Source organism: Pseudomonas veronii (genome assembly GCF_002028325.1).
Lineage (GTDB): Bacteria > Pseudomonadota > Gammaproteobacteria > Pseudomonadales > Pseudomonadaceae > Aquipseudomonas > Aquipseudomonas veronii.
Window position 1 is genome coordinate 6,794,236 of sequence record NZ_CP018420.1, and the last position, 57,671, is coordinate 6,851,906.

Genomic DNA, 57,671 nt, shown 5'->3' on the forward strand with positions numbered 1-57,671 from the left:
GACACATCGGCGATAAACCCTTCGTAACCCTCAAGATCGCGGCAGCAGGCGGCTAATCCCTGCACGTTCGGCACCGCGTCATCGCTGGCCAACTCGATGACCAGCGACTCGGCCAACGGCTCGTCGAGCGCCACCAGCAAGGCGCCGAACTCGGCGATGTGCAACGGCAATTGGCGCTGCCACAGCGCCAGGTTGACGCCGTCTTCGAGAATCTCGGACAGCGCCAGCGGGGTGTCGCCGCAGGTCTGGCGGATCACCGGGCGCAGGGGGATGAGCGGTGCCAGCATCAGGCGGCCGCCTCTTCATACCAAGGGCCAAAAGGATCGGCCAGCAAGCGCCATGCGTCGACGCCCAGGGCCATTTCTTCATCGGTCAGCAGGCAGGCGTCCAGTTCGGCACGCATCTGCGCGAAGTCGATGTTCTGCCCGATGAACACCAGTTCCTGACGGCAATCGCCGGTGCTTGCTTGCCAGTGGCCCATGATCGCGGCGACGCTTTCTTCGTCCTGCGGCCACTGGCTTTTCGGCACAAAACGCCACCAACGTCCGGCAAAGCCATGGCGCATCAGGCCGCCGGCCTGGGACCAACTGCCGGCGTCCTGCGGCTTGCTGGCCAGCCAGAAAAAGCCCTTGGAGCGCAGGAGTTTGCCGTTCACCCAAGGGCGGTCGATAAACTCGAAAAAGCGCTGCGGATGGAACGGACGGCGCGCGCGGTAAGCCGTGGAGGCGATGCCGTACTCTTCGGTTTCCGGCACATGCTCGCCGCGCAGTTCCTGCAGCCAGCCGGGGGCCTGGGCGGCGCGTTCGAAGTCGAAGCGGCCGGTGTTGAGGATTTTGTTCAGCGGCACTTCGCCCATGACCATCGGAATGATCTCGGCCTGGGCATTCAGGCGTTCGAGGATGGCCATCAGTTCCTCACGCTCGTGGCGGCCGATCAGGTCGATTTTGCTGATCAGGATGACGTCGGCAAATTCGATCTGCTCGATCAACAGGTCGGTGATCGAGCGTTCGTCTTCTTCGCCAAGGGTTTCGCCCCGCGATGCGAGGCTTTCGGCGGCCTGGTAGTCGAGCAGGAAGTTCATGCCGTCGACCACAGTGACCATGGTGTCCAGGCGCGCAATATCGGCCAGGCTCTGCTCGTTTTCATCGCGAAAGGTGAAGGTTTCGGCCACGGGCAACGGCTCGGAGATGCCGGTGGATTCGATCAACAGGTAATCGAAGCGACCGTCCCTGGCGAGTTTTCCGACCTCTTCGAGCAGGTCTTCACGCAAGGTGCAGCAGATGCAGCCGTTGCTCATCTCTACCAGTTTTTCTTCGGCGCGGTTGAGGGTGACGTCGCGCTGCACCTCACCGCCGTCGATGTTGATTTCGCTCATGTCGTTGACGATCACCGCCACCCGCAGGTTGTCGCGGTTGCGCAGGACATAGTTGAGCAGCGTACTTTTACCGGCGCCGAGAAAGCCGGACAACACGGTAACGGGGAGACGATTGGGCATCAGGTCATTCTCATCAGGCCGCCCGTTCAAGCCGGGCTGTACTTAATGTTATATTATAACAACACAAATAAGCCAATCCCCCGCTTGCTCATCATGACCAACGGAGCAATGCTGGCGCCTGTCTACGTCGAGAAAGCCTATGAAATATCTACTCTGTAGCCTGCTGTTGCTCATCACGACCCAGGCCTGCGCCCAAGTGCCGCGCCTGTCGGCCAATTGCACGCGCAGCGCCAACCTGCTGGCCTGCGTCGATCCGCTGGGCAATGCCTACAGCGTGGCGACGGTTGGCAGCACCACGTATCTGCGCGGTTTCGAGGCGATCGGCAGGCGCTATTGGGCGCAAACCAACAGCCGCTACGGGCAACTGACGTTCTTCACCGGCTTGGCCTCGGACGGTGAAGCGTGGGTCGGCTACACGCGGCGTGTGGGCTGGACCACAATCAACCGGTTTTCCAGCTCCGGTGGCGCCAGCGCCACGTTCACCTGCAGCCGTGTGACCGGCTGTTAGGCCTGGTTGTGTTTCTGTTCCTGGACCCAAGCCATGTAGCTGTTCACCGGCGGGTTCTTCTGGAAATAGCGCTGCAGGCCGAGGAACAAACCCTCCGCCACCGCCTGTTGATGCCGCGCCGTGACCAGCCGCGCACTGTCCCGCGCATTGGAAATAAACCCGGTTTCCACCAGGATCGACGGTACATCCGGTGACTTGAGCACCGCGAACCCGGCCTGTTCCACACGCTTTTGATGCAACGAGGTGATGCCTTCCAGGCTGCCCAGGATCGAGCTGCCCAGTTGCAGGCTGGAGGCGATGGTGGCGTTCATCGACATGTCGAGGATCACCCCGGCCAGCATCGGGTCCTTGTCCTTGAGGTTCAGCAGACTGGTGGCGCCCAAGAGGTCGGCGCCGTTTTCCCGTTGCGCCATGAACCGCGCCGTGGCCGAGGTGGCACCGCCTTCGGACAAGGCATACACCGAAGCCCCCGACGCGGTGATCCGTGGTGCCGCATCCGCATGCACCGAGATAAACATGTCGGCGTTGTGTTTGTGGGCGATCTCCACGCGCTTGCGCAGCGGCACGAAGAAGTCATCGTTGCGCACCAGCTTCACATCGAACCCTTTCTCGCGCTTCAAGCGTTTGGCCAGCAATTGGGCAATGGACAGCACCACGTCTTTTTCGCGCTGGCCCTTGGAACCAATAGCGCCGGGGTCCTTGCCGCCGTGGCCGGGGTCGACCACCACGATGATGTCGCGCTTGGGGTGCGCTCTGTCGACCAGCGGCCGGGGTGCGGCCGCTATCGGGTGAGGCACCTGGGTGGCGCTGGTGAGATCAAGCACCAGGCGGTGCCCTTGCCCATCCTGGGGCGGCAACAAAAAGCTGGTGAGCTGCATCGGCGTGGCGAGGTCCAGCACGATGCGCGTATCCGCCTTGCCGAAGTGCCCGGAGCGAATCGAGGTGATCCCGCTGTTCTTCAAGACCAACTGAGAGAAGTCGCCACTGAGCCCGGCGCCGCTCAGGTCGATGATCAGGCGTTCCGGCGCGGTCAGGGAAAAAGTCTTGTAGTTCACCGGGCCACTGAGGTCGAACACCAGGCGCAGCTTGTCGTCCGAGCGCCACAGGCGGGCGTTGCGAATCTGCGTGGCCGACGCGGTGAAGGGCAAGGTGAACAGCGGGCTGACCAGGAGCAGGTTGAGGAGCTGACGTCTGTGCATGACAAATACCGCAAATAAAGGAGCGTCCTTACTCGACATGACTGAAAAAAGGCCGGAGCAGAAAATTCATCGTCGACTCAATAGTTATAATATAACATGTCTTTTTTATCGCCAACGATGGACCTGCTCATGAATGCGCTGACTCTGCCGGATATCGCCGCGCAGGCTTCACGCCAAGCCTTGCCGCTCGACTGGGTGGGCATGTGCGGCATCGCCTTGCCTATTTTGATCGACGACCAACGCCTCGCCGCCACGGCCGATGCCGGCGTCAGCCTGGACGACGGTGCCGCCCGTGGCATTCATATGTCGCGCCTGTACCTGGCGCTGGAGATGCTCGACCAGCAGCCACTGACTCCGGCACTTCTGCGTAAGGTACTGCAGCGTTTTCTCGACAGTCATGAAGGTTTATCTAATAACGCCTACCTGCGTATCCACACCGATCTGCTGCTCAAGCGCCCGGCATTGGTCAGCCCACTGGCTGGCTGGAAGGGCTACCCGGTGAGTATCGAAGCGCGCGTGGAAAACCAGATGTTCCACGTGGAACTAAACATCGAGGTGACTTATTCCTCAACCTGCCCGTGCTCGGCGGCCCTCGCCAGGCAGTTGATTCAGCAGCAATTTCTCGAAGATTTCGGCAACACGCCGTTGCAGCATGCCGATGTGCTGACCTGGCTCGGCAGCGCCAACGGCATCGTCGCCACGCCCCACAGCCAGCGCAGCAGCGCGCAACTGCGTGTCCAGTTGCGCGGCGAGCAGCTGGCGTTGACCGAGTTGATCAATACCGCCGAAGCCGCCCTCGGCACCGCCGTGCAAACCGCGGTGAAACGTGCGGACGAACAAGCCTTCGCCCTGGCCAACGGGCAGAACCTGATGTTCTGCGAAGACGCCGCCCGCCGCCTGAACCTCGCCTTGAAACGCTCGGATGCCGTCCAAGCCTTCCACCTCAAAGTGATCCACGCCGAAAGCCTGCACGCGCACGATGCCGTGGCTGAAAGCCGTTGGACGAGACACTCAGCATGATCACCTGCACCGCTTTGCGCTGGGGTGCCCCCGGCCAACCCCTGACACCCGCCGTGGACTTCACCCTGGAAACCGGCAGCCTTACCGGCGTGATCGGCCCCAACGGCTGCGGTAAAAGCAGCCTGCTCAAAGTCATCGCCGGCCTGCAAAAGCCACTGGCGGGCAAAATCCGCGTGGATGTGCCGCGTCGCGGCGGCGTGTCCTTCCTGCCCCAGCAACAACACCTCGATCGGCAGTTCCCCATCAGCTTGCAAGAGCTGGTCGCCGCCGGTTTCTGGGGCACCCGACTCACCCCGCAACAACGCAGCGAACGCCTGCACGCCGTGTTGGAAGACTGGTGCCTCAGCGGCCTGGAACAGCGCCCGTTGATGGCCTTGTCCGGCGGCGAACTGCAACGCGCCCTGCTCGCCCGCATGAGCTTGGCCGAAGCGCCGGTGTTGCTGCTCGACGAACCCCACGCCGCCCTCGACGAAGACGGCCAGGCCCTGTGCTGGAAACATATCCACGCCTGGCATGACGAAGGCCGCACGGTGGTCGTGGTCTGTCATGACTTGGCCTCCGTGCGTCAACACACCCAGCAAGTGGTGCAGATCAAAAGCACGGGCTGCCGGTTCGGGCCGAGCAAAGAACTGATCCGCCCGCAACCGCACATGCAGGTGGCCTGATGCACTTCACCGCCCACCTGTGGATGCCGTTTCTCGACTTCGTGTTCATGCGCCGCGCCTTGATCGGCGGCCTGGTACTCGCTTGCAGCACCGCGCCGCTGGGGGTGTTCCTGATCCTGCGGCGCATGAGCCTGATCGGTGACGCCGTCGCCCACGGCATCCTGCCCGGTGCCGCCCTGGGTTTCTGGTTCGCCGGCCTGAGCCTGCCCGCGCTGACCATCGGCGGCCTCGGCGCCGGCCTGAGCATGGCGGGGTTGGCCGCGTGGATCACCCGTCGCACCGGCCTGCGCGAAGACGCCAGCCTGGCCGCCATCTACCCCATCTCCCTCGCCGCCGGTGTGCTGATCCTCGGCCTTGCCGGCAAGCGCCTGGACCTGCTGCACCTGCTGTTCGGCTCGGCCCTGGCCGTCGACGAAACCACCTTGACCGGCATGCTCTGGGTCTCCGGTTTCAGCCTGGTCGCCATGGTGCTGATCTACAAACCGCTGCTGCTGGACACCCTCGACCCGCTGTTCCTGCAAACCGTCAGCCGCCTCGGCCCATTGGCCCACGGGCTGTTTTTGACCCTGGTGGTGCTGAACCTGGTGATCGGTTTCCAGGCCATCGGCGCGCTGATGGTGGTGGGTTTGATGATGTTGCCGGCCATCGCGTCCCGCTTCTGGAGCCGGCGCTTGCCGGTGCTGATCGCGGTATCGGCAGTGCTGGGATGCCTGTCGGTGTGGCTTGGCTTGTTGCTGTCGTTCTACTACTCACTGCCCAGCGGCCCCGCGATTGTGCTGGTGGCTGGCGGTGGGTACCTGCTGTCCGTGATCTTCGGTCCGGTGCATGGCTTGCTGCGCCGCCCGCCCTTGCTGTCATCCCAATGAGGTGTCTCCCGATGCGCGCTCTACTCGTGTTGTTCAGTCTGCTACTGCCGTTGTCCATGGCCCAGGCCGCCGACAAACTCCAGGTGGTGACCAGCTTCAGTATTCTCGATGACATTACCCACCAGATCGGTGGCGAACACATCCAGATCAGCAACATGGTCGGCCCCGACGCCGACGCTCATACCTACGAGCCGACCCCGGACGACGCCAAGGCGCTGCTCAAGGCCAAGCTGATCATCAAAAATGGCCTTGGCTTCGAGCCGTGGCTGGACCGCCTGGTGACCAGCACCGAAACCCACGCCACCGTGGTTACCGCCAGTAAAGGCGTGATTTCCCACACCATGGAAGAAGACGGCGAAACCATCCCGGACCCGCACGCCTGGCATAACCTGGCCAACGCCGAAATCTATGTGAACAACATCACCAAGGCGCTGGTGGCCGCCGACCCGGCCAACCAGGCCGACTACCTGCGCAACAGCCAGGCGTACCTGAAAGACATCTACCGTTTGCTCGCCGAGGCCAAGGCCAAGTTCGGCGCGCTGCCAGCAGGCAACCGCCGCATCGTCACCTCCCATGACGCGTTCGGCTACCTGGGCCAGGCCTATGGCATCCAGTTCCTCGCGCCTCAGGGTTTGTCCACCGAGCGTGAGCCTTCCGCCGCCGAAGTCGCCGCGCTGATCACTCAGATCCGCAAGGACAAGGTCAAAGCCGTGTTCATTGAAAACATCAAGGACTCGCGCCTGCTCAAACAGATCGCCAGCGAAAGCGGCGCGCAGATCGGCGGCACGCTGTATTCCGACGCCCTCGCCGCAGAAGGCCCGGCCAGTACCTTTATCGGGCTGTTCGAATACAACCTCAACACCCTGTGCGCCGCGTTGGGCAAACCATGATCCGCAAGAACCCATCCGGTGATCTGCCGGTGATTGCCGAATCGGCCTACGTCGATAAAACCGCGATCATCTGCGGCAAGGTCATCATCGGTGATGAACGTATTCGTCGGCCCCTACGCCGTGATCCGCGCGGACGAAGTCGACGCCAGCGGCGACATGGACCCGATCACCATCGGCGCCAACTCCAATATCCAGGACGGCGTGGTGATCCACTCCAAATCCGGCGCGGCGGTGACCATCGGCGAGTTCACCTCCATCGCCCACCGCTCCATCGTCCACGGCCCCTGCAGCGTCGGCGACCGCGTGTTCATCGGCTTCAACAGCGTGTTGTTCAACTGCGCCGTCGGCGACGGCTGCGTGGTACGCCACAACTCGGTGGTCGACGGCCGCGACTTGCCCGCCGCGTTCTACGTGCCTTCGACCACCCGCATCGGGCCCAACACCGACCTGTCGCAATTCCCGCCGGTGAGCGTCAGCGCGTCGGAGTTTTCCGAGGACGTAGCGCGTACCAACGTCGATCTGGTGCAGGGTTACAAAGCCCTGCAAAACGAGTTCTGAACCATGAGCCGCCTGTTGATCCGCAACGCCCGACTGGTGAATGAAGGCCAGGTATTCGACGCCGACATGCTGGTCGCCCACGGCCGTATCGAGAAGATCGCCAGCAGCATCACGGGGCACACGGCGCCTGTGGAAATCGACGCCCACGGTCAATGGCTGCTGCCGGGGATGATCGATGACCAGGTTCACTTTCGCGAACCCGGCGCGCCGGACAAAGGCGGTTTCTACAGCGAATCCCGCGCAGCGGTGGCCGGCGGCATCACCAGTTTCATGGATATGCCCAACACCCGGCCGGCCACCCTCACCCTGGAAGCGCTGGCCGACAAAAAACGCCGCGCCGTCCAGCACTCGGTGGCCAACTACGGTTTTCACTTCGGCGTCAGCAATGACAACCTCGACACCGTCGCCGCGCTCGACCCGCGGCAAGTGGCCGGGGTCAAAGTGTTCATGGGCGCGTCCACCGGCAACATGCTGGTGGACGATCCACGGATTCTGGAGCGCCTGTTCGCCGATGTGCCGACGATCCTGCTGGCCCACTGCGAACACACGCCGAGTATCCAGGCCAACGAACAGCGCTTGCGCGAGCGTTTCGGCGACAACCTCCCTGCCGCCGCCCACCCGCTGATCCGCGATGCCGAAGCCTGTTATCGCTCGTCTTCACTGGCGGTGGAACTGGCCAAGCGCCACGGCACGCGCCTGCATGTGTTGCACCTGAGCAGCGCCCGCGAGTTGGCGTTGTTCGAAGACCAGCCGCTGGCGCAGAAACGCATCACCGCCGAGGTCTGCGTCCATCACCTGTTGTTCGACGACCGCGACTATCACCGCCTGGGCCACCAGATCAAATGCAACCCGGCGATCAAAACCCGCGCCGACCGCGACGCCTTGCGCCTGGCCCTGCTCGGCGAGCGGCTGGATGTGATCGGCACCGACCATGCACCGCATACCTGGGCGCAAAAGCAGTTGGCGTATGGTGAGGCGCCGTCGGGTTTGCCCCTGGTGCAACATGCGTTGCCGGCGTTACTGGAGTTGGTGGCCGATGGGCTGCTGCCGCTGACCACCCTGGTGGCGAAAACCAGTCATCGCGTCGCCGACCTGTTCGCGATCCCGGACCGTGGCTACCTGCGTGAAGGCTATTGGGCCGATCTGGTGCTGATCAAACCCGAACCCGAAGGCAAGCCGGTCCGCAGCCAGCCGATCCTGGCGCGCTGCGGATGGACACCGTTCGCCGAGCGCCGCTTTCGCCACAGCGTCAGCACCACTCTGGTGTCGGGCCAGTTGGCCTGGCACACCGGCCAGGTGGTCGACAGCTGCCAGGGCCTGCCCCTGCACTTTCAGCGTTAAGCGCGCGGTTTGACGCTGCCGCAGTTTTCCCCCAGCCACTGGGCGTGACTGTCCAGGCTGCCCTTCTGCTGAATGCCGGTGGCATTGAAGGTGCCGTTGACCGTGGTGGTGAATTCCTTCTGGCTCTGGAAGGTGGCAACGCCGGTGCCCTGGGCTTTCGGGCAGCTGAAACGGAATTTCCACTGGTTGCCGCTCTTGTCGGTCACTTGCTGTTTGCAGCCCGACTGCGGATCGGTCAGCGGGATCGCGTCGGAGGCGACCTGGGCGGGGGTGAGGCACACCTGCACGCCTTTACCGGCCATGGTGATGCCTTGTTTTTCCAACATGGCGCGCTGTTCGGGGGTCATTTGTTGCTTGAGCTGACCGAGGATCAATGACAAATCCGGCAGGTCCTGGTTATCCACTTTCATGTTGCTCGTGGTCAATTCCCACAAACCAGGCGCCAGCATCTGCGCCTGGGCCGCCACGGGCAGCGACAAACCAATAACCATGGCCAAACCTAGCAGACGAGCATTCATCGGGTAACTCCTGGATAATTGTGGGCATTAGACGCCACAAAAGCGCCAGTGTTGCACGGCAAATAAAATAGCGACATTCCTGACCGAACATGGTCTGTTAGGCACTGGATTGCCTGGAGTACCATCGTCCATGGATTTTTTTGGCCCGCACCTGCTCGCCTACTTCATCGCCACGCTGCATTTTCTCGGGACGCTCGCCGCGATCCATGCAGTGCTGACCGTCAGGACCGCCCAAGGCTCGATTGCCTGGGCGTTGTCGCTGATGTTCATACCCTACCTCACGCTGATCCCGTACCTGATCTTCGGCCGCAGCACCTTCGATGCGTACATCCAGGCGCGGCGCCAGGCCAACCAGGAAATGCACACTGCGATCAACGAGCTGAACTGGCGCCCGTGGGTCGAGGAAGCCCTGGCCGCCCGCAACTCCAGCGCCTACGCCTCCTTGCGGGCGATGCCGAAGCTGGGCCGCATGCCGTGCCTGGCGAATAATGAAGTGCGTTTGCTGATCAATGGTGACGCCACCTTCAGTGCGATCTTCGAGGCGATTCGCCGCGCCAAAACCGCCGTGCTGTTCCAGTTCTTCATCATTCATGACGACGAGCTCGGTCGGCAGTTGCATGCCTTGCTGAAGGAAAAAGCCGCCCAAGGCGTCGCCGTCTACGTGCTCTACGACCGTATCGGCAGCCACGCCCTGCCCTCTCACTATGCGCAAACGCTGCGCGACGCCGGGGTGCAGGTCAAGGCGTTCGCCACCCGCAGCGGCTGGCTCAATCGCTTCCAGGTCAACTTCCGCAACCACCGCAAGATCGTGGTGGTGGATGGCATCACCGGGTTTGTCGGCGGGCATAACGTCGGCGATGAGTATTTGGGCAAAAAACCGCCGCTGGCGCCGTGGCGCGATACCCATGTGCAGGTCACCGGCCCGGTGGTGGCGTGCCTGCAGGAATCGTTTGCCGAAGACTGGTTCTGGGCGGCGCGGGAACTGCCGCCGCTGATCCTGCCGGACACCTACCCCGAAAACGGCGTGCTCTGCCAATTGCTCGCCAGCGGCCCGGCCGACCCTTATGAAACCTGCTCGCTGTTTTTTGTCGAAGCGATCCACGCCGCGACCGAGCGGGTGTGGATCACCAGCCCGTATTTCATCCCGGATGAAGCGGTGTTTGCCGCCCTGCGCCTGGCGGTGCTGCGCGGGGTCGACGTGCGCCTGCTGCTGCCGTCGCGGCCCGACCACCGCATCGTGTATGCCGCCTCCAGCCTTTACGCGATCGAAGCGGTGCGCGCCGGGGTGCGGGTGTTCCGCTATACGCCGGGGTTTCTGCACCAGAAAGTGGTGTTGGTCGACAGCGAAATCAGCGCGATCGGCAGTGCGAACATGGACAACCGTTCGTTCCGCCTGAATTTCGAGGTGATGTTGCTGACCGTCGATGAAGCCTTCGCCCAGCAAGTGGAACACATGCTGCTCGATGACTTCGCCCTGGCCCATGAAGTCAGCCAGGAAGAAAGCCGCGAAACCCGCCGCCTGCAACAACTGGGCATGCGGGTCGCGCGGCTTATCTCACCGATTCTCTAACAGACACTGCTGTAAAAAGTGGGAGGGGGCTTGCCCCCTCCCACATTTGGATCTGCGGGGCTTCGGGAAAATGCTTCAGCGGTAGATATCTTCCCTTGTCCACGGCAGTTCATGGCTGCCATCGGCGAAGGGTTTTACCGCCAGTATGCGGATCGCACGGCGTGTTTCACCGCTGCACCAACAGACGCTGCGGTAAAAATGTGGGAGGGGGCTTGCCCCCGATAGCGGTGAATCAGTGCCCAATCCGCTAGCTGACACACCGCAATCGGGGGCAAGCCCCCTCCCACATTTGGATCTGCGGGGCTGTGGGGAAATGCTTCAGCGGTAGATATCTTCCCGCGTCCACGGCAGTTCATGGCTGCCATCGGCGTGGGGTTTTACCGCCAGGATCTGGTGCAGGTTGATCCAGCCCCGCGCAAACGCGTAGGCGCAACCGGCCAGGTACAACCGCCAGATGCGCAACGCCTGCGCCGGCACCATCTTCGCCGCCGCTTCCAGGTTGTCTTCCAGGCGTTCGCTCCAGTGGTCCAGGGTGCGTGCGTAGTGCAGGCGCAGGCTTTCCACGTCGACCACTTCGAGCCCGGCTTCGCTGAGTTCGGCGGTCATCATCGCCAGGTGCGGCAGTTCGCCGTTGGGGAAAACGTAGCGCTCGATGAAATCCCCGGCGCCGCGGCCCACGGGGCGTCCGTCGGTGTGCTTGGCGGTGATGCCATGGTTCATCACCAGTCCGCCTTCGCGCACCGCGCCAAACAGGGTTTTGCAGTATTGCGCCAGGTTGGCGTGGCCGACGTGTTCGAACATGCCCACGCTCACCACTTTGTCGAAACGACCGTCCTGGGGCAGATCACGGTAATCGAGCAGTTGCAGGTCCACCTGATCGTCCAGGCCCTCGGCTTTCACGCGTGCCTTGGCCAGGGCCAGTTGCTCCTTGCTCAGGGTGATGCCGAACACCTTTACCCCGAACTCCCGCGCCGCATACCGCGCCAGCCCGCCCCAACCACAGCCGACATCAAGCAAATACTCCCCCGGCTGCAAGCGCAACTTGCGGCACAGGTGGCGGAATTTGTCTTGTTGGGCCTGATCGATGGATTCGCTGCCGGTTTCGAAATAACCGCAGGAATACGCCATGTCCTGGTCGAGCCACAGCTGGTAGAACTCGTTGGACAGGTCGTAATGGTAGGAAATCGCCGCTGCGTCAGTGGCCTTGTCGTGGAACGAGCGCACCGGACGATTGCCCCCATCGTCATCGACCAGGGCGTGACTCAACTCGTCACACACCCGGATCACCTCGGAGATGGAGCCTTCCAGCTCCAGTTTGCCCTCGACGAAGGCTTCGCCCAATGAATCGAGCGTGGGATGGGAAAGCTTGGACACAATCGTGGGGTCCTTCACCACGATGGTCACACTGGGCTCAGGGCCCAAGTTGAATTCATGGCCGTCCCAGAGTCGAAGACGCAGCGGTAGCTGAAGATTCTGTAAGGCCGGTGGAAGTTGCGCGAGCATGAGTAGTCCCCCCTTGTTTCAGACGTCTGGAAAGAGGGTAGACCATCCGACGACCGGGTAGGAAGCTATCGATCTGATAACCTGCGCTTATGGAATCCGGCGTTCGAGCAAACCGTCCTGAACCCACTGTTTCAGCCATGAGACTGCTTGCAGGGGCGCACCCTCTCCATGACTGACCGCCAAGCGTTCGCACAGTTCTGAAAAACACCAGCCGGTGCTCACCATGCCCGCCAGGGCGCAGGTTTGCGCGGGTTCCAGGCTGCGGTAGCGGCATATCTGCTGATCGCGCCACACCAGGCAGACCTGCGGCGCGTCCAGAGGCTGGCCGGCGTGCAAGGCCGATTTAGCCTTGGCGGCACGCCAGGTTTCGACGGTATTGAAGCGGCAGAATATCTGCTGAACGGTCGGCGCCAGGGTGACCTGCAAGCCCGGCCAGTCGGGCGGCGGCAGTCGCGCCATGTCGTCCAGGGTCAGCGGCGTGCCCGGCGGCGCATCGAACGCCAGGGTAAACGCCCACTCCAGCCGTGCCAGCTCGGCCAACGGCGCGCTTTGTTCAGCCACCAGGTGCTCCTGGATAAACCCCGCAAACCGCTCGCCCAGCCAGCGCAGGCTGTAATGGGCGGACGGATAGCGACGCACGTAGGCCTCGGTCAGCGAGGCGAATTCGTCATCGCCCAGCCAATACCAGAGGGCACCGAAGTCCTGCCGTAATACGTCCTGCAAGCGCGACAGGTAGGCGTTGTGATAAATCGCCAGGCCGGTTTCCACATCCAGCGTAGGACCACCCAGCAAGGTGGCGGCAAAGCCAGTACCGGCCACGGGCGTTTCGGCTAATAAATGCTCTTCGAAGGCCCGTTGCCAATCCGTCAGGCGCATAGCGTTCTCCTGAGCAAGGCGCTCGCCCCCAGCGACCGGGCCTTGTCCAACTCGCTGAGCAAGTCTTCGAACGGCGGGAAATGGTCGTCGCGCTCGAGCAACGTCGAGACCGGGCCCAGGTGCTCCAGGGTCTGTTGATACAGCGCCCACACCGGATCACACACCGGGTGGTCATGGGTATCGACCACGTAATCGCCGTAGTCCATATGCCCCGCCAGATGCAGCTGGCGGATGCTCTGCGGCGGCAGGTTGTGAATGAACGTCCAGGCATCAAAGCCATGATTGCGCGAGCTGACGTACACATTGTTGACGTCCAGCAGCAACTGGCACCCGGTCAAGTGGGTCAGCGCGTTGAGGAATTCCCACTCGGTGAATTCATCCGCCTTGGCGCGCACATAGCTGGAGACGTTTTCCAGCACCAGCGGGCGCTGCAACACATCCTGTACCTGAAGCACGCGACTGGCCACGTGATACAAACTTTCTTCGGTGTACGGCAGGGGCAGCAAGTCATGCAATTGGTGCGCGCTGCCGCGGCTCCAGCACAGGTGATCGGAGATCCACGCCGGCTGGATGCGCGCGGCGAGTTGCTGGAGTTGCTTGAGGTAATCGGTATCGAGCGGATGGGGCCCGCCGATGGACAGGGACACGCCGTGCATCACCAGCGGGTAGCGCTCGGCGATCGCGTCCAGGTAGTACAAGGCTTTACCGCCCTGCACCAGGTAATTCTCGGAGATCACTTCGAACCAATCCACGGCCGGCGATTGTTCAAGGATCTGCTGGTAGTACTCACTGCGTAGACCCAGGCCGTAACCCAGGCTCGGAAGGGATGTAGACATCAGGCACTCCTGGGCAAAAGTGTCCGCAGCGGTGACGGCGACCGCTGCGGGGTACGCGGGGCCGATTACGCGCCGACTTTGCCACCGGCCGCGTCGCACGCGGCCTTGGTCATGGCCTTGAAGCCATGACCCTTGCAGACCGCCTGGCCCTTGCAGGCGTTTTCAGCGGTCTTGCAGTCATTCATGCCTTTGCAGGAGGTTACGCCGTAGCAATGAACCGGAGCGTCGGCGGCCTGGACCTGGGTGGTGACACCGGCAAACAAGGCGGCGGCAGCGAAAGCCAGGGCAGCACCGGAAACGACGTTTTTGATGGTCATGGGGTCATCCTCATAAATCGTGGTTAGGTCGGCTGAGCGGAATGCTCAGTCGCGACATAGCACTAGAGTGAGGTGCCCCCTTGCCGTTACAGCGCCATCGAAAAAAACCTGGGATTTATTCCTCCAGCTTCGACAGCGGCTCCTGAAACCGCAGCAACCGCCCGGCATTGCCCAGCACCAGCAAGGTGCTGAGGTTGTGCAACACCGCCGCGATCATTGCGCCGGCGGCGCCCAACCAGCCAAACGCGGCGAACACCACGATCGCCAGCGTCCAGCCCAGGCCGATGATCACGTTGACCTGCAACGTCTGCCGGCACCGTCGGCTCAAGCGCACACAGGTGCCCAGGCGGCGCAAGTCGCTGCCAATCAACACCACATCCGCCGAGGCCAGCGCAATGTCCGCACCGCCCGCGCCCATGGCCACGCCGACCACGCCGGCTTTGAGCGCCAGGGAGTCGTTGATGCCGTCGCCCACCACCATCGGCCGGAAACCGCTGCTGATTTCGCCCAACACGCGGTTGAGCTTGTCTTCCGGCAACGCCTGGGCTTCGACATCGCTGATGCCCACGTCGAGGGCCAGGCTGTCGGCCACGCTTTGGCGGTCGCCAGTCAGCAGCAGTTGCCGCCCCAGGCCCAGGTCGCGCAGCTCTTGCAGGGCCTGGCGGGCTTCCGGTTTGACGCTGTCGGCCAGCAACAGCCAGGCGAGGAACGCACCGTTCAACGCCAGCCCGGCAATCGGGCCATCATGGTCGGGGACGCCGGTAGTGACGATGCCCAACTGCTCGAACAACTCCGGCCGGCCCAAGGCCGCTTCGCCCTGCGCGGTCTGGGCCACCACGCCGAGGCCTTGGCGTTCGCGGATGTCGGTGAGCACCAACAGCTGTTCCTGGCTCGCCAACCCGGCCAACGCGCGGCTGACCGGGTGGCTGCTGGCCGAACCGAGGCTGGCCGCCAGGTTCAACAACCCTTGGCGGTCCGGCGCGGTGGTTTGGATGGACTGCAGGCGCAGAGTGCCGAAGGTCAGGGTGCCAGTCTTGTCGACCACCAGCGAGGTCAGGTCCGCCAACTCTTCGAGGAACGCCGAGCTGCGGATCAGAATCCCATGCCGCGCCGCCACAGCGATCCCGGCAATCGCCGTGGCCGGGGCCGACAGCACCAGGGCGCATGGGCACGCTGCGACCAGCACCGCGAGCATCGCCTGGGCGTCATTGGTGACAAACCAAGTCACCGCCGCCAGCAACAGCACCAACACCATATAGCTGCCGGCGTAACGCTCCAGCAGCCGCGTGATCGGCGGCTTGGAGCGCTCGGCGTTCTGCATCAGGGCGATGACCTTGCCCAGGGTCGACTCGTTGCCGGTACGCGTCACTTCCAGGCGCAACAACCCGTCGAGGTTGATCGCACCGCCGAACACTTGCACGCCGACACTGGCTTCCAGCGGCACCGACTCGCCGGTGATCGGCGCCGTGTCGAGGCTGGCCTGGCCGGACAGCACCACACCATCGGCGGGCACGCGGTCGCCGGCGCGCACTTCGACGATGTCGCCGCTGTTCAGCGTGCCGTTGTCGACTTCGCTGATGCTGCCGTCCGCCTGCACCAGGCGTGCGTGGCTGCGGGTCAGTTTGCCGAGGGCGTGGATCGCTTCCTGGGAGCCGATCACGCTGCGCTCTTCGAGCACATGGCCGAAGATCATGATGATCGGCAGCAACGCGGCGGTCAGCAGATCGCCCGTGGCCCACGCGCCGAGCATCGCCAGGGCGATGAGCTGGTCGGTGATGCCATGCAGGCTGGGAAAACGCAGGCTGTACCAGGCCGAGCGCATCACCGGCACGGCCACCAGCAGCGAGGCCACGCCGAGCAGCAACTGGCTGACGCCGCTCTGGTCCGGCGCCAGCCAGCGCCACACCAGGCCCAGCACCAGCAAGCCCAGAGCGAGCATGGCCAGGGTCAATTGCCGGGCGGCGCTGCGCTGCTCGGCGGATGTCAGCATGGGTGCGCTCATTGTTCGGCTCCCTGAATGATCAAGCGGGAGTCGTCTTTGGGATCGACCGTGGTCACGGAACCGGCCTGGCCGAGAATCTTCGGCAAGCGCTCGCGGTACAGGCGCAACAGCAAGCCGGGGTCTTTGACCTGGGCCAGGCTGGCGACGGTGGCGGTTTGCGCCTGCGCGTTGGCCAGGCGTTCGCTGGCCTGGGCGTGGGCGACTTGCACCAGGCGGTCAGCCTGTTGGTTGGCGGTCTGGGTGAGCTTTTCCGCGTCGGTGCGCGCATTCGCCACCGCTTTGTCGGCTTGCTGGCTGGCAGTGAGCACCGCATTGAAGGCATTCACCGCCGGGCTCGGCAGGCTCGATTGCACATCGACGCGGGTGACTTCGATGCCCACCCCCAAGCCGCTGGCGGTCAACTCCGCCAGGCGCTTGTTGATGCCTTGCACCAGGTCGCCGCGCAGCCGTTCACGGCGCTCGGCGGCGCCGTTGTCGCTGCCGATCAATTCGGGGCGCGCCACCAGGATGGTGTCCAGATCCCGCGCCGCCGTCAGGGCCACGGCGCTGCGCGTCACCAGGCGATCCAGCGCCGGCAGCATGTGCTCGCCCTGCAGCACAAACGCATAAGGTTCGGTGACTTTGTAGAACACCCGCACATCCAGCTGCACCACGCCGGCATCGCCGGTCAGCAGGTAGCCGGACCCGGCCAGGGCATCGCTCAACGGCGTGGCAAAGCTGGCCACGCGGTCGGCCTGCACCGCGGCATCGGAACGCAGCAGGTTGCCGACCCGCCGCTCGATCACCCGGTCTGCCGCCGGCAACAGCACAACTTGCTCGAACGGCTGCGGCCACGCCAGCAACAGTCCGGCATTCTGAACCCGATCGAGTGCGCCGAAGTGCAGCACCACGGCGCGATTCTGCGGGTCGATCTGCCGCACATTGGAAAACGCCCAGGCCAGGGCGGCCAACACCGTCACCGCGTACAGCGCCATGAACGTCAGGCGCCCGGCCTGAATCCACGGGCTGTCCGGGCTGTCACGCTCGATCATGGCTGGACGTCCTTCGGCCCGTCCACCAGCGCGCGGAACGGCGCGGCGTCGGTGCGCAGGATGATCTTGGTGCCCGGGGTGACCACGGTGCCCAGGGTATCGAGGGAACGCAGCAGGTTGTACAGCTGGGGATTGCCGGCGTAGGCGCGACCATAGATCTGCGCCGCTTCGACCCGCGATTGCGCTTCGATGTCGGCGGCTTTCACCGTGGCATCGGCCTGCACGATGCGCGCATCGCGCTCGGCGGCGGAACGGATCTGCGCCGCCTCACGCTTGCCCACGGCGGTGCGTTCGGTGGCGATGGTTTCGCGCTCGGCGCGCATGCGGTCGACGGTGGCGGTGAGCGTCACCGACGGCAAGGTCAGCCGCTCGATGCCCACCTGCGCCACGCGCACGCCATAGGTGGTGAGCAATTGTTGATCGATCTGCTGGCGCAACTGCGCTTCGAAATCGCTGATGCGTACCTGGCTGGCGTCGGTATTGATCAGGCTGGACAGGTCGAAGCTGGCCGCCGTGGTTTCCAGCGCCGAACCGACAAACGTCCGAATCTGCCGCGCCGCTTCATCCGGCTGGTTCTGCACCGCGCGCATGAAGCGCTGCACATTGTCGGCATCACCCTGCACCTGCCACGCCACATAAGCCTGCACGATGATGCGCAGGCCATCGCGGGTACCGACATCCTGCAAACCGCTGGAGGTGGTGCGCAGGCGCAGGTCCACCGGGATCGCCGCTTCGAACGGCGCCGGCCAACGCCAGCCCAGGCCCGGTTCCAGCAGCACCCGCGACGGGTTGCCGAAACGGGTAATCACCGTGGCTTCGCCGGAGCGCACTTGCACCAGGCTGGCGGCCGCTACCGCAAACAACACCAGCAACACAGCCCAGGCCATGCGCCGCCAAGGGAATGGGCCGGCGGGCTGTTCGTCACCATGGTGGTGATGATGGTGGCCGTGGTGGTGGTGACCATGATCGTGAGAATGAGCGCTCAACAGACAGACTCCTTATTGAACGGCTTTACGCGGCACCGAAGGATCGGCCGGCAAGGTAAAAGAACGCAGATCGATCGTCGGCGCACTGTCGGCGCCCAGGCGATGATCCAGAATCAACAGCTTGGCGTGGGCCAGGCCCTGGGTCAGCTGGCCGAGGTACTGCTCCAGCACGAAGGCTTTACCCGCGCTGGCGTAGGCTTTTTGTTCGGCGGCAAAACGCAGGTCCGCCGCCCGGGCCCCGGCATTGACCTCGCGCGCGGTGGCCTGGGCCTGGTCGCGGACGGTGCTGGCTTGCAGCAGGGCCTGGTTGGTTTGTTCGCTGGCGGCGCCGCGTTCGCGGGAGATCAGCGCCTGGGCGCCGATCTGCGCCGCTTGCACGCCGTGGTAGGCGTTGGCGGCACCGGACGGCGGGTGGATGGCTTCGACCACCGTGGCGAGGATCTCCACGCCGCTGTCGAGTGTATGCAGGTCCGCTTGCACGGCGCGGCCGATCTCGTCGGCCAGGCCGGTGCGTTGTTCGCCGAGCAACTCGTCGAGGGTACGCGAGGCAAAGTCATGCACGAGGATGCGGCTAGCGGTGCTGCGGATCAGGGTCGGCACATCCGCGCTGTTATAGGTGGCGGCCAGTGCAGCCTGGTCGGTCAGGCCGATACGGTAGACGAAGCGCACATCCATATTGACGATCTGGAAGCTCTGCTTGTCGCCACGGCTGCTGGCGATCACCTGGGACTTGTCGTTCACATGGCTGGCGTCCCACAACCGGTTGGCGATCAGCGGTGCCGGGCCTTCGGCCGCCGCGAGTTCCGGGCTGGCGGTTTCGCTGACGCTGGTCGCCAGCTCATGCACCACGCCGTTTTCCACGTTCAGCACGCGGCCCAGCGGCCACGGCAACCCGGCATGCAGGCCAGGGCCGAAGACTTGCACCGGTTTGCCAAAGCGCTCATAAATCCCACGGCCTTGCAGGGGCACTTCATGCACCCCCGTCAGCGCCCAGCCGACGGCCAGTACCACCAGCAGCACCGGCAGGAATGCCCGACGCATGTAGGTAAACGCCCAGATCTGGCGCAGGTCGATGCCGAAGCGGTTGTGCAATTCGTGCTGCAAGGCCTGCAGCGGTTGCGGCGGCCAGCGCAGCAGCCCGGCGACAAAACTCTGCGCCATCAGGCGTGGTTCGAGGCGCGGTTGGCGCGGGCTGAACAGTGACAGCGCGGCCCGTAACAGAAACTCCAGCGCGACCAGCGCTGGCAACAGCCCGACCAGTGTCGCCAGGCGCAGCGGCCACACCGACCCGGCACTGGCAAACAGCAGGCAAATCGCGCTGATCACCAGGCACGCTATCGCCACCCGGCTCAGTTGCGCCAACTGCGCGGCTTCCGGCCATTGCGCGGCGGTTTCCTGGGCCAGGCGCCGCTCGAACACCAGCAGGCCAAAGGCCAATGCCAAGGCCAGCGCAGCGCCGATACTTGCGCCTTGGCCGACCGCTGCCGCGGGCAAGCCCAGGTTCCAGAACTCGACAATGCTGACCAGCGCGAACAACGACCAACCGCCGAGCCACAACACCGGTGCGCCGATCTGCGCCAGCAACCCTCTGCCGAAACGCCCTACCAGGCGCGCCTGCCAGCCAGCGGGTTCACTCTCTGCTTCGAGTAACTCAGGTGCCGACGCTTCCAGCGCCTGGGCACGCCAATCGGCCACCCACCACGCCGACTGCAACCCCGCCACCAGCACCAGCAACGCAGACGCACAATTGATCAACACCACCGGCCAGATCGACAACGGGGCGAACAGCGCGACGAACAACGCCAGCACCCAGCCGCTGATAGCCACCGCAGTCAGGCTGATACCGGCTTGCCTCAATCGACGGGCATGGAACAGCCCTTGCTGAAAACGCGGCAGTCCTTCAACCGAAGCGCCGTCAGCTTCTAGATCCACTTGCATCCACTCATGCCCGTTCACACATAATTCGTTACGATATAACACATGGCGTGAAATTTTTGTTCGTTAAACACCGTATTCACCTGCAACACAGACCCACTGTGGGAGCGGGCTTGCTCGCGATGGCGGAGGGTCAGGTAATACATGGGTTGGCGGGGCCGCCGCCATCGCGGGCAAGCCCCCTCCCACATTTGTTCTGCATCGCGCTCCGGAACGTGACTAACCCCCCATAAACACGTGCCATCACTGGTGCAGGCCACGATTAATCGGCACACTTCAGGCCAGTTTTTCGCGGGCTTACGGACAAGGAAACGTCACTCCCATGATTTCGATCTATCAGCTCAAACCGCGTTTTCAAAACCTGCTGCGCCCCCTCGTGCAGCGCCTCTACGACAACGGCACCACCGCCAACCAGATCACCGTGCTGGCCGGGGTCATCTCCCTGCTGGTCGGCCTGCTGATCGCCGGCTTCGCCCAACACCTCTGGCTGTTCGCGCTGATCCCGCTGTGGATGATCCTGCGCATGGCCCTCAATGCAATCGACGGCATGCTCGCCCGCGAATTCGGCCAGCAGTCGCGCCTGGGCGCCTACCTCAATGAACTGTGCGACGTGATCGCCGACAGCGCGCTGATCCTGCCCTTTGCGTTGATCCCCGGCGTCAGTCTGGCGCCGGTGCTGCTGGTGACCTTGCTGGCAGTGTTCAGCGAATACGCCGGGGTGCTCGGGCCGATGGTCGGCGCGTCGCGGCGCTACGACGGGCCGATGGGCAAGAGTGATCGGGCCTTCGTCCTCGGCGTGCTGGCCAGCGGCGTGGCGCTGGGCTGGCTCGGTGCCGGCTGGGTCGACACGGGGATGTGGCTGGTCGCCGCCCTGCTCGCCTACACCGTGGTCAACCGGGTGCGCCAGGGCCTCAAAGAAGAACAACACATTTCCCCTTCTGCATAAGGATTTTGCGATGCGCGAACAGCGAGAACACACCTTCAGTACCCATGATGGCGTCGAGCTTTTCTACCGGCACTGGCCCGCCACCGCCCCGGCAGGCGGCGAGCCGCGCAAGGCGATCCTGCTGTTCCATCGCGGCCATGAGCATTCGGGGCGCATCGCCCATCTGGTCGATGAACTGAACCTGCCCCATTTCGACTTCTTCGCCTGGGACGCCCGTGGCCACGGCCAATCCCCCGGCGAGCGCGGCGACAGCCCCAGCTTCGCCACCAGCGCCCGCGACGTGCAGACGTTCTGCGAACATATCGGCGCCACTTACGGCGTCGAGGCGGAAAATCTTGCAGTCATCGCCCAAAGCGTCGGCGCGGTGATCGCAGCCACCTGGGTCCACGACTATGCACCGAAAATCCGCGCCCTGGTGCTCGCCTCCCCGGCGTTCAAAGTCAAACTGTACGTGCCCTTCGCTCGGCCGGGCCTGGCGCTGATGCGCAGGTTTCGCGGCAACTTTTTCGTCAACAGTTACGTCAAGGCCAAGTTCCTCAGCCACGACCCGGAGCGCGTCGCGTCCTACGACAGCGACCCGCTGATCACCAAGGCGATTTCGGTGAATGTGCTGCTCGGGCTGTATGAAGCGGCCGACCGGGTTGTCGCCGATGCCCAGGCGATCCAGGTGCCGACCCAACTGCTGATCTCCGGCTCCGACTTCGTGGTCCACCGCAAACCCCAACAACAGTTCTTCGACCGCCTCGGCAGCCTGAAAAAAGAGCTGCATATCCTCCCCGGCTTCTTCCACGACACCCTCGGCGAGCGCGACCGTGCGGTGGCCGTGAGCAGCGCCCGGCGTTTTATCCTGCAGAATTTCACGCACCCGCTGGACCGCGCCTCGCTGCTCGATGCCGACAAACTGGGCGCCACCTGTGCCGAATCCGAAGCCCTCGCCGCGCCGCTGCCGCGCAATTCCCTGCGCGACCTGTACTGGCGCCTGACCCGCGCCAGCATGGGCCTGGGCAAGAACCTGTCGGACGGCGTCAAGCTGGGCTTCGACACCGGTTTCGACTCCGGCAGCACCCTGGACTACGTGTACCGCAACACGCCCACCGGCAAAGGCGCGCTGGGGCGGATGATCGACACCAATTACCTCAACTCCATCGGCTGGCGCGGCATTCGCCAGCGCAAGCTGAACGTCGAAGAGCTGCTGCGCCTGGCCATGGCCACGCTGCGCACCGATGATCGCGAAGTGCGTATCGTCGATATCGCCGCCGGCCACGGTCGTTACATTCTCGAAGCTTTGCAGGGCGTTTCGCCGCTGCCGGAATCGATCCTGCTGCGCGACTACAGCGACATCAACGTGCGCGACGGTGGTGCGTTGATCCGCGAGAAAGGCCTGGGCGAGATTGCGCAGTTCATCAAAGCCGATGCGTTCGACCGCGCGGACCTGGCAGCGCTGGCGCCCAAGCCGACGCTGGCGGTGGTCTCCGGGTTATATGAACTGTTTGCCGACAACGCCATGGTCGGCGGTTCGCTGGCGGGCCTGGCCGAAGCCGTGGAGCCCGGCGGTTATCTGGTCTACACCGGCCAGCCATGGCACCCGCAGTTAGAACTGATCGCCCGCGCATTGACCAGCCATCGCCAGGGCCAGGCCTGGGTGATGCGCCGGCGCAGTCAGGCGGAAATGGATCAACTGGTGCAAGCCGCCGGTTTCCGCAAGATCACCCAGCGGGTGGATGAGTGGGGCATCTTTACCGTATCCCTGGCACAGAAGATCTGAACATGCGCGAACCCGGCCTGTTAAAGCCCGCGTTCCTGTGGCTGTTGCTGTTGGCGCCGCTGTTTTTCAGCACCTACGGCTTTGCCACATGGGTCACCAGCCAGCGCAGCGACGTCGGCACACTGGTGTTCGATTGGGAAACCCACATGCCGTTCTGGGCCTGGACCATCGTGCCCTACTGGACCATCGACCTGCTCTACGGTTTCTCCCTGCTGCTGCCCAACAGCCGCCATGAACTGAAGCAACATGCGCTGCGCCTGCTGAGTGCGCAGCTGATCGCCGTGAGTTGCTTCCTGATCTGGCCGCTGCGCTTCACCTTCGAACGGCCGGAGCTGGATGGCGTGTTCGGCTGGCTGTTTGCCGTGCTGGCCGGTTTCGACAAACCGTTCAACCAGGCGCCGTCGCTGCATATCGCGCTGCTGGTGATCCTGTGGATCATGTACCAACGCCACACCCAGGGCGCCTGGCGCTGGCTGGTGCATGGCTGGTTCGGGTTGATCGGGGTTTCAGTGCTGACCACTTATCAACACCACTTTATCGACTTACCCACAGGTGCCCTGGCGGGTTGGCTGTGCGTGTGGCTGTGGCCGCTGGAACATCCGAGCCCGCTGCTGAATGCGCGGCTGACCCGTGATTCCACGCACTGGCGCCTGGGGTTGCGCTACGGCCTGGGCGCGCTGGGGCTGTTCATCCTCGCGCTGACTTACGGCGGGTGGTGGCTATGGCTGCTGTGGCCGGCGCTGTCCCTGGGGCTGATCATGGCGAATTACGTCGTCCTCGGCGCGCCAGGTTTCCAGAAGCGTGCCGACGGTCGACTGACCCCTGCGGCGCGCTGGCTGTATGCGCCGTATCTGGCGGCGGCGTGGCTCAATTCACGGCTGTGGACGCGCACGCATCCACAGCCCGACCTGATTGTGGATAACGTCTCGCTCGGTCGGCTTCCTACCGTGCGCGAGCAAGGTTCATTCAAGGCCATCGTCGATCTGTGCGCGGAATTGCCGATTAATCCACAGGGCCGTGCCTATCAAAGCGTCCCCGTCCTCGACCTGATCGCGCCGACCCCCGCCGAATGCCTGCAAGCCGCGCAAGCCATCGAACGCCTGCGCGCCAACGGCCCGGTGCTGGTGTGCTGCGCCCTTGGCTATTCGCGCAGCGCCACCGCTGTGGCGGCCTGGCTGCTGCACAGCGGGCGCGCCGCCACGGTGGATCAGGCACTGGCTATTATTCGTACAGCGCGGACCCAGGTGGTCCTGCATCCCGCTCATCGCCATGCTTTGGAGGCCTTGCCCCATGCCTGCTGATATGGAACTCCAGGTCGTCGCCAGCCTGCTGCGCCGCGGCCGCTCACTGGATCAGTTATCCACAGGCCTGACGCTGCTGGGCGTATTGTTCGGCCTGGCGCAACTGCTGATGGCCAGCATCGCGCCGATCTGCCTGCTGCTCAGCCTGTGGATGATTATCCTCGGCCTGCTGCAGAAGTATTGGGCGCTGCGCGTGGCCTTCGATGCCGACCTGTTCGCCCTGCTCGCCCGTAACACCGAACGCACCCCGGACCTCGACCAGGCCCTGCAAACCCTCGGCCTGCAGTCGCCCAAACGCGCCGGCCGACCCTGGACCGAACGCCGTCGCGGCGCCCTCAAACTGCTGCGCAAGCAAGCCTGGCTGCTGGGCGCGCAAGTGCTGTTGACCCTGGGCGTGATTCTCGCCAGCCCTTGGCTACCTTTCGCCGGATAAGGAATTCCCATGTTCGAACCCGTGGTCGCCACCCTGATTACCTCGATGGCCCGCACCGTCACCGGCGCCCGCAGCCTGTGGCTGGGCTGCGCGCCGGTGCCGGTGCAACGCATCTACTTCGCCAACCACAGCAGCCACGGCGACTTCGTGTTGCTGTGGGCATCGCTGCCGCAGAACCTGCGCAAATTCACGCGCCCGGTGGCCGGCAGCGACTACTGGAACAAAAGCGCGCTGCGCCGCTACATCATCCACCGCGTGTTCAACGGCGTGTTGATCGACCGCGAGCGCAAAGACCCTGTGGATAACCCCTTGCAGCCCATGCTCGCCGCACTGGAAGGCGGCGACTCGCTGATCATCTTTCCCGAAGGCACGCGCAATCTGGAAGACGGCTTGCTGCCGTTTAAAAGCGGCCTGTATCACCTGGCAAAAAGTTACCCACAGGCCGAATTGATCCCCGTGTGGATTGCCAACCTCAACCGCGTCATGCCCAAGGGCCGCGTCCTGCCGCTGCCTCTGCTGTGTACCACCAGCTTCGGCGCGCCACTGCAATTGGAAGAAGGCGAAGACAAAGCCGCCTTCCTAGCCCGCACCCGCGACGCCCTGCTCGCCCTCGCCCCGGAGCATTCCTGAGATGGATAGCCAAACCCTGATGCTGTTCGGCGGGATCGGCGCGATCCTGGTACTCGCCTCGCTGATCGGCCTGATCCTCAAGCTGCGCACCCGTGGCACGCCGAATGCGGTGATCGACAACCTCAACGCCCGCATCAACGCCTGGTGGGTGATGGTGGTGATGATCGGCATCGCCTTCTGGCTCGGCACCGGCGCGGTGATCGTGCTGTTCTATGCCGTGTCGTTCTATGCCCTGCGTGAATTTCTCACCCTCACCCCGACCCGGCGCAGCGACTACCCGGCGCTGGTGGCCGCGTTCTACCTGGCGCTGCCGCTGCAATACCTGCTGATCTATGCCGACTGGTACGGGCTGTTCTCGATCTTCATCCCGGTGTACGTGTTCCTGCTGCTGCCGATCCTCGCCTCCCTCGGCGGCGACAGCACACACTTCCTGGAGCGCGCCTCGAAGGTGCAATGGGGCTTGATGATCGCAGTGTTCTGCGTGTCCTTCGTGCCCGCCCTGCTCACCCTCGACATCCCCGGCTATGAAGGCCGCAACCTGCTGCTGATCGCCTACCTGGTGATCGTGGTGCAACTGTCGGACGTGTTGCAGTACGTGTGCGGCAAGCTGTTCGGCAAACACAAGATCGCGCCCAACCTGTCGCCGTCGAAAACCGTCGAAGGCTTTGTCGGCGGCATCCTGCTCTCCTCGCTGATCGGCGCGGCGCTGTGGTGGACCACGCCGTTCAACCCGTGGCAGTCCTTCCTGATTGCGCTGCTGATCAACTTGCTGGGGTTTGCTGGCGGCATTGTGATGTCGGCGATCAAACGCGACCGTGGCGTGAAGGACTGGGGGCATATGATCGAGGGGCACGGCGGAATGCTCGATCGGCTGGATTCGGTGTGCTTTGCGGCGCCGATTTTCTTCCACCTTGTGCGCTACTGGTGGACCTGACCGACACCGCCCTCAAGCCCGACGAAGATCAACATGTGAGGGCGGGCTTGCTCCCGCACGCTCGGCATTGAGGTGACGTATCGACCTCATCTTTTGTCGCAAAGACGCGTGTAAGATACGCCGCACTTAGCCAGGGATGCTCACCATGTTCGACACGTTAAAAACGATCTTTCGCCGTTTGTTCGGTGCGTTAATAACTGTGGTGGGTGCCCTGTTCGGCCAATGGCAGCCGCCGTTCTGGCTACGCGCCATCGGCCGGGGCGTGCTGAACCTGGGCAGCAAGGCCCGCGCTTACCCGCGCCGGGCCGGGGGCGGAGTGTTGGGCCTGGTGCTGCTGGCCGCCGCCGGGTTCTACGGCTGGCAGTGGTACTCCAACCTGCCGCAGCCGCACACCGTGGGTTATTCGCTGCACAACCCCAACCTGACCGACTACACCCAGCAACCCGCGGTTGTGGATAACTTGCAGGTGCGTTTTGCCGAGTCCGTCGCGCCCCTGGCGGCGATCGGCAAGCCGGTCACCGCCGGCATTACCCTTAAACCCGCTGTAGCCGGGGCCTGGCGCTGGTCCGATGACCGCACATTGCTGTTCACGCCGGAAAAAGACTGGCCCATCGACACCCATTACACCTTCGATCTGGCGAAGAAAAACCTGCTCGCCGACGGCGTATTGCTCAGCCAGTACAGCGGCCAGTTCTCCACTCAACCGTTCCGCGCCAGCCTTTCGCAGAACGAGTTGTATCAGGACCCGTCCAACCCGACGCTGAAACAACTGGTGGCGACTTTCCGTTTTTCCCACCCGGTCGACGAGGAAAGCCTACGCAAGCGGGTTTCGATCATTCTCGGCAAAGGCCTCGCCTACCGCGACGCCCAGTTACCCAATCGCCCGGAAATCAGCTTCGACGAGACCAAGCTCAACGCCTATGTACGCTCCGCCGCCCTGGCCACCCCGCTGGAAAGCACGCCCGTCAGCGCCAAGCTCGACGAAGGCATCAAGGCCCGGGACGGCGGCAACGCCAGCAACGCGCCATTGGTGGCCGAAGTCACCGTGCCCGGTCGCTATCGCCTGACGTTTACCGCTGCCGAAGTGAGCTTTGTCGACAACGAACGCGGCGAACCCGAGCCGGTGTTGATGTTCAGCAGTTCCAGCGCCGTAGCCGATGACACCATCGCCGGTAAGGTCCAGGCCTGGTTGCTACCGGAAAAAGCCGAGGACGACACGCGCCCCTATAACAGCAACGACATCGACGATGCCCTGCTGGCCCGCAGCACCAAGGTCAACCTGACCCACGTGCCCAGCGTCGAACCGCTCAACACCCTGCACGCATTCAAGTTCAAGGCCCCGGCCGGTCGTGCGCTGTATGTGCGCGTGCCCGCCAACCTGGAAGCCATCGGCGGCTACCTGGCGAAAAACCCCACAGCGTCGCTGATCAGCATGCCGGCCTACCCGCGCACGTTGCAGTTCCTCTCCGACGGCGCCTTGCTCAGCCTCACCGGCGAAAAACGCCTGGGTTTCATGGCCCGTGGCGTGCCCGGTGCCCATGTGGAAATCGCTCGCCTGCTGCCCAACCAGTTGCAGCATTTGGTGGACCAGAGCAGCGGCAGCTTTGCACGGCCGAACTTCGGTAATGAGTACTTCGATCGCATGGTCGAGCGTCAGTCGCTGGATATTCCGCTGTCGTCCAACGACCCGGCGAAAACCGTCTACGACAACGTCGACCTCAGCCATTACCTGACCGCCAACGGCGGCCGACGCGGTATTTTCGTACTCAAGCTCAGCCCACAGGATGACCCGGCCGAACGCACATTCGACTACTCCCGCAGCAGCACCAGCGACCTGCGCTTTATCGTGGTGACAGACCTCGGGATCATCGCCAAGCGCTCCAGCGACGGCAGCCATGACGTGTATGTGCAGTCCATCGGCAACGGTTCGCCGGTGGCCGACGCGCAAGTCGACATCATCGGCCGTAACGGTCTGCCGGTCGCCAGCGGCCACACCGACGCCGAAGGCCACGCGCATTTCGCCAAACTCGATGAACTGCGCCGTGAGAAAACGCCACTGATGTATGTGGTCAGTCGCGGTAATGACCAATCCTTCCTGCCGATTGCCCGTCAGTCCCAACAGCTGGATCTGTCGCGCTTCGACGTAGGCGGTTTGCAAGAAGACGGTGCGATCGATCGCCTCAGCGCCTACCTGTTCACCGACCGTGGCCTGTACCGGCCCGGCGAAACCGCGCACCTGGGCATGATCGTGCGCAGCGGCAACTGGAAAGGCGCCCTGCAAGGCTTGCCGGTGGAGCTGCAAATCACCGACCCTCGCGGCCTGGAAGTGATTCGCCAGCCGCTGAAGCTGTCCGCCAGCGGTTTTGAAACCTTTGATTTCCCCAGCAGCGAAGTGGCCCCGGCCGGGGATTACACCGCGACCTTGCAACTGATCGGCGCGAAACAGACCCGCACCGACCTGGGCAGTGTCAGCTTCAAGGTCCGCGACTTCGAGCCGGACCGTATGAAAGTCAGCCTGAGCCTGCACGACACGCCAGTGCCGGGCTGGATTCAACCGGAGCAGGTGGTGGCCAAAGTCAGCGCAATGCACCTGTTCGGCGCCCCGGCGGCCGGTCGTCGCGTGACCGCGAAGATGTCCCTGAGCCCGACGCTCGCGGCGTTCGAGCGTTACCCCGATTACCGCTTCCGCCTCAACGATGCGCTGGAAGAGGCCAGCACCGAAGACCTGGCCGAGACCACCGTCGATGACAACGGCCAGGCCGTGCTCGACCTCAACCTGCAACGCTTCGCCAACAGCACTTACCGCCTGCAGGTAATGACTCAGGTGTTCGAGGCCGAAGGCGGGCGCAATGTGGCGGCGCAAAGTGCGTTGCTGGTGTCGTCTGCGCCCTACCTAGTGGGTGTGAAAAGTCAGGACTCGCTGTCGTATGTCGCCAAGGACGCCCCGCGCCAGGTGCAATGGTTGGCCGTCGCGCCGGATCTCACGCCGCTGGCGGTGGACGGGCTGACCAGCGAAGTGGTCGAGCACCGCTACGTCTCGGTGCTGGTGAAGCAGTCCAACGGCACCTACAAATACGAATCGCGGATCAAGAACATCAGCCAGCCCGCCTCGCCGCTGGTGATGACCAAGGACGGCGCCAAGCAAACCCTGAACACCGCCACCCCTGGCGATTTCACCCTGCAACTCAAGGACGCCAACGGCAAGCTGCTGAACCAGATCGACTACAGCGTGGCCGGGCGCGGCAACACCTCGCGCTCCCTGGAGCGCAACGCCGAGCTGCAACTGCGCCTGGATAAACGCAGTTACGCAACGGGGGATGAGATTGCCATCAGTGTCCGCGCGCCGTACACCGGGGCGGGCCTGATCACCATCGAGCGTGACAAGGTCTACACCCAGCAGTGGTTCAAGGCCGACAGCACCAACAGTGTGCAGCATATCCGCGTGCCCGCAGGGCTTGAGGGCAATGCCTACGTCAACGTGCAGTTTGTGCGCGACATCGGTTCGTCCGAGGTCTACATGAGCCCGCTGTCCTACGGCGTGGTGCCGTTCAGCATCAACCTGGATGCGCGGCGCATGCCATTGAAGGTTGACGGCCCGGCGCAGATCGAACCGGGGCAGACTCTGGATATCAAGGTCAACGCCGACCGCCCGGGCCGTGCGGTGGTGTATGCGGTGGACGAAGGCATCCTGCAGGTGGCGCGCTACCAGACGCCAGACCCGCTGGGCTTCTTCTTCCAGAAACGTGCGCTGGAAGTCGGCACCAGTCAGATTCTTGACCTGATCCTGCCGGAATTCAGCCGCCTGCTCAGTGGGGCCGCGCCCGGTGGCGATACCGAAGGCGCGTTGGCCAATCACCTCAACCCGTTCAAGCGTAAACACCAGCCGCCTGTGGCCTGGTGGTCCGGGCTGGTGGACTTGCCAGCCGGTGAAAGCGTGCTGCATTACCAGGTGCCGGACAGTTTCAACGGCAAGCTGCACCTGTTCGCGGTGGCGGTGGATGCCGACAGCGTGGGCGTCAGCGAGGCCACTACCGAGGTGCGCGGGCCGCTCGTGATCACGCCAAACGTACCGGCTTTCGTCGCGCCGGGGGATGTGTTCAACGTGAGCGCCGGGGTGTTCAGCAACCTCGACGCAGCGGCGGATGTGAAGTTTGAAGTGCAGACCAGCAACGGCCTCAACGTGCAGGGCGACAAAGGCAGCACCTTGTCGCTGCAACCGCGCAAGGAAGGCACCGCCGAGTTCAAGATCAAAGTCGGCGACACCCTCGGCTCGGCAGATCTGCGCTTTATCGCCGTGTTGCCGAATGGCAAGCGCATTCAGGTGGCAGAAACCACCTCGATCCGCCCTCTGAGCGAACACCGCGTGGCCCTGAGCCTGGGCCGTTTCGACAGCGCGAGCAAAGAGCTCAAGCCCACCCGCAAACTGTTCAGCCAACTGCGCGACGTACAACTGGGTGTGGCGGCGTCGCCACTGGTGTGGGCCAACGGTCTCAAGCATTACCTGGATGACTACGGCTACGCCTGCACCGAACAGTTGGTGTCCAAAGCCATGCCGGCGTTGATCTGGGGTGGCAACGCGCCCGAGGCCGAACAGGCCTTCGCCAGCGCGGTGCGGATGTTGCGCCAGCGCCAGAACCAGGCCGGCGGTTTCGGTTTGTGGGCGGCCAACCCGGATGTAGCGCCATATGCCAGCCTGTACGCCACCGACTTCCTGATCGAAGCCAAGGAACGCGGGCTGCCGGTGCCGGAAGACCTGCTGGTACGGGCCAATACCTATCTGACAGACCTGGCCAACGGCCCCAGCGAAGGCCTGTCGGAATTGCGCAACCGTGCCTACGCCAGTTACCTGCTGAGCCGTCAGGGGATTCTGGTGAGCGGCGCCTTGAGCGATATCCGTGAGCGCTACGAGCGCTACTTCAAGGACACCTGGCAGAACGACCTGGGCGCCGCCTACCTGGCCGCCAGCTACAAGCTGCTCAAGCAGGATCGCCAGGCGGATACGCTGTTCCGTAAGATTCCATGGCGTTCGCTTGTGGATAAGTGGAACAGCGACGGTCTGTATTACGACCCGTTGGTGCATGACGCCGAACACCTGCACTTGCTGGCACGGCATTTCCCCGAGCTGCTGGACGAGGTGCCGGCGGCGCTGCTGGATAAACTCGGCAAGCGCCTTAACGAGCAACGTTACAACTCGCTGTCGGCGGCGCTGTTACTGCGCGCCCTGGATAACTACGGCCAGCGCGCACAAAGCGACATGACCCTCAAGGCCAGCGCGTGGTTGGGCGACAAACAGCAACAATTGCTGGAGATGGCCGGCCAACCGCCGCGCGCCGCAGTGCCGAGCGCCACGCAAAAATTGCTGATGGAAAAATCCGACGGCCCGGCAGCGTTCTACATGCTCAGCGAAGCCGGTTTTGATAAAGGCGCCAAGCTCAAGCCGATCACCAACGGCCTGGAAATTATCCACGAGTACCTCGACCTCAACGGCGAGCCGGTAAACACAGTCGCGGTGGGCGATGAGTTCCTGGTGCGCCTGCGCCTGAGGGCGACCGACCGCGATCAAGTGCAGCAAGTGGCGGTGGTCGACCTGCTGCCCGGTGGCGTCGAGCCTGTGTATAACTTGCCGCCGGAGCCGGAAGCCGCCAGTACCGATGACAGTGAAGGCGAGGAAGCGGAATACGTAGAAGACAGCGAAACGCCTGACGCCTGGCAAGCGCCGATCGGCGAAACCGAGCTGAGCAACTGGCAGCCAGACTACGTGGACGTGCGCGATGATCGGGTGGTGTTGTACGGCACCGCACTGCGTGACGTAGGCACTTTCGTGTACCGCGTGCGCGCCACCAACGCCGGTACCTTCAATACGCCACCGGCCTACGCCGAAGGCATGTACGAAACCACCCTGCAAGGGCGCGGCAAAGTAGGCCAGCTTGAAATTACCAAGCCTTAAACGCCTGACGCCGCTGCTGGCAGCGGCGGTACTGCTGGCGGGGCTGCGGCTGTGGCCACATGCCCCGCTGGAACAGGCGGTGACATCCTCAAGGGTGGTGCTGGCCGATGACGGCTCGCTGTTGCGCATGACCTTGGCGGATGACGGGCAATACCGCTTATGGCTACCGCTGGAGAGGTTTTCTCCGTCATTGATCGAGGCCTTGCTGCTCAAGGAAGACCGTAATTTCTACTGGCACCCGGGGATCAATCCCCCGGCGTTGCTGCGTGCGGCCATGGCCACTTACAGCGGCGGCCAGCGCCAGGGCGGCTCGACGTTGAGCATGCAACTGGCGCGGCGCCTGTGGGATCTGAACACCCGCCAGGTGCCGGGCAAGCTGCAACAGATGGCCTTGGCCTTGTGGCTGGAAGCGCGCTACAGCAAGCACGACATTCTTGAGGCCTACCTGAACCTGGCGCCCATGGGCGGCAATATCGAAGGCGCCGAGGCGGCGAGTCGCATTTACTTCGGCAAGGCGGCGGCGCAGTTGTCATTGTCCGAAGCGCTGGCACTGGCGGTGATCCCCCAGCAGCCGGGGCGACGCGCGCGCTTCGGGCCCTCGTTGCAAAACGCACGGCAGCGCTTGATGAACGACTGGCGCGCAACTTATCCACAGGACCCGCGCAACGACAGCCTGCTGGACGTGCCCCTGGAAGCGCGCAACCGCCAGCAGATCGCGTTTCTGGCGCCGCACTTGAGCGAACAGTTGCTCGCGTCCCAGCCCGGCAACGAGCTGAACAGCACCCTCAACCTGCCCTTGCAACAATTGCTCGAACGCTTGATCAGCGGCTTTATCGCCGAGCGGCGCGGCACGGGGGTGGAAAACGCCACGGCGATCCTGATCGACAGCCGCGACCAGAGCGTCAAGGCACTGGTGGGCTCGGCGGATTACTTATCCACAGGCATCCATGGCCAGGTCAATGGCGTGCTGGCGCGGCGTTCGCCGGGGTCGACGCTCAAACCGTTCCTCTATGGATTAGCGCTGGACCAGGGGGTGATCCACCCCATGAGCATCCTCAAGGATTTACCCAGTAACTTCGGCTACTTCCAACCGGAGAATTTCGACGGCAGTTTTGTCGGGCCACTGACGGCGCGCGATGCGTTGATCCGTAGCCGCAATATCCCCGCCGTGTGGCTCGCCAGCCAGGTGAAATCGCCTTCGTTATACGGCTTGTTGCAACGCGCCGGCATCAAGGGCCTGCGCGGTGAAAGCCATTACGGCCTGGCCCTGGCCCTCGGCGGCGGCGAGATGACGCCCGAAGAGCTGGCGCGGCTGTACCTGATGCTGGCCGGCGACGGGCACCTGCGGCCGTTGCGCTATTTACAGGAACAGCCCCAGGCCAGCGGCCCAGCGCTGCTGACGCCTCAAGCCGCCTTCATGGTGCGCGACATGCTGCGCCGCAACCCGCGCCCGGATGGCCTGCCCGGCCGGCACTGGCGCACCGCCTGGAAAACCGGCACCTCCTGGGGCTTCCACGATGCATGGAGTGCCGGGCTGGTCGGCCCCTACGTGCTGGTGGTGTGGGTCGGTAACTTCGATGGGCGACCGAACCCGGCGTTCATCGGCGCCAAGACCGCCGCGCCGCTGTTCTTCCGCATCGCCGACGCCCTGCCCCTGGCCTTGCCCAACGTGCAGATCAAACCCGACAAGCCGCCGCCCGGGCTGATCCGTATCGACGTCTGCGCGGCCTCCGGCGAATTGCCCAACCGCTGGTGCCCGCAGACCCGCAAAACCTGGTACATCCCCGGAGTCTCGCCGATTCGCGTGTCCAACCTGCACCGCCCGGTGCTGATCGACACCCGCACCGGCAAAGCCGCCTGCCCGCCGTTCGACCCGCAGTACACCCGCGAAGAAGTCTTCGAGTTCTGGCCCAGCGACGTACAACGCCTGTACCGCGCCGCCGGCCTGGCGCGACGCACGCCGCCTACGGTGATGAAAAACTGCCAGCCCAACCGCATCGGCGACCAGAGCGAAGCCCCGCAGATCCGTTCGCCGCTGACCCAGGTGAGCTATCAATTGCGCCTGTCCCAACCGCAGGAAAGCATTGCACTGAATGCCAACGCGGCCAGCGACGCGACGACGTTGTACTGGTTTGCCGACCAGACCCTGATCGGCCAAGGCCCGCCGCAATCCACGCTGAATTGGCGACCGGGCAAGTCGGGGGAGTACCGATTGCGGGTCAGTGACGATCAGGGGCGCAGTGCGAGCCGGGCGCTGCGGGTGGAGTTTGTGCCGTGAGCGGGCGAACGCGCCTGACCGCTAGGCGCTGATCTCCACGTAACTCGACTCCCCACCGCCCGTCGCGCCCGACAACCATCCCCAAACGAAGCTCAAGGTGGTACGCCCGGCCTGATCCACACCCACCGTGCCACGCGACCAGCCGGCCAGCAGCTCGCCCTCAAGCGTCAGGCATTGATACAGCAACTCGATGGTATCGGCGCCTGTCACACGCCCGACCTGCGTGCCCACGCGGATTCGACCGCCTTGGTAAGAGCCGGAGATGGCCTCCCCTTCGACAAGGTAATGAAACACCGTGCCGGCACCGGATAGCCCGTGGGCATTGTTCGCGACCGTAAAGCGACGATTGTTCAAACGTGCGTGGATTGGGCAGAAGGGAGTGTCCATGAATGTCGCGTCCTTTCGTAGGGGGCTTCCGTTCCGGGTCGAGCCTGGAGACCCGGCGGTGGATCTAGAGAATTAAAACACTCGCAATCTACTTGGTTGTTTGCTGGGAACCAATACGCCCGTCTTCAGCTTGTCAGATGCGAATGACCTGGTGAATCACCTGATGATCCGCGACCATGAAGGCTTCAGCATTCTCGATCAGCTCCTGGAGGCTGCAGACACCAATGTCGAAGCTGGCGCAGTAGCATCTGGCAGCCCTCTCTTGCTGCTCTACTCTTCCTTTACATCACTGAACGGGATGATTTCTATTGGCGGTGTCACTGCACAAAGTGGTTTGCGCCAATAACCAACGCTATGCCATTGACCGTGCTTGTACCCAACCTCAGGGTACGTGCCGATATGGGTAAAACCGAGCGCTTCATGGATACCAATGCTCCCCGCGTTGGGTAAGGCAATGCCGGCGTAGGCCGTATGAAACCCCTGTTTCTCGAGGAGCGGTAGAAGCCGCTGATAAAGCGCACGACCAACCCCTTTTCGGTGTACGGCAGGGTCGACATAGACGGTGACATCTACCGACCAGCGATAGGCTTCTCTAGCGCGATGCTGGCTTGCATAAGCGTATCCAACGACATCGCCATTCATCTCGGCTACCAGATAGGGATACATCGGCAGTGTTGCGGCGATCCGCTCTGCCATTTCATCGACAGTTGGTGGCGTCAGCTCAAACGAGATGGCTGTGTTCAAAACCATCGGCGCATAGATAGCCTGAATGGCAGAGGCATCAGCGGGTGTAGCGACCCTCACGTTGTAATTCATGGCGACCAAGTACTCCATTCTCTTTCTCTTTGAGTTCAGTCACGACGATTCGGTGGCTCGAGATCGCCGTTGGTTTTGTGGGCGTTCGAAATTAAGGCGATATCAGCAGAAGAACCGCCAGACCGATCAATGCTTGTAGAACTGAACCGGTGGTCATCAAACGCATATACCTGCCGGTGCTGTATTCGGGAAAGGCGTCCGATTTGACCAGCCAGTAATAGCTGTCGTTAGGGAGAATGGCGACGAACGATCCCAGACAGACGGCGAATGTGACGCTCATCAAGTCCACCGCGCCAGACGCAAGGATTGGAGAGAGAACAGGAGGGATGGCGGCAAAGGTCGCAAGGGAAGAGCCATTCAGTGTTTTGAATACCGCAGCCAGCAGGAACACCCCCACCAAAATATGCGTGGTGCTGCCCGACGCGCTGAATGCGTGCTGAATCAGTTCCTTGGGAAGCACCAAACCGAGGGCTTGGCCCAAAGCAGACGCACAACCGATGGTGAACAATAACGGGCTGGTTCTACGCATCGCTTTGGACAGCAGATCTTGAACCTCACCAGGTTTGCAGCTAAGCGCAATCAATAACGATGTGGCGATCAGCGCACCGGCGGGAGTAGTGAAGAACTCGATGATGGAGTGCTGGTTCTTTGGAATGGCGTAGCCGGTGATCAGGAGCAGGAAAAATACAGCCAGAGGCAGGATCACCTTGATAACCGAGTCGTGAGGCACGGTGGGATCAGTCGAATCGTTGGGTGATGAACAATCTGTGCGGGTCGTCCAGTACGTCCAGACCGTCCCGACAACCCAGGTGACGACTGTCAGCAGCAACCCTAGATACAGAAACTTTGGGTCATGCGTGTTGGCCCCTAACCCAATCCCAATGATCAGCGGGCCCGCGGGCATTAACAGCTTGAATCCCGAGTAGCATCCGATTGCAATGTACTTGCGGTGTTGCCCGGCAATGGGAGCAAGAGACGCATAGGCTGTATCGGGACAAACCATGCCAGCACCCAGCAAGGGTGACAGAGAGATGCCGAATTTTCCGAAGGACGCACTTCCTTGCGTCGAGATCCAGCCGGCAATGAAAAACGCGCTCAGGATGACGATGGCGAAATAGCCAAGGTTGTTTGCGAATCCTTTGCTCAGCGATTGGAACACGTCACTGCTGTTGGTGCCGGCAAGAAGAGGGATCAGAATCGCACCCAGCAACATCGCGACAGGGAGAGGAATGGAGACACGGCTCCCTAGGTTCCGTATCCAGGAGCGTGTTTTCGTCCTAAGCGCTTCTACCAACATCCATGTACCTCCCCGCGTTACCGGAACCGCCTCTGAAAGGCCTGCAAGTTGTGCCTGCACTTCACAATCGCAAAATACGTTGCGGCCCGCAACTAATATAATTGAACAATTTCGCAGGCGCTTATGCCCAGAAAAATGTGTCGCTGCGCCTGCTAAGGTGGTATTAGCGTTTTCCCGGAATTGCGAGCCGAGTGCTATGCCAAACATTGATCAGATCGACCAGGATGCCGAACAGCTTTACGAAGCCCTGAGTCACTTGGTTAGGGTCTACCAGTTTCGTGACAGAGATCGCAGCTGCTGCGAAGGCCTATCCGTCACTCAATGCTATGCGCTTGAGCATGTGATAAAGGCTGGGCCGGTTCGCGTTCAATCGTTGGCCAGTGAGCTTTTTCTCGACAAGAGCAACGCGAGCCGGTTAGTCGATTCGCTTGCAAAACAGGGGCTGGTTTGCCGTGTTCCAGATGCCACTGACGGCCGCGCGCTGGCGATCACCGTGACGCCCGAAGGCGTGACGCTTTATGAAAGTATTCGATCGGATTTAGTCGCAGAGGCTCGCAATCTCGCATCTGACTTATCGAAAGAAGCCCGTGAGGGTGCAATCCAAATGCTACGTCGCTTCGCTAACGCCACCGAACAACGGTGCGGTCTCAAAGACTTCAGTGCTGACGAGGCTCTGCCCCGCAAATGCTGCTGAGGCACCTCTACAGACGAATATTTAGCCAGATCATAATCCAAAATAGGGTATGTGGTGGAGACACATAAAAAAGAAAAGCCCCTGAGATCAGGGGCTTTTGGCAGTGATTGTCTGAAACCAGACGGGCCTTCCGGCGCCAGCCGTATTACTCCACCGTTACCGACTTCGCCAGGTTGCGCGGCTGGTCAACGTCGGTGCCCTTGAGCACGGCGACGTAGTACGACAGCAATTGCAGCGGGATGGTGTAGAGGATCGGCGACAGGGTGTCGTGGATGTGCGGCATGTTGATGACGTGGGTGCCTTCGCCATTGACCATGCCGGCTTTCTCGTCAGCGAAGACGATCAGTTGGCCGCCGCGGGCGCGCACTTCCTGCAGGTTGGACTTGAGCTTCTCCAGCAGTTCGTTGTTCGGCGCAACGGTGACCACCGGCATGTCGTCATCCACCAGGGCCAATGGGCCGTGTTTCAGTTCGCCGGCCGGGTAGGCTTCGGCGTGGATGTACGAAATTTCCTTGAGCTTCAGGGAGCCTTCCATCGCCACCGGGTATTGCGCGCCACGGCCGAGGAACAGGGTGTGGTTCTTGTCGGCGAACAGCTCGGCGACTTTTTCTACGGTGCTGTCCATCGCCAGCGCTTCGCCGAGGCGGGTCGGCAGGCGGCGCAGTTCTTCCACCAGGGTGGCTTCGACGCCGGGGGCCAGGGTGCCGCGCACTTGGCCCAGGGACAGGGTCAGCAGCAGCAGGCCGACCAGTTGGGTGGTGAAGGCTTTGGTGGAGGCCACGCCGATTTCGCGACCGGCCTGGGTCAGCAGGGTCAGGTCGGACTCACGCACCAGGGAGCTGATGCTGACGTTGCAGATCGCCAGGCTGGCGAGGAAGCCCAGCTCTTTGGCGTTACGCAGGGCGGCCAGGGTGTCGGCGGTTTCGCCGGACTGCGAGATGGTCACGAACAGGCTGTCGGGCTGCACCACCACCTTGCGGTAGCGGAATTCGCTGGCGACTTCGACCTGGCACGGGATGCCGGCCAGTTCTTCCAGCCAGTAACGCGCAACCATACCAGCGTGGTAGCTGGTGCCGCAGGCCACGATCTGGACATTGCGCACCTTGGCGAACAGCTCGGCGGCTTGCGGGCCGAAGGCGTTGACCAGCACTTGCTTGTCGCCAAGGCGACCTTCCAGGGTGCGTTGCACCACGGCCGGTTGCTCGTGGATTTCCTTGAGCATGAAGTGGCGGAACGCGCCCTTGTCGGCCGCTTCGGCGCCGTCGCGGTATTGCACGGCTTCGCGCTCGACGGAATTGCCGTTTACGTCCCAGATCGCCACGCTGTCACGGCGGATGTCGGCAATATCGCCTTCTTCCAGGTACATGAAGCGGTCGGTGACCTGGCGCAGGGCCAGTTGGTCGGAGGCGAGGAAGTTTTCCCCCAGGCCCAGGCCGATCACCAGTGGGCTGCCACTGCGTGCGGCAACCACGCGGTCGGGTTGGCTCGCGCAGATCACGGCCAGGCCGTAGGCGCCGTGCAGTTCCTTGACCGTGGCCTTGAGGGCGGCGGTCAGGTCGCTGTGGTCCTTGAGCTTGTGGTCGAGCAGGTGGGCGATGACTTCGGTGTCGGTGTCCGAGGTGAACACGTAACCCAGGCTCTTCAACTGTTCACGCAGCGCTTCGTGGTTTTCGATGATGCCGTTGTGTACCACGGCCACGTCGCCAGAGAAGTGCGGGTGGGCGTTACGTTCGCACGGCGCACCGTGGGTGGCCCAACGGGTGTGGGCGATGCCCAGGCGACCGACCAGCGGTTCGCCGGCCAGGGCCTGGTCCAACTCGCTGACCTTGCCCGGACGACGCAGGCGCTCCAGCTTGCCGGCGTTGGTGAAGACCGCCACACCGGCGCTGTCATAGCCGCGGTATTCCAGGCGTTTGAGGCCTTCGATCAGGATGGGGGTGATGTTACGTTCAGCGACTGCGCCAACAATGCCACACATGGTGTTTCTCCTAGATGATTGCCGCGCATATCAGCGTAATGCCGCGGGCTTGGATCTGGTCGCGGGCCTCATGCGGCAGGCGATCATCGGTAATCAGGGTATGGACGCTGCTCCAGGGCAGTTCCAGGTTGGGAATCTTGCGGCCGATCTTGTCGGACTCGACCATCACCACCACTTCACGGGCAACCTCGGCCATCACGCGGCTCAGGCCCAGCAGTTCGTTGAACGTGGTGGTGCCGCGTTGCAGATCGATGCCGTCGGCGCCAATGAACAGTTGATCAAAGTCGTAGGAACGCAGCACCTGCTCGGCGACCTGGCCCTGGAACGAGTCCGAATGCGGGTCCCAGGTGCCGCCGGTCATCAACAGCACCGGCTCGTGTTCCAGCTCGCTCAAGGCGCGGGCCACGTGCAGGGAGTTGGTCATCACCACCAGGCCGGGCTGGTGGCCCAGTTCGGGGATCATGGCGGCGGTGGTGCTGCCGCTGTCGATGATGATGCGTGCGTGTTCGCGCAGGCGCATCACGGCGGCACGCGCGATGGCGCGCTTATAGACCGAAATCGGCTGGGCAGGGTCGCCGACGAGTTCCTGGGGCATGGTGATCGCGCCACCGTAACGGCGTAGCAGCAGGCCGTTGCTTTCGAGGGCGGCCAGGTCCTTGCGGATGGTGACTTCCGAGGTTTCGAAACGCTTGGCCAATTCATCCACGCTGACTTCGCCCAGTTGATTGAGCAAGGTCAGGATGTTGTGGCGTCGTTGGGGTGTATTTCGTTTCGACATGGTGACTTTATGTTTCGTTTCGAAAGATAACGAAGGCAATAAAAGCCTATTGGCGAAAGATCGTCAAGCAGCATGCCGCAAATTTTTGAAACTGGCGAAGGGCTAATGTGGGAGGGGGCTTGCCCCCGATAGCAGTGTGTCAGTCATTAAGTGCTTTGACTGGACCGTCGCCATCGGGGGCAAGCCCCCTCCCACATTGGCTATTTGTTGCTGATAAGACTGTGGATAACTCAGCTCTTTTTGATTTTCACCGGGCGTTTCCAACCGTCGATGTTGCGCTGACGGGCGCGGGCCACGGCAAGCTGGGACTTATCCACATCCTGATTGATGGTTGAACCCGCTGCGGTGTTTGAGCCATCACCGATGGTTACAGGTGCAACCAGCGAGTTATTGGAGCCGATGAATACGTCTTCACCAATCGTCGTCTGATACTTGTTGGCACCATCGTAATTGCAGGTGATGGTGCCAGCGCCGACGTTGGTCCGCGCGCCGATCACCGCATCGCCCAGGTACGTCAGGTGGCCGGCCTTGGCGCCTTCGCCCAGATGGGCGTTTTTCAATTCGACAAAGTTACCCACATGGGCCTTGGCTTCCAACACGCTGCCGGGACGCAGGCGCGCAAATGGGCCGGCATCGCTGCCCTCGCCCATCACCGCACCGTCGAGATGGCTGTTGGCCTTGATCTCCACGCCCTTGCGCAGGGTGCTGTCCTTGATCACGCAGTTCGGCCCGATCACCACGTCGTCTTCGATGATCACACGACCTTCAAGAATCACGTTGATGTCGATCAGCACATCCCGGCCCACGGTGACTTCACCGCGCACATCGAAGCGCGCCGGGTCGCGCAGGGTCACGCCCTGGGCCATCAGGCGGCGGCCTTCGCGCAGTTGGTAGTGACGCTCCAGTTCGGCGAGTTGCTTGCGGTCGTTGGCGCCCTGCACTTCCATCGGGTCGTGGGGCTGTTCGGTGGCGACCAGCAAGCCATCGTTGACGGCCATTTCGATCACGTCGGTCAGGTAGTACTCGCCCTGGGCGTTGTTGTTGGACAAACGGCTCATCCAGTCCGCCAGGCGATTGGCCGGCACTGCGAGAATCCCGGTGTTGCCTTCAGTGATGGCGCGTTGGGCGTCGCTGGCGTCCTTGTGCTCGACGATAGCGGCGACCTTGCCGTCGGCGTTGCGCACGATGCGGCCGTAGCCGGTAGGGTCATCCAGTTCGACGGTGAGCAGGCCCATCTGGCCGGGCACGACGTGCTTGAGCAGGCGCTGCAGGGTTTCCACTTCGATCAGGGGCACGTCGCCGTAGAGGATCAGCACCGTGTCGGCTTTGATGAACGGCACGGCTTGGGCGGTAGCGTGGCCGGTGCCCAGTTGCTTGTCTTGCAATACGAAATTCAGGTCATCCGCGGCCAGGCGTTCACGCACCACATCGGCACCGTGGCCGATGACGACGTGGATGCGTTGCGGGGCCAGTTGCCGGGCGCTGTGGATAACATGGCCAAGCATGGAGTTACCGGCCACCGGGTGTAGCACTTTGGGCAAGGCCGACCGCATGCGGGTGCCCTGGCCAGCGGCGAGAATGACGATTTCTAGAGACATGAATGGCTACCAATCCTGGGCGGTCCGGCTTCAGACCAGAGAAGTGTTTTGCAAAAAAAGAAAAAGGGTAGCCGAGGCTACCCTTTTTAATCAATCACGCATGAGGCGTAACGGCTTAGCCGCCAAACTTCTTGCGGATCTGCTGGACGGTACGCAGCTGAGCTGCGGCCTCGGCCAGACGAGCGGCAGCAGAACCGTAGTCGAAATCTGCGCCTTTTTCGTTCAGGGCCTTCTCGGCGGCCTTGACGGCTGCCTGAGCGGAGGCTTCATCCAGGTCAGCAGCACGTTGCACGGTGTCGGCAAGTACCTTGACCATGTTCGGCTGAACCTCGAGGTAACCACCAGAGATGTAAAACACCTCCCGGTCCCCGCCTTGCTTGGTCAGAGTGATCGGACCTGGCTTCAAACTGGTGATCAATGGCGCGTGGCCCATGGCAATACCCAGGTCACCGAGTTCGCCGTGTGCAATCACCATTTCTACCAGACCGGAGAAGATTTGCCCTTCCGCGCTGACGATATCGCAATGGACTGTCATAGCCATCTGATTGCCTCAACCTGATGAGCGCCCGTTGCCGGGCGCCGGGATTACAGTTTCTTGGCTTTCTCGATCGCTTCTTCGATGCCGCCGACCATGTAGAACGCTTGTTCTGGCAGGTGGTCGTAGTCACCGTTGAGGATGCCTTTGAAGCCAGCAATGGTGTCTTTCAGGGAAACGTATTTACCCGAGGCACCGGTGAAGACTTCAGCCACGAAGAACGGCTGCGACAAGAAACGCTGGATCTTACGAGCGCGGGATACCAACTGCTTGTCGGTTTCCGACAGCTCGTCCATACCCAGGATCGCAATGATGTCCTTCAGTTCTTTGTAACGCTGCAGCACGTACTGAACGCCGCGAGCGGTGTCGTAGTGCTCCTGGCCGATCACGTTCGGGTCCAGCTGGCGCGAAGTCGAGTCGAGTGGATCGACCGCTGGGTAGATACCCAGGGAAGCGATGTCACGGGACAGAACGACGGTGGCGTCCAAGTGGGCGAAGGTGGTCGCTGGCGACGGGTCGGTCAAGTCATCCGCAGGTACGTATACCGCTTGGATCGAAGTGATCGAACCTTCCTTGGTCGAAGTGATACGTTCTTGCAGAACGCCCATCTCTTCAGCCAGGGTCGGCTGGTAACCTACTGCCGAAGGCATACGGCCCAGCAGTGCGGATACTTCAGTACCGGCCAGGGTGTAACGATAGATGTTGTCGACGAACAGCAGAACGTCGTTACCTTCGTCACGGAACTTCTCGGCCATGGTCAGGCCGGTCAGTGCTACGCGCAGACGGTTTCCCGGCGGCTCGTTCATCTGACCGTAAACCAGTGCCACTTTGTCCAGAACGTTGGAGTCCTTCATCTCGTGGTAGAAGTCGTTACCCTCACGAGTACGCTCACCCACACCGGCGAACACGGAATAACCGCTGTGCTCGATGGCGATGTTACGGATCAGTTCCATCATGTTTACGGTCTTGCCTACACCGGCACCACCGAACAGACCGACTTTACCGCCCTTGGCGAACGGGCAAACCAGGTCGATAACCTTGATGCCGGTTTCCAGCAGGTCGTTGCCGCCAGCTTGTTCCGCGAACGAAGGTGCTGGACGGTGAATGCCCCAGCGCTCTTCGGTGTCGATCGGGCCAGCTTCGTCAATCGGGTTACCCAGAACGTCCATGATCCGGCCCAGGGTCGCTTTACCGACCGGTACGGAGATGGCAGCGCCAGTGTCCAGAACACCCAGACCGCGCTTCAAGCCCTCGGTGGAACCCATTGCAATGGTACGAACCACGCCGTCGCCCAGCTGCTGCTGAACTTCCAGAGTGGTGCCTGCATCGCTTTGTACTTTCAAAGCGTTGTAGATGCTCGGTACGCTGTCGCGTGGAAATTCCACGTCGATAACGGCGCCGATGATTTGAACGATACGTCCGCTACTCATAGCTGGATCCTCTGAATATTTGAACCGTTAAACCGCGGCAGCGCCGCCGACGATTTCCGAGATCTCTTGGGTGATCGCAGCCTGACGCGCCTTGTTGTAGATCAGCTGCAAATCGCTGATCAGATCACCGGCGTTATCGGTAGCGTTTTTCATCGCGATCATCCGCGCCGCTTGTTCAGCTGCGTTGTTCTCGACCACCGCCTGGTACACCTGCGACTCCACGTAGCGCACCATCAAGCCGTCAAGCAGCTCTTTGGCGTCTGGTTCGTAGAGGTAGTCCCAGTGGTGCTTGAGTTCCTGATCCGGAGTCGCCACCAGTGGAATCAATTGCTCCACGGTAGGCTGCTGGGTCATGGTGTTGATGAACTTGTTGGATACCACGGACAGGCGGTCAATCCGGCCTTCCAGGTACGCATCCAGCATCACCTTCACACTGCCGATCAAATCATTGATCGACGGCTCTTCACCCAGGTGGCTGATAGCTGCAACGACGTTACCGCCGAAGTTGCGGAAAAAGGCCGCACCCTTGCTACCAACTACACACAGATCGATCTCGACGCCGTTTTCGCGGTTTACCGCCATGTCCTTGACCAGGGCCTTGAACAGGTTGGTATTCAAACCACCGCACAAACCACGGTCACTGCTCACTACCACATAACCCACACGCTTAACTTCGCGGTCGATCATGAACGGGTGGCGGTATTCCGGGTTGGCGTTGGCCAAATGCCCAATTACCTGGCGGATACGCTCCGCATAAGGACGGCTAGCCGACATACGCATTTGTGCCTTGCGCATTTTGCTGACCGCCACTTTTTCCATGGCGCTGGTAATTTTTTGCGTGCTTTTGATGCTCGCAATCTTACTGCGAATCTCTTTTGCGCCTGCCATGTAACACCTATCAGGTTAGCAAGCGGGAGCCTTGCGGCTCCCGCTGCGGCTTACCAGGTTTGGGTGGCCTTGAACTTCTCGATACCGGCTTTCATGCCAGCGTCGATATCGTCATTGAAGTCACCCTTCACGTTGATCTTCGCCATCAATTCGGCGTGATCGCGGTTGAAGTAAGCAATCAGCGCTTGTTCAAAGCTGCCGACCTTGGCGATTTCAACGTCGGTCAGGAACCCACGCTCAGCGGCATACAGCGACAACGCCATGTCAGCGATCGACATCGGGGCGTATTGCTTCTGCTTCATCAGCTCGGTAACGCGCTGACCATGCTCAAGTTGCTTACGGGTCGCTTCGTCCAGGTCAGAAGCGAACTGGGCGAATGCCGCCAGTTCACGGTACTGAGCCAGAGCGGTACGGATACCACCGGAGAGCTTCTTGATGATCTTGGTCTGAGCGGCACCACCCACACGGGATACCGAAACACCGGCGTTCACTGCAGGGCGGATGCCCGAGTTGAACATGGCCGATTCCAGGAAGATCTGACCGTCGGTGATGGAAATCACGTTGGTCGGAACGAACGCGGAAACGTCGCCAGCCTGGGTTTCGATGATCGGCAGTGCGGTCAGGGAACCGGTTTTGCCGGTCACTGCGCCGTTGGTGAACTTCTCTACGTATTCTTCCGAAACGCGGGATGCGCGCTCCAGCAGACGGGAGTGGAGATAGAACACGTCGCCTGGGTAGGCTTCACGGCCTGGTGGACGGCGCAGCAGCAGGGAAATCTGGCGGTAAGCCACTGCTTGCTTGGACAGATCGTCATAAACGATCAGCGCGTCTTCACCGCGGTCGCGGAAGAATTCACCCATGGTGCAACCGGAGTACGGTGCCAGGAATTGCAGCGCAGGAGATTCCGAAGCACTGGCAGCCACGATGATCGTGTTGGCCAGGGCGCCGTTTTCTTCCAGCTTGCGAACCACGTTGGCGATGGTCGATTGTTTCTGACCGATGGCTACGTAGACGCAGAAAATGCCGCTGTTCTTCTGGTTGATGATCGCGTCGATCGCCAGAGCGGTTTTACCGATCTGACGGTCACCGATGATCAGCTCACGCTGGCCACGGCCGACTGGGATCATGGCATCGACAGCCTTGTAGCCAGTCTGTACAGGCTGGTCTACCGACTTACGCCAGATCACGCCTGGAGCAACTTTCTCGACCGCATCGGTCTCGGTGTTGTTCAGCGGACCTTTGCCGTCAACTGGGTTACCCAGTGCGTCGACTACGCGACCCAGCAGTTCCTTACCAACCGGAACCTCCAGGATGCGGCCGGTGCACTTGGCGCTCATGCCTTCAGCCAGACTGGTGTACGCGCCCAATACAACGGCACCTACGGAGTCTTGCTCCAGGTTGAGGGCCATACCGTAGACGCCGCCCGGAAACTCGATCATCTCGCCGTACATGACGTCGGCCAGACCGTGAATCCGCACGATGCCGTCAGATACGCTGACGACAGTGCCTTCGTTACGGGCTTGGGAGGTCACATCGAGTTTGTCGATGCGGCCCTTGATAATTTCACTTATTTCGGAAGGATTGAGTTGCTGCATTGCTCTGCTGCCCCTTCAAACTCAAGATTTCAATGCTTCGGCAAGGCTCGCGAGTTTGCCGCGAACCGAGCCATCGATAACCAGGTCGCCGGCGCGAATGACAATGCCCCCAATGAGGGATTTGTCTTCCGCAACTTGCAGGCGCACTTCCCGGTCGAGTCGTGCACTGAGAACCTTGGCGAGTTTGTCTTGCTGTTCTTGGTTCAATGCAAAAGCACTGGTCACTTCAACGTCTACCGACTTCTCTTGCTCGGCCTTGAACAGGTCGAACAGAGCGGCAATCTCCGGCAGAAGCGGGAGACGGTCGTTTTCGGCAACGACGTGAATGAAGTTCTGCACTTTCACATCGAACTTGTCGCCGCACACGTCAATAAACGTGGCGGCCTTGTCTGCGCTCGTCAGGCGCGGGGCCTTGAGCACGCGCTGCATGGTGTCGTCTTGCGACACTGCTGCAGCCAGGCCGAGCATGGCTGACCAAGAGGCCAGCTGCTGGTGGGCCTGGGCGTGCTCGAAGGCTGCCTTAGCGTAAGGTCGGGCCAACGTGGTCAGTTCTGCCATGATCGCCCTCGCTTAAATTTCAGCAGCCAGTTTATTAACCAGCTCCGCGTGCGCGTTTTGATCGATTGTGGCACCGAGGATCTTCTCGGCACCGCCGACCGCCAGCGCACCCAGTTGGGCACGCAGCGCGTCTTTGACGCCGTTCAGTTCCTGTTCGATCTCGGCATGAGCCGAAGCCTTCACACGATCAGCTTCGACGCGGGCTTTTTCAACAGCCTCTTCGACGATCTGGTTGCCGCGCTTCTTGGCTTGCTCAATGATTTCAGCTGCCTGTGCTTTAGCATCGCGCAGTTGATGACCCACTTTCTCTTGGGCCAACTCCAGGTCGCGAGCTGCACGGCTGGCAGCGTCCAAACCATCCGCGATCTTCTTCTGACGTTCGTGCAAAGCCGCGATGACCGGAGGCCACACGAACTTCATGCAAAACACTACAAAAATGAAGAACGCAACGGATTGGCCAATCAGGGTTGCATTAATGTTCACGCCAACACCTCGCTCATTCGTTGTCCATCACCCCAATCAACTCGAAAATTCGAGTGATTAGCCAGCGAGTTGACCAACGAAGGGGTTCGCGAAGGTGAAGAACAGAGCGATACCAACGCCGATCATGGTCACGGCGTCGAGCAGGCCGGCGACGATGAACATTTTAACTTGCAGCATTGGAACCATTTCTGGCTGACGCGCTGCGCCTTCCAGGAATTTGCCGCCAAGCAGGCCGAAACCAATGGCAGTACCCAGGGCGCCCAGGCCGATCAACAGTGCAACAGCGATAGCGGTTAGACCAACTACAGTTTCCATCTTTCCTCCCGACTTTTACGTCGTATGGTTTAGGTTTTTTAGATTTTAAAGCGGTAAAACAAATCGTTTCATAGCCCTTTCAGGCCACCTTCCCGTTTTACCGGGAAGGACATCAGACTAGTCGAGACTGGCCTTAATGGTTCTCTTCGTGCGCCATCGACAGGTAGACGATGGTCAGCATCATGAAGATAAACGCCTGCAGGGTGATGATCAGGATGTGGAACACAGCCCACGCCCACTGCAGAACAACGCCCAGGCCGCTAAGCCAGAGCAGACCGCTGCCGAACATCACAGCGATCAGAATGAACACCAGCTCGCCGGCATACATGTTGCCGAACAGTCGCAAGGCCAGGGAGATCGGCTTGGCGACCAGGGTCACGAATTCCAGCAGGAAGTTCACCGGGATCAGCAGGGCTTGAACGAAGATGTTCTTGCTGCCGAACGGGTGCAGGGTCAGTTCGCCGATGAAGCCGCCGATGCCCTTGACCTTGATGCTGTAGAAAATGATCAACGCGAACACCGACAGGGCCATGCCCAGGGTGGCGTTAGGGTCAGTGGTGGACACCGCACGGAATGGAATGTGGTGATCGCCAGTGATCAGGATGGCCAGCTGAGGAATCCAGTCGACCGGAATCAGGTCGACGGCGTTCATCAGGAACACCCAGACGAAGATGGTCAGTGCCAGCGGTGCAATCACCGGGCTACGGCCATGGAAGCTGTCTTTCACGCTGCCATCGACGAATTCGACCAATACTTCAACGAAGTTCTGCAGGGCACCCGGTTGACCGGAAGTCGCCTTCTTTGCCGCCATGCGGAAAATCAGGACGAAAATCAGACCCAATGCGACCGACCAGCCCAGAGTATCCAGGTGGAAAGCCCAGAAGCCCATTTCTTTGGCTTCTGCTGCGGTGTGGGCGAAGCCCCAGCCGCCGTTGGGAAGCTGACCGAAGGTCAGGTTCTGCAAGTGGTGCTGGATATAGCCCGAAGCGGTTGTTTCTGCCATGGTTGCCTCAAACGCCCTAAGGTTTCGAAAGTCTTGTTTTCATTAGCAGGGGAGCGAACCAGCTGACCAGTTGGGTCAACACGAAGACGCTGAATACAGCCAGCGGCGCCAATGGCTTCACACCTGCAAAGGTCAGTGCAAACAGCACTGCCGTCAAAATCAATTTCCCCGCCTCGCCGGCATAAAAAGACCGGACGATGGCCTGGGCTGCTCGGGCGCCGGAAAACCGAAAGGCCCTGTGAGCAAAATACATATTGGGCAGCAAGGCTATCAGGCCTCCGCAGAGTCCCGAGTATCCCGCTACGACTCCATGCCAATACCAAAGCGCCAGTGCGGCGATCAGCAAAATGACAAATTGCGCCAATAGAACCGGGAAAACGGCCAAGCGATGGAACGACGACGTGTTTGGCGTGCGGGTTTCCACCACTCTTGCTCCTCAATGGTCGGCTGCCGGAAATCAATAACTTGGCATAATTTGTGCCGACAAAATGCGCGCAGAGTATAGGGGCGGTTCTGCCCCTATTCAACTGTCAGGTAGTGATTTCCGATCACACGCTACATAAGCAATTGTTTCAGCGGATGTGGGCAAGAACACCCTGAAGCTCATCTAGCGAGTTATAGCCGATGACCAGTTGGCCTTTACCCTTCTTGCCATGTCGAATTTGCACCGCAGAGCCCAGGCGCTCGGCCAGGCGCTGTTCGAGACGCGCGATATCCGGATCAGTTTTGACCGCTTCGACCGGTGCAGGTTTACCACTGAGCCACTGTCGAACCAGGGCCTCGGTCTGACGAACGGTGAGACCCCGTGCGACAACGTGTCGCGCCCCTTCAACCTGTTGATTTTCCGGTAAACCGAGCAAAGCACGCGCATGCCCCATTTCGAGGTCGCCATGGGAAAGCATCGTCTTGATGACTTCCGGCAGTGCGATCAGACGCAGCAGGTTGGACACGGTCACGCGGGATTTACCCACGGCATCGGCCACTTGTTGCTGGGTCAGCTGGAATTCCTGCTGCAAACGCTGCAAAGCGATCGCTTCTTCGATCGGATTGAGGTCTTCGCGCTGGATGTTCTCGATCAACGCCATGGCGATGGCGGTTTCATCCGGCACATCGCGCACCATCGCCGGGATGGTTTCCTTGCCGGCCTGTTGGCTCGCGCGCCAGCGGCGTTCGCCGGCGATGATTTCAAAGCGGCCGGCGCCGATCGGGCGGACCACGATCGGCTGCATCACGCCCTGGGCCTTGATCGAGTTGGCCAGTTCTTCCAGCGCCTGCGGGTCCATGTCCCGGCGCGGCTGGTATTTGCCGCGCTGGATCAGGTCCAGCGGCAAGTGCTGCAGCTCGCGCTCGTCGGCCTGTACCGCTTGTTCTTCAAGGGTCGTGACAGTCGGACCACTCAGCAGTGCATCCAGTCCACGTCCGAGACCTCGTTTCTTGACGGCCATGGGGTTTCCTTAAGTTGGCTGGGCTGCAGCGGTACGGGAGTTGCGGCGTTGACGACGAACCATCTCGCCGGCCAATGCCAGGTAGGCAATGGCGCCACGCGAGGACTTGTCATACGCCAGCGCGGGCATGCCATAGCTTGGCGCTTCGGCCAGGCGGATGTTGCGTGGGATCACGGTGTCGTACAGCTGATCGCCGAAGTGTTCCTTGAGCTGCGCCGACACATCGTTCATCAGGCTCAGGCGCGGATCGAACATGGTCCGCAGCAAGCCTTCGATCTGCAGGTTCGGGTTGAGCAGTTCGGCGATGCGCTTGATGTTATCCACAAGGTCGCTCAAGCCTTCCAGTGCGTAGTACTCGCACTGCATGGGGATAATCACGCCATCGGCGGCCACCAGCGCATTGAGCGTCAGCATCGACAGCGACGGCGGGCAGTCGATCAAGATGTAATCATAATTCTCGCGGATCGGCGCCAAGGCGCTGCGCAGACGGCTTTCTTTCATCTGCATTTCCAGCAGCACCACTTCCGCCGCCGTCAGGTCGCGGTTGGCCGGCAGCAGTTGATAACCGCCGTGTTCGGAATAGTGCATGGCCTGGGCCAGGTCGCACTCGCCGATCAGCAAGTCGTAGACCGAGTTTTCCAGGCCGTGTTTATCCACACCGCTACCCATGGTGGCGTTGCCCTGTGGATCGAGATCGATCAACAGCACCCGGCGCTTGGTCGCGACCAGGGATGCTGCGAGGTTGATGCAGGTGGTGGTTTTACCCACGCCACCTTTCTGGTTCGCTATCGCGAATACCTTAGCCATTCTTGCTTGTGTTCCCAATCATGCCGTGCGGCGCAGTATCAGCAGATGGCGTTGGCCTTGGCAACCGGGTACGGCCAAGGCGTGTTCGCTATCGAGGTGGAAGTCTGCCGGCAATGCTAACAGCTCGTCGCTTGGATGAACGCCCTTCATTGCCAGCCAACGTGTGTCGCGGTCGCCTAAGTGGCGGGTCCAGTTGCTGAAATTCTCCATGCTGCTGAAAGCCCGGGAAACAATTCCGTTGAAAGGCTGCGGCGGCGTGAAGGCTTCGACGCGACTGTGGATAACTTGCAGGTTGTCCAGCTTCAGTTCGAGTTTGACCTGGGTCAGGAAGCGGGTCTTCTTGCCGTTACTGTCCAGGCAGGTCACTTGCGACTCGGGAAACAGGATAGCGAGCGGAATGCCAGGCATCCCGCCGCCGCTGCCGACGTCGAGCCAGCGGCCGTTTTCGATGAACGGCATCACGCTCAGGCTGTCGAGCAAGTGGCGCGAGACCATTTCGTCGGGGTCGCGCACCGCCGTCAGGTTGTAAGCCTTGTTCCATTTGATCAACAGGGCCAGGTAGCCGAGCAGCAACTCGTGCTGGGCGGGGCTCAGGTCGACACCCAACTGGCGTGCTCCTGTGGATAACTCTTCGGCGTGTTGCGAGGTGACCAACGAACTCAAGCGCTTTGCTCCAACTGACGGCCCGCGCCGCGTTTTTTCAAATGAATCATCAACAGCGAAATGGCTGCCGGGGTGACACCGGGGATCCGTGAAGCCTGGCCCAGGGTTTCCGGGCGAGTTATCCCCAGCTTGCTTTGGATTTCTTTCGACAGCCCGGAAATCCCGGTGTAATCGATATCCACAGGCAGCTTGGTGTCTTCACTGGCGCGCAGGCGAGCGATCTCGTCCTGCTGGCGATCGATATAACCGGCGTACTTGGTTTTGATCTCGACCTGTTCGGCGACCTGCGGATCGTCTGCGCCGCCGCCGGTCACTTCAATCAGACCAGCGTAGTCGATTTCCGGACGGGACAGCAGGTTCAGCAGGTTGTACTCGTGGGTCAGCGGCGTGCCGAATTTTTCGGCGATCGCGTCGCCCTGCTCGGTACCCGGGCGAACCCAGGTGCTTTTCAGGCGCTGCTCTTCCAGGTCGATACTTTCGCGTTTCTTGCAGAAAGCCGCCCAACGCGTGTCATCCACCAGACCCAACTCGCGGCCTTTTTCGGTCAGGCGCAGGTCGGCGTTGTCTTCGCGCAGGATCAGACGGTATTCCGCTCGCGAAGTGAACATCCGGTACGGTTCCTGGGTACCCAGGGTGATCAGGTCGTCGACCAACACGCCGATATACGCTTCATCGCGACGCGGGCACCAGCTGTCTTTGCCCTGCGCGCGCAACGCGGCGTTGGCCCCGGCCAGCAAACCTTGGGCGCCGGCTTCTTCGTAACCGGTGGTGCCATTGATTTGCCCGGCGAAGAACAGACCGCCGATCACTTTGGTTTCCAGGCTGTATTTCAGGTCACGCGGGTCGAAGTAGTCGTACTCGATGGCGTAGCCGGGACGCACGATGTGCGCGTTTTCCATGCCGCGAATCGATTGCACGATCTGGATTTGCACGTCGAACGGCAGGGAAGTGGAAATCCCGTTCGGGTACAGCTCGTGAGTGGTCAAGCCTTCGGGCTCGATGAAGACCTGGTGGCTTTCCTTGTCGGCAAAGCGGTGGATCTTGTCTTCGATCGACGGGCAGTAACGCGGGCCGATGCCTTCGATCACCCCGGAATACATCGGCGAACGGTCGAGGTTCGCGGCAATGATTTCGTGGGTACGCGCATTGGTGTGGGTAATCCAGCAGCTCACCTGTTTCGGGTGCTGCTCTTTCGAACCCATGAACGACATCACCGGAATCGGCGTATCGCCGGCCTGCTCGGTCATCACCGAGAAATCCACCGAACGCCCATCGATCCGCGGCGGCGTCCCGGTTTTCAGGCGACCGACCCGCAGCGGCAGTTCGCGCAGGCGTTGTGCCAGGGCAATCGACGGCGGATCGCCGGCGCGGCCACCGGAATAGTTCTGCATGCCGATGTGGATAAGTCCACCGAGGAACGTGCCGGTGGTCAACACCACGGATTCAGCGAAGAAACGCAGGCCCATCTGGGTGACAACACCGCGGACCTGGTCTTGTTCGACGATCAGGTCATCGGCTGCCTGTTGAAATATCCACAGGTTCGCCTGGTTTTCCAGGGTTTCGCGTACCGCCGCCTTGTACAGGATGCGGTCAGCTTGTGCCCGGGTCGCACGCACGGCTGGGCCTTTGCGGCTGTTCAGCACACGAAATTGAATACCCCCTTTGTCGGTGGCCATGGCCATCGCGCCGCCAAGGGCGTCGATTTCCTTGACCAGATGGCTTTTGCCGATGCCGCCAATGGCAGGGTTGCAACTCATGGCACCAAGGGTTTCCACGTTGTGCGTCAGCAACAGGGTTTTTGCACCCATGCGTGCTGAGGCCAGTGCTGCCTCGGTACCGGCATGACCGCCGCCGATGACGATCACTTCAAAACGGGAAGGGAAATCCACCACGCACCTCGTGCCTGCTTATGTAGGTAATTAGGAATTGATTGATTGAGCTGGTTTTAGAGCTTTGGCGGCCAGTATAGGGACTTAGCCCTTCCTAAAGAACCCTTTGCACAAAATTTAACCAGCTGTGGATGAATCACAGACAATCGAAATTAAAAGAGAGAAAGATATTAAATCTTTGTTTTTATGTTTATTTATACTGAGCCTACTTTCTGTGGATAGATTGCTACAGCCCTTTATTTACGTAATGTACAGAGATTCAAAAGTCTGTGGTCATGTGTCCATGAGCGGCGTGGATAAGTGCTTTAAGCCTGTGGATTAAACAGGCGGTTATCCACAGAGGGGTTTTCGCTCAGGTTTCAAGCCCTGTTATCAACCGGGCACAGGCGCGGTTATTCACAGGGCTTAATCCACAGAAATTGCTGCGCCAACGCAAATCGCGCCCACGGCGAGGCCACCAATGGCTGGCTCAGGAATGCAGAAAGAGAGGAAATCGGCTGAAACAAGAGAAACAGACAGGCACGAATGGCCTGTCTGTGGACAACGAAGGTCTATTTACCGATACAGAAGCTGGAAAAGATCCGCCCCAGCAGGTCATCCGAGCTGAATGCCCCGGTGATCTCGCCCAATAGCTGCTGCGCCTGGCGTAAATCCTCAGCCAGCAGCTCACCGGCGCCTGCCAAGGTCAGCTGCGCCCGACCATGCTCCAGGGCCGCGCTGGCATGGCGCAGCGCCTCCAGGTGCCTGCGACGGGCGCTGAAGCTGCTTTCCGACGTCTGCTCATAGCCCATGCAGGCTTTGAGGTGTTCGCGCAGCAACTCCAGGCCATCACCGGCCGACTTGGCACTCAGGCTGATCGTGACGTGGCCATCCTCGCTGGTTTCCATGGCAATGGCTTCGCCAGTCAGGTCGGCCTTGTTGCGGATCAAGGTGACTTTGGCCGGGTCGGGCCGTTGCTCGAGGAATTCCGGCCACAGGGCGAAAGGGTCCACCGCCTCCGGCGCAGTGGCGTCTACCACCAGCAGCACGCGGTCGGCTTCGCCGATGGCCTTGAGGGCGCGTTCCACGCCGATCTTTTCCACCTGGTCGTCGGTGTCACGCAGCCCGGCCGTATCGACGACGTGCAGCGGCATGCCGTCGATGTGGATATGTTCGCGCAGGATATCCCGGGTGGTGCCGGCAATCTCGGTGACGATCGCTGCTTCACGGCCCGCCAGGGCATTGAGCAGGCTGGATTTGCCCGCGTTGGGGCGCCCGGCAATCACCACGGTCATGCCGTCGCGCAACAACGCGCCCTGCCCGGCTTCGCGCAGCACTGTGGATAACTCGTCGCGGACTTTATCCAGCATCGCCAATACATGGCCATCGGCGAGGAAGTCGATTTCTTCTTCCGGAAAATCAATCGCCGCCTCCACATAGATGCGCAGGCTGATCAGTTGCTCGGTCAAGTTATGCACGCGCAGGGAAAACGCACCCTGCAGTGAGCGCAAGGCGTTGCGCGCCGCCTGTGCAGAACTGGCCTCGATCAAATCGGCAATGGCTTCGGCCTGGGCCAGGTCGAGCTTGTCGTTGAGGAATGCACGCTCGCTGAATTCTCCCGGCCGGGCCAGGCGACAGCCCAGTTGCAGGCAGCGCTGCAGCAGCATATCCAGCACGACGGGGCCTCCGTGGCCCTGCAATTCAAGGACATCTTCACCGGTAAAGGAATTCGGCCCCGGGAAATAGAGGGCCAGGCCTTCGTCCAGCACCTGGTTATCCGCATCCAGAAACGCGCCGTAATGGGCGTAGCGCGGTTTCAACTCACGACCGCTGATGGCCTTGGCAGCCATGCCGGCGAGCGGCCCGGAAATTCGAACGATACCGACACCGCCGCGACCTTGGGCGGTAGCGACAGCAGCGATGGTTTCACGAGGAGCGCTCATCAGCAGGTTCCAGAACAAAAGTGACGGAAAGCAAAACGCCCCACTAGGGGGCGTCTTGAGTGGTTATCCACAGAGTAAGTTACGCCGCGGCTTTTTTGGTAGCCGCTTCGATCTTACGTGTGATGTACCACTGTTGAGAGATCGACAACACGTTGTTGACCACCCAGTACAGCACCAGACCAGCCGGGAACCACAGGAAGAAGAAGGTGAAGATGATTGGCATCATTTTCATTACCTTGGCCTGCATCGGATCCGGCGGAGTCGGGTTCAGGCGCTGCTGGATGAACATGGTCGCGCCCATGATGATCGGCAGGATAAAGAACGGGTCTTTGATCGACAGGTCAGTTATCCACAGCATGAACGGTGCCTGGCGCATTTCCACGCTTTCCAGGAGTACCCAGTACAGCGACAGGAATACCGGCATCTGCACCAGAATCGGCAAGCATCCACCCAGCGGGTTGATCTTCTCTTTCTTGTACAGCTCCATCATGGCCTGCGACATTTTCTGCCGGTCGTCGCCATGTTGTTCTTTCAGCGCGGCCAGTTTCGGGGCCACGGCACGCATGCGCGCCATCGACTTGTAACTGGCGGCCGACAGTGGGAAGAAGATCCCCTTGATCAGCATCGTCAGGAAGATGATCGAGAAGCCCCAGTTGCCGACGATGCTGTGGATATGTTGCAGCAGCCAGAAGATCGGCTGGGCAATGAACCACAGGATGCCGTAATCCACAGTCAGTTCCAGACCTGGGGATAACTCTTTGAGCACTGCCTGGCTTTTCGGGCCGGCGTACAGGGTCGCGGTGGTTTCAGCCTTGGCGCCTGGAGCAACGGTCAACGTCGGGCCAGTAAAGCCGATGATGTAGTTGCCCTGGCTGTCCTTGCGGGTTTGCACCAGGTTGGCTTCACCCTTGTTCGGGATCCACGCGGTCACGAAGTAGTGTTGCAACCAGGCAACCCAACCACCTTGGACGGTTTCTTTCAGCGCGCCCTTGTCGATATCTTTCATCGACACTTTTTTGTACGGCTCGTTACTTGTCCACAGGGCGGCGCCCAGGTAAGTCGCGGTGCCGGTGGCAGTGCTGGAAGAAGGATCGGCGCTGCCATCACGCTTGAGCTGGGCAAACAGGTTGCCGCTCCACGCTTTGTCGCTTTCGTTGTCGATCAGGTAAGTGACCTTCAAGTCGTACAAACCGCGGGTGAAGCTGAAGCGTTTGATGTAATTGACGCCGTCGAGGCTGAATTTCAGGTCGACGTTCAACTGGTTCTGGCCGTCAGCCAGTTGATAAGTCTTCTGTTCGGTCGAATAAACCGGACGACCGGTAGCACGCGCATCCGGACCGTTGGTGCCGGTCAGGCCGCTTTGTGCCAGATAAACGCGTTCGCCGCCGTTATCGAACAGCTGGAACGGAACATCCGGATGGTCTTGGCGACGTGGATACAGCGGCAGTTTCAGCTGCGCGATATCACCACCTTGTGGATCGATAGCCAGGTCGAGCACATCCGTTTTCACATGGATGAGGTCTTTATTGGTGACAACTGGCGTTTCTACAGGGGCGCTTGTCTCGCCATTCGCGCTGGGAACATCGGCACTCGCGGACGCATTGTTACCCAGCGGGGTGTCCGGAATAGCCGGCGCAGCCTGATTGGCAGCAACATTCTGAGTCGGCAGGGCAGCTTGGCCGTAGTCCTGGTTCCACTTAAGAACCATGACGTAGGACACGATTGCCAGGGCGACGATCAGGATCGTGCGTTTAATATCCATGATTACTCGGCCATCGAAGAAGAACGGGAGGTAGGGATAGGTGGAACCGGGTCATAACCACCGGGATTCCACGGATGACAGCGACCTAAACGACGAAAGGTCAGCCAGCCACCGCGCAGAAGACCATGATTTTCTATGGCCTCTAACGCGTAGCAGGAACAACTGGGGTAGAAACGACAGTGGTTGGCCATCAGAGGACTAATGGCATAGCGGTAAAACTGGATCGGAACGAGTGCCAGTTTACGCATCAAGGCTGTCTACCCCTACAGTTTCGGTGCTGACTGCTGGTGCTGGTTTGTTGGTACGCGCCAGACGTTTCCAGAGCTTGCCGAAATGCTGAATCAATTCGGGGTTTTCTACGTCCCCCAAGCCTTTGCGCGCGACGATAACAATATCCCAACCAACCAGAGTGTCCTGGTGGAGGCGAAACGATTCGCGCATCAGACGCTTGAGGCGATTGCGCTCAACGGAGAGCTTT

51 protein-coding genes and 1 pseudogene (2 of these 52 only partly in view) are annotated in these 57,671 nt (G+C 61.5%); 17 read left to right on the plus strand and 35 right to left on the minus strand.

The genetic code is table 11. From position 1 onward, the window contains the following. Both PverR02_RS31260 and zigA read right to left on the minus strand, forming a co-directional pair. Positions 1-287, minus strand: the 5' end (the start) of a protein-coding gene (locus tag PverR02_RS31260; protein WP_057005203.1) for a DUF1826 domain-containing protein. 358 nt of this gene lie to the left of the window's left edge; only the first 287 of its 645 coding nucleotides appear in the window; it begins with the start codon at positions 285-287; its stop codon lies beyond the left edge, outside the window. After that, positions 287-1,495 carry a zinc metallochaperone GTPase ZigA gene (gene zigA / locus PverR02_RS31265; RefSeq protein ID WP_017850043.1) on the minus strand — a complete coding sequence of 403 codons (1,209 nt, stop codon included), beginning with the start codon at positions 1,493-1,495 and terminating at the stop codon, positions 287-289. Before zigA ends, PverR02_RS31260 begins: the two co-directional genes overlap by 1 nt. Before the next feature lie 139 nt (positions 1,496-1,634). Here zigA and PverR02_RS31270 point away from each other — a divergent pair, with 139 nt between their 5' ends. Next, positions 1,635-2,003 carry a hypothetical protein gene (locus PverR02_RS31270; protein ID WP_017850044.1) on the plus strand — a complete coding sequence of 123 codons (369 nt, stop codon included), beginning with the start codon at positions 1,635-1,637 and terminating at the stop codon, positions 2,001-2,003. Here PverR02_RS31270 and PverR02_RS31275 read toward each other — a convergent pair. After that, positions 2,000-3,202 carry an N-acetylmuramoyl-L-alanine amidase gene (locus PverR02_RS31275; RefSeq protein WP_017850045.1) on the minus strand — a complete coding sequence of 401 codons (1,203 nt, stop codon included), beginning with the start codon at positions 3,200-3,202 and terminating at the stop codon, positions 2,000-2,002. The two genes, PverR02_RS31270 and PverR02_RS31275, sit on opposite strands and share 4 nt — an antisense overlap. A 129-nt stretch (positions 3,203-3,331) precedes the next feature. On the opposite strand from PverR02_RS31275, the gene folE2 reads away from it, so the two are divergent. The 6 genes and pseudogenes from folE2 (at position 3,332) to PverR02_RS31305 (ending at position 8,542) form a co-directional block, all read left to right on the plus strand. After that, on the plus strand, positions 3,332-4,222 hold the full coding sequence (folE2, locus tag PverR02_RS31280; RefSeq protein ID WP_017850046.1) for a GTP cyclohydrolase FolE2: 891 nt from the start codon (positions 3,332-3,334) through the stop codon (positions 4,220-4,222). Then, a complete protein-coding gene (locus tag PverR02_RS31285; protein WP_017850047.1) occupies positions 4,219-4,887 on the plus strand; it encodes a metal ABC transporter ATP-binding protein in 669 nt (222 codons plus the stop codon). The genes folE2 and PverR02_RS31285 overlap by 4 nt, the downstream gene beginning before the upstream one ends. Beyond that, on the plus strand, positions 4,887-5,753 hold the full coding sequence (locus tag PverR02_RS31290; protein ID WP_017850048.1) for a metal ABC transporter permease: 867 nt from the start codon (positions 4,887-4,889) through the stop codon (positions 5,751-5,753). Before PverR02_RS31285 ends, PverR02_RS31290 begins: the two co-directional genes overlap by 1 nt. 11 nt (positions 5,754-5,764) lie before the next feature. Beyond that, complete coding sequence (locus PverR02_RS31295; protein ID WP_079444961.1) at positions 5,765-6,643, plus strand: metal ABC transporter substrate-binding protein; 879 nt, start codon at positions 5,765-5,767, stop codon at positions 6,641-6,643. After that, positions 6,640-7,201, plus strand: a pseudogene (locus PverR02_RS31300) (gamma carbonic anhydrase family protein). The gene PverR02_RS31295 and the pseudogene PverR02_RS31300 overlap by 4 nt, the downstream one beginning before the upstream one ends. Positions 7,202-7,204: 3 nt before the next feature. After that, complete coding sequence (locus PverR02_RS31305) at positions 7,205-8,542, plus strand: dihydroorotase (RefSeq protein WP_079444962.1); 1,338 nt, start codon at positions 7,205-7,207, stop codon at positions 8,540-8,542. On the opposite strand, the gene PverR02_RS31310 is transcribed toward PverR02_RS31305, so the two are convergent. Next, a complete protein-coding gene (locus PverR02_RS31310; protein WP_017850052.1) occupies positions 8,539-9,060 on the minus strand; it encodes a DUF3617 domain-containing protein in 522 nt (173 codons plus the stop codon). The genes PverR02_RS31305 and PverR02_RS31310 overlap by 4 nt on opposite strands. Positions 9,061-9,190: 130 nt before the next feature. On the opposite strand from PverR02_RS31310, the gene cls reads away from it, so the two are divergent. Beyond that, positions 9,191-10,630: a cardiolipin synthase gene (cls, locus tag PverR02_RS31315; protein ID WP_046484309.1), complete on the plus strand. Its 1,440-nt coding sequence runs from the start codon at positions 9,191-9,193 to the stop codon at positions 10,628-10,630. Positions 10,631-10,948: 318 nt separating this feature from the next. Here the strand turns inward: cls and cfaB are convergent, their stop codons facing one another. The 8 genes from cfaB to hflK (PverR02_RS31355) all read right to left on the minus strand — a co-directional run bounded on the left by cfaB (position 10,949) and on the right by hflK (PverR02_RS31355) (position 20,119). Continuing rightward, positions 10,949-12,133 (minus strand): C17 cyclopropane fatty acid synthase CfaB, encoded by a 1,185-nt coding sequence (gene cfaB / locus PverR02_RS31320; protein WP_026140407.1) that lies wholly within the window; start codon positions 12,131-12,133, stop codon positions 10,949-10,951. 87 nt (positions 12,134-12,220) lie between these two features. Continuing rightward, on the minus strand, positions 12,221-13,009 hold the full coding sequence (locus PverR02_RS31325; RefSeq protein WP_046484311.1) for an HvfC/BufC N-terminal domain-containing protein: 789 nt from the start codon (positions 13,007-13,009) through the stop codon (positions 12,221-12,223). Beyond that, positions 13,000-13,845: an MNIO family bufferin maturase gene (bufB, locus tag PverR02_RS31330; RefSeq protein WP_017850056.1), complete on the minus strand. Its 846-nt coding sequence runs from the start codon at positions 13,843-13,845 to the stop codon at positions 13,000-13,002. The genes PverR02_RS31325 and bufB overlap by 10 nt, the downstream gene beginning before the upstream one ends. A 65-nt stretch (positions 13,846-13,910) precedes the next feature. After that, positions 13,911-14,162: a BufA2 family periplasmic bufferin-type metallophore gene (gene bufA2 / locus PverR02_RS31335; RefSeq protein ID WP_046381596.1), complete on the minus strand. Its 252-nt coding sequence runs from the start codon at positions 14,160-14,162 to the stop codon at positions 13,911-13,913. Positions 14,163-14,277: 115 nt separating this feature from the next. After that, a complete protein-coding gene (locus PverR02_RS31340; RefSeq protein WP_079444963.1) occupies positions 14,278-16,164 on the minus strand; it encodes a cation-translocating P-type ATPase in 1,887 nt (628 codons plus the stop codon). Next, positions 16,161-17,195, minus strand: a complete 1,035-nt coding sequence (gene hflK / locus PverR02_RS31345; protein ID WP_079444964.1) for a protease modulator HflK — start codon at positions 17,193-17,195, stop codon at positions 16,161-16,163. Before hflK (PverR02_RS31345) ends, PverR02_RS31340 begins: the two co-directional genes overlap by 4 nt. Further along, positions 17,192-18,181 (minus strand): protease modulator HflC, encoded by a 990-nt coding sequence (gene hflC / locus PverR02_RS31350; protein ID WP_017850060.1) that lies wholly within the window; start codon positions 18,179-18,181, stop codon positions 17,192-17,194. Before hflC ends, hflK (PverR02_RS31345) begins: the two co-directional genes overlap by 4 nt. Before the next feature lie 12 nt (positions 18,182-18,193). Next, positions 18,194-20,119 carry a protease modulator HflK gene (gene hflK, locus PverR02_RS31355; protein ID WP_079444965.1) on the minus strand — a complete coding sequence of 642 codons (1,926 nt, stop codon included), beginning with the start codon at positions 20,117-20,119 and terminating at the stop codon, positions 18,194-18,196. Positions 20,120-20,438: 319 nt separating this feature from the next. Between hflK (PverR02_RS31355) and PverR02_RS31360 the strand changes: the two genes are divergently transcribed. From PverR02_RS31360 to pbpC, 8 genes are all read left to right on the plus strand, one after another. Beyond that, entirely contained in the window at positions 20,439-21,062 is a 624-nt protein-coding gene (locus PverR02_RS31360; RefSeq protein WP_079444966.1) for a CDP-alcohol phosphatidyltransferase family protein, read from the plus strand. 10 nt (positions 21,063-21,072) lie between these two features. Next, positions 21,073-22,827: a bifunctional alpha/beta hydrolase/class I SAM-dependent methyltransferase gene (locus PverR02_RS31365; protein ID WP_079444967.1), complete on the plus strand. Its 1,755-nt coding sequence runs from the start codon at positions 21,073-21,075 to the stop codon at positions 22,825-22,827. 2 nt (positions 22,828-22,829) lie between these two features. Next, entirely contained in the window at positions 22,830-24,128 is a 1,299-nt protein-coding gene (locus PverR02_RS31370; RefSeq protein ID WP_079444968.1) for a phosphatase PAP2/dual specificity phosphatase family protein, read from the plus strand. Next, positions 24,118-24,561 carry a hypothetical protein gene (locus tag PverR02_RS31375; RefSeq protein ID WP_017850065.1) on the plus strand — a complete coding sequence of 148 codons (444 nt, stop codon included), beginning with the start codon at positions 24,118-24,120 and terminating at the stop codon, positions 24,559-24,561. Before PverR02_RS31370 ends, PverR02_RS31375 begins: the two co-directional genes overlap by 11 nt. Before the next feature lie 9 nt (positions 24,562-24,570). Beyond that, on the plus strand, positions 24,571-25,191 hold the full coding sequence (locus PverR02_RS31380) for a lysophospholipid acyltransferase family protein (protein ID WP_046484323.1): 621 nt from the start codon (positions 24,571-24,573) through the stop codon (positions 25,189-25,191). Position 25,192: 1 nt separating this feature from the next. Continuing rightward, positions 25,193-26,125: a phosphatidate cytidylyltransferase gene (locus tag PverR02_RS31385; RefSeq protein WP_017850067.1), complete on the plus strand. Its 933-nt coding sequence runs from the start codon at positions 25,193-25,195 to the stop codon at positions 26,123-26,125. Between the two features lie 145 nt (positions 26,126-26,270). Then, a complete protein-coding gene (locus tag PverR02_RS31390; protein ID WP_079445053.1) occupies positions 26,271-32,072 on the plus strand; it encodes an MG2 domain-containing protein in 5,802 nt (1,933 codons plus the stop codon). Next, the gene (pbpC, locus tag PverR02_RS31395; RefSeq protein WP_046381588.1) at positions 32,053-34,350 is read left to right on the plus strand and encodes a penicillin-binding protein 1C; all 2,298 of its coding nucleotides are present in this window, start codon (positions 32,053-32,055) and stop codon (positions 34,348-34,350) included. The genes PverR02_RS31390 and pbpC overlap by 20 nt, the downstream gene beginning before the upstream one ends. A gap of 21 nt (positions 34,351-34,371) precedes the next feature. On the opposite strand, the gene PverR02_RS31400 is transcribed toward pbpC, so the two are convergent. The 3 genes from PverR02_RS31400 to arsQ form a co-directional block, all read right to left on the minus strand. Further along, complete coding sequence (locus PverR02_RS31400; protein ID WP_046381587.1) at positions 34,372-34,737, minus strand: hypothetical protein; 366 nt, start codon at positions 34,735-34,737, stop codon at positions 34,372-34,374. Between the two features lie 270 nt (positions 34,738-35,007). Further along, positions 35,008-35,553: an arsinothricin resistance N-acetyltransferase ArsN1 family B gene (locus PverR02_RS31405; protein ID WP_057005224.1), complete on the minus strand. Its 546-nt coding sequence runs from the start codon at positions 35,551-35,553 to the stop codon at positions 35,008-35,010. Between the two features lie 91 nt (positions 35,554-35,644). After that, positions 35,645-36,850 carry an arsinothricin export permease ArsQ gene (gene arsQ / locus PverR02_RS31410; RefSeq protein ID WP_079444969.1) on the minus strand — a complete coding sequence of 402 codons (1,206 nt, stop codon included), beginning with the start codon at positions 36,848-36,850 and terminating at the stop codon, positions 35,645-35,647. 196 nt (positions 36,851-37,046) lie between these two features. On the opposite strand from arsQ, the gene PverR02_RS31415 reads away from it, so the two are divergent. Then, positions 37,047-37,544, plus strand: coding sequence for a MarR family winged helix-turn-helix transcriptional regulator (locus PverR02_RS31415; RefSeq protein ID WP_046381585.1), 498 nt, complete (start codon positions 37,047-37,049; stop codon positions 37,542-37,544). A 145-nt stretch (positions 37,545-37,689) separates the two neighbouring features. Here the strand turns inward: PverR02_RS31415 and glmS are convergent, their stop codons facing one another. From glmS to rnpA, 20 genes are all read right to left on the minus strand, one after another. Beyond that, a complete protein-coding gene (gene glmS, locus PverR02_RS31420; protein WP_046381583.1) occupies positions 37,690-39,522 on the minus strand; it encodes a glutamine--fructose-6-phosphate transaminase (isomerizing) in 1,833 nt (610 codons plus the stop codon). Positions 39,523-39,532: 10 nt separating this feature from the next. Next, positions 39,533-40,300 (minus strand): DeoR/GlpR family DNA-binding transcription regulator, encoded by a 768-nt coding sequence (locus tag PverR02_RS31425; protein WP_026140274.1) that lies wholly within the window; start codon positions 40,298-40,300, stop codon positions 39,533-39,535. 230 nt (positions 40,301-40,530) lie between these two features. After that, positions 40,531-41,898, minus strand: a complete 1,368-nt coding sequence (gene glmU, locus PverR02_RS31430; RefSeq protein ID WP_046381582.1) for a bifunctional UDP-N-acetylglucosamine diphosphorylase/glucosamine-1-phosphate N-acetyltransferase GlmU — start codon at positions 41,896-41,898, stop codon at positions 40,531-40,533. A gap of 115 nt (positions 41,899-42,013) precedes the next feature. After that, entirely contained in the window at positions 42,014-42,439 is a 426-nt protein-coding gene (locus PverR02_RS31435; protein ID WP_017848931.1) for a F0F1 ATP synthase subunit epsilon, read from the minus strand. A gap of 44 nt (positions 42,440-42,483) precedes the next feature. Further along, complete coding sequence (atpD, locus tag PverR02_RS31440; protein ID WP_010565871.1) at positions 42,484-43,863, minus strand: F0F1 ATP synthase subunit beta; 1,380 nt, start codon at positions 43,861-43,863, stop codon at positions 42,484-42,486. Positions 43,864-43,890: 27 nt separating this feature from the next. Beyond that, complete coding sequence (atpG, locus tag PverR02_RS31445) at positions 43,891-44,751, minus strand: F0F1 ATP synthase subunit gamma (RefSeq protein WP_017848932.1); 861 nt, start codon at positions 44,749-44,751, stop codon at positions 43,891-43,893. Positions 44,752-44,801: 50 nt separating this feature from the next. After that, a complete protein-coding gene (gene atpA, locus PverR02_RS31450; protein WP_017848933.1) occupies positions 44,802-46,346 on the minus strand; it encodes a F0F1 ATP synthase subunit alpha in 1,545 nt (514 codons plus the stop codon). A 21-nt stretch (positions 46,347-46,367) separates the two neighbouring features. After that, on the minus strand, positions 46,368-46,904 hold the full coding sequence (locus tag PverR02_RS31455) for a F0F1 ATP synthase subunit delta (RefSeq protein ID WP_017848934.1): 537 nt from the start codon (positions 46,902-46,904) through the stop codon (positions 46,368-46,370). A 12-nt stretch (positions 46,905-46,916) separates the two neighbouring features. Further along, positions 46,917-47,387, minus strand: a complete 471-nt coding sequence (locus PverR02_RS31460) for a F0F1 ATP synthase subunit B (RefSeq protein WP_015886647.1) — start codon at positions 47,385-47,387, stop codon at positions 46,917-46,919. Between the two features lie 57 nt (positions 47,388-47,444). Further along, positions 47,445-47,702: a F0F1 ATP synthase subunit C gene (gene atpE, locus PverR02_RS31465; protein ID WP_002555987.1), complete on the minus strand. Its 258-nt coding sequence runs from the start codon at positions 47,700-47,702 to the stop codon at positions 47,445-47,447. A gap of 133 nt (positions 47,703-47,835) precedes the next feature. Continuing rightward, positions 47,836-48,705: a F0F1 ATP synthase subunit A gene (atpB, locus tag PverR02_RS31470; RefSeq protein WP_017848936.1), complete on the minus strand. Its 870-nt coding sequence runs from the start codon at positions 48,703-48,705 to the stop codon at positions 47,836-47,838. Positions 48,706-48,721: 16 nt separating this feature from the next. Beyond that, positions 48,722-49,129, minus strand: a complete 408-nt coding sequence (locus tag PverR02_RS31475; RefSeq protein ID WP_026140275.1) for a F0F1 ATP synthase subunit I — start codon at positions 49,127-49,129, stop codon at positions 48,722-48,724. Between the two features lie 148 nt (positions 49,130-49,277). Further along, positions 49,278-50,150: a ParB/RepB/Spo0J family partition protein gene (locus PverR02_RS31480; protein ID WP_017848938.1), complete on the minus strand. Its 873-nt coding sequence runs from the start codon at positions 50,148-50,150 to the stop codon at positions 49,278-49,280. Between the two features lie 9 nt (positions 50,151-50,159). Next, positions 50,160-50,957 (minus strand): ParA family protein, encoded by a 798-nt coding sequence (locus tag PverR02_RS31485; RefSeq protein WP_016978715.1) that lies wholly within the window; start codon positions 50,955-50,957, stop codon positions 50,160-50,162. Between the two features lie 18 nt (positions 50,958-50,975). Then, positions 50,976-51,620: a 16S rRNA (guanine(527)-N(7))-methyltransferase RsmG gene (gene rsmG, locus PverR02_RS31490; protein ID WP_026140276.1), complete on the minus strand. Its 645-nt coding sequence runs from the start codon at positions 51,618-51,620 to the stop codon at positions 50,976-50,978. Further along, positions 51,617-53,509, minus strand: a complete 1,893-nt coding sequence (mnmG, locus tag PverR02_RS31495; RefSeq protein WP_046381580.1) for a tRNA uridine-5-carboxymethylaminomethyl(34) synthesis enzyme MnmG — start codon at positions 53,507-53,509, stop codon at positions 51,617-51,619. The genes rsmG and mnmG overlap by 4 nt, the downstream gene beginning before the upstream one ends. A 551-nt stretch (positions 53,510-54,060) precedes the next feature. After that, a complete protein-coding gene (gene mnmE / locus PverR02_RS31505; protein WP_017848941.1) occupies positions 54,061-55,431 on the minus strand; it encodes a tRNA uridine-5-carboxymethylaminomethyl(34) synthesis GTPase MnmE in 1,371 nt (456 codons plus the stop codon). 79 nt (positions 55,432-55,510) lie between these two features. Continuing rightward, complete coding sequence (yidC, locus tag PverR02_RS31510; RefSeq protein WP_046381578.1) at positions 55,511-57,193, minus strand: membrane protein insertase YidC; 1,683 nt, start codon at positions 57,191-57,193, stop codon at positions 55,511-55,513. 2 nt (positions 57,194-57,195) lie between these two features. Then, positions 57,196-57,441, minus strand: a complete 246-nt coding sequence (gene yidD / locus PverR02_RS31515) for a membrane protein insertion efficiency factor YidD (RefSeq protein WP_003213574.1) — start codon at positions 57,439-57,441, stop codon at positions 57,196-57,198. Beyond that, on the minus strand, positions 57,434-57,671 hold the 3' portion of the coding sequence (gene rnpA / locus PverR02_RS31520; protein ID WP_010565857.1) for a ribonuclease P protein component. 167 nt of this gene lie beyond the right edge of the window; 238 of the gene's 405 nt are visible here — the last part of the coding sequence; its start codon lies off the right edge, out of view — the gene reads right to left on this strand; the stop codon is at positions 57,434-57,436. The genes yidD and rnpA overlap by 8 nt, the downstream gene beginning before the upstream one ends.

Bases quoted from the DNA above. Each gene is read 5' to 3' on its own strand.
- atpE (WP_002555987.1), bottom strand. From the start codon at position 47,702: ATGGAAACTGTAGTTGGTCTAACCGCTATCGCTGTTGCACTGTTGATC.
- PverR02_RS31365 (WP_079444967.1), top strand. From the start codon at position 21,073: ATGCGCGAACAGCGAGAACACACCTTCAGTACCCATGATGGCGTCGAG.
- PverR02_RS31285 (WP_017850047.1), top strand. From the start codon at position 4,219: ATGATCACCTGCACCGCTTTGCGCTGGGGTGCCCCCGGCCAACCCCTG.
- PverR02_RS31360 (WP_079444966.1), top strand. From the start codon at position 20,439: ATGATTTCGATCTATCAGCTCAAACCGCGTTTTCAAAACCTGCTGCGC.
- glmS (WP_046381583.1), bottom strand. From the start codon at position 39,522: ATGTGTGGCATTGTTGGCGCAGTCGCTGAACGTAACATCACCCCCATC.
- PverR02_RS31485 (WP_016978715.1), bottom strand. From the start codon at position 50,957: ATGGCTAAGGTATTCGCGATAGCGAACCAGAAAGGTGGCGTGGGTAAA.
- hflK (WP_079444964.1), bottom strand. From the start codon at position 17,195: ATGATCGAGCGTGACAGCCCGGACAGCCCGTGGATTCAGGCCGGGCGC.
- PverR02_RS31275 (WP_017850045.1), bottom strand. From the start codon at position 3,202: ATGCACAGACGTCAGCTCCTCAACCTGCTCCTGGTCAGCCCGCTGTTC.
- PverR02_RS31380 (WP_046484323.1), top strand. From the start codon at position 24,571: ATGTTCGAACCCGTGGTCGCCACCCTGATTACCTCGATGGCCCGCACC.
- PverR02_RS31415 (WP_046381585.1), top strand. From the start codon at position 37,047: ATGCCAAACATTGATCAGATCGACCAGGATGCCGAACAGCTTTACGAA.
- PverR02_RS31295 (WP_079444961.1), top strand. From the start codon at position 5,765: ATGCGCGCTCTACTCGTGTTGTTCAGTCTGCTACTGCCGTTGTCCATG.
- cls (WP_046484309.1), top strand. From the start codon at position 9,191: ATGGATTTTTTTGGCCCGCACCTGCTCGCCTACTTCATCGCCACGCTG.
- yidD (WP_003213574.1), bottom strand. From the start codon at position 57,441: ATGCGTAAACTGGCACTCGTTCCGATCCAGTTTTACCGCTATGCCATT.
- bufB (WP_017850056.1), bottom strand. From the start codon at position 13,845: ATGTCTACATCCCTTCCGAGCCTGGGTTACGGCCTGGGTCTACGCAGT.
- zigA (WP_017850043.1), bottom strand. From the start codon at position 1,495: ATGCCCAATCGTCTCCCCGTTACCGTGTTGTCCGGCTTTCTCGGCGCC.
- arsQ (WP_079444969.1), bottom strand. From the start codon at position 36,850: ATGTTGGTAGAAGCGCTTAGGACGAAAACACGCTCCTGGATACGGAAC.
- cfaB (WP_026140407.1), bottom strand. From the start codon at position 12,133: ATGCTCGCGCAACTTCCACCGGCCTTACAGAATCTTCAGCTACCGCTG.
- atpD (WP_010565871.1), bottom strand. From the start codon at position 43,863: ATGAGTAGCGGACGTATCGTTCAAATCATCGGCGCCGTTATCGACGTG.
- PverR02_RS31385 (WP_017850067.1), top strand. From the start codon at position 25,193: ATGGATAGCCAAACCCTGATGCTGTTCGGCGGGATCGGCGCGATCCTG.
- PverR02_RS31455 (WP_017848934.1), bottom strand. From the start codon at position 46,904: ATGGCAGAACTGACCACGTTGGCCCGACCTTACGCTAAGGCAGCCTTC.
- atpA (WP_017848933.1), bottom strand. From the start codon at position 46,346: ATGCAGCAACTCAATCCTTCCGAAATAAGTGAAATTATCAAGGGCCGC.
- folE2 (WP_017850046.1), top strand. From the start codon at position 3,332: ATGAATGCGCTGACTCTGCCGGATATCGCCGCGCAGGCTTCACGCCAA.
- PverR02_RS31400 (WP_046381587.1), bottom strand. From the start codon at position 34,737: ATGGACACTCCCTTCTGCCCAATCCACGCACGTTTGAACAATCGTCGC.
- PverR02_RS31325 (WP_046484311.1), bottom strand. From the start codon at position 13,009: ATGCGCCTGACGGATTGGCAACGGGCCTTCGAAGAGCATTTATTAGCC.
- PverR02_RS31310 (WP_017850052.1), bottom strand. From the start codon at position 9,060: ATGAATGCTCGTCTGCTAGGTTTGGCCATGGTTATTGGTTTGTCGCTG.
- bufA2 (WP_046381596.1), bottom strand. From the start codon at position 14,162: ATGACCATCAAAAACGTCGTTTCCGGTGCTGCCCTGGCTTTCGCTGCC.
- PverR02_RS31405 (WP_057005224.1), bottom strand. From the start codon at position 35,553: ATGAATTACAACGTGAGGGTCGCTACACCCGCTGATGCCTCTGCCATT.
- glmU (WP_046381582.1), bottom strand. From the start codon at position 41,898: ATGTCTCTAGAAATCGTCATTCTCGCCGCTGGCCAGGGCACCCGCATG.
- atpB (WP_017848936.1), bottom strand. From the start codon at position 48,705: ATGGCAGAAACAACCGCTTCGGGCTATATCCAGCACCACTTGCAGAAC.
- PverR02_RS31480 (WP_017848938.1), bottom strand. From the start codon at position 50,150: ATGGCCGTCAAGAAACGAGGTCTCGGACGTGGACTGGATGCACTGCTG.
- PverR02_RS31425 (WP_026140274.1), bottom strand. From the start codon at position 40,300: ATGTCGAAACGAAATACACCCCAACGACGCCACAACATCCTGACCTTG.
- PverR02_RS31305 (WP_079444962.1), top strand. From the start codon at position 7,205: ATGAGCCGCCTGTTGATCCGCAACGCCCGACTGGTGAATGAAGGCCAG.
- hflK (WP_079444965.1), bottom strand. From the start codon at position 20,119: ATGCAAGTGGATCTAGAAGCTGACGGCGCTTCGGTTGAAGGACTGCCG.
- mnmE (WP_017848941.1), bottom strand. From the start codon at position 55,431: ATGAGCGCTCCTCGTGAAACCATCGCTGCTGTCGCTACCGCCCAAGGT.
- PverR02_RS31370 (WP_079444968.1), top strand. From the start codon at position 22,830: ATGCGCGAACCCGGCCTGTTAAAGCCCGCGTTCCTGTGGCTGTTGCTG.
- PverR02_RS31375 (WP_017850065.1), top strand. From the start codon at position 24,118: ATGCCTGCTGATATGGAACTCCAGGTCGTCGCCAGCCTGCTGCGCCGC.
- PverR02_RS31340 (WP_079444963.1), bottom strand. From the start codon at position 16,164: ATGAGCGCACCCATGCTGACATCCGCCGAGCAGCGCAGCGCCGCCCGG.
- PverR02_RS31270 (WP_017850044.1), top strand. From the start codon at position 1,635: ATGAAATATCTACTCTGTAGCCTGCTGTTGCTCATCACGACCCAGGCC.
- PverR02_RS31390 (WP_079445053.1), top strand. From the start codon at position 26,271: ATGTTCGACACGTTAAAAACGATCTTTCGCCGTTTGTTCGGTGCGTTA.
- atpG (WP_017848932.1), bottom strand. From the start codon at position 44,751: ATGGCAGGCGCAAAAGAGATTCGCAGTAAGATTGCGAGCATCAAAAGC.
- yidC (WP_046381578.1), bottom strand. From the start codon at position 57,193: ATGGATATTAAACGCACGATCCTGATCGTCGCCCTGGCAATCGTGTCC.
- PverR02_RS31435 (WP_017848931.1), bottom strand. From the start codon at position 42,439: ATGGCTATGACAGTCCATTGCGATATCGTCAGCGCGGAAGGGCAAATC.
- PverR02_RS31290 (WP_017850048.1), top strand. From the start codon at position 4,887: ATGCACTTCACCGCCCACCTGTGGATGCCGTTTCTCGACTTCGTGTTC.